Origin of the sequence: Vreelandella zhuhanensis (assembly GCF_009793355.1) — a bacterium.
GTDB classification, from domain to species: Bacteria; Pseudomonadota; Gammaproteobacteria; order Pseudomonadales; family Halomonadaceae; genus Vreelandella; species Vreelandella zhuhanensis.
In genome coordinates this window covers 1-57260 of sequence record NZ_WTKP01000001.1, presented here as the reverse complement: position 1 = coordinate 57260, position 57260 = coordinate 1, and the positions used below count along the sequence as shown (strand labels likewise).

Annotated in this window: 48 protein-coding genes (1 of these 48 running past the window's edge); 22 read left to right on the top strand and 26 right to left on the bottom strand. The window is 58.0% G+C overall.

Annotation, left to right across the window (positions count from 1 at the left end; genetic code table 11):
• Both GPM19_RS00240 and GPM19_RS00235 read left to right on the top strand, forming a co-directional pair.
• Positions 1-959, top strand: the 3' portion of a protein-coding gene (locus tag GPM19_RS00240; RefSeq protein WP_160416895.1) for a GAF domain-containing protein. Its footprint begins 496 nt before the window's first position; only the last 959 of its 1455 coding nucleotides appear in the window; its start codon lies off the left edge, out of view; the stop codon is at positions 957-959.
• On the top strand, positions 956-1567 hold the full coding sequence (locus GPM19_RS00235) for a biliverdin-producing heme oxygenase (RefSeq protein ID WP_160416894.1): 612 nt from the start codon (positions 956-958) through the stop codon (positions 1565-1567). The genes GPM19_RS00240 and GPM19_RS00235 overlap by 4 nt, the downstream gene beginning before the upstream one ends.
• 121 nt (positions 1568-1688) lie before the next feature.
• Here GPM19_RS00235 and GPM19_RS00230 read toward each other — a convergent pair whose 3' ends face one another.
• From GPM19_RS00230 to GPM19_RS00200, 7 genes are all read right to left on the bottom strand, one after another.
• Positions 1689-2366, bottom strand: coding sequence for a type 1 glutamine amidotransferase domain-containing protein (locus GPM19_RS00230; RefSeq protein ID WP_160416893.1), 678 nt, complete (start codon positions 2364-2366; stop codon positions 1689-1691).
• A gap of 228 nt (positions 2367-2594) precedes the next feature.
• Positions 2595-3974 carry an NCS2 family permease gene (locus GPM19_RS00225; RefSeq protein ID WP_160416892.1) on the bottom strand — a complete coding sequence of 460 codons (1380 nt, stop codon included), beginning with the start codon at positions 3972-3974 and terminating at the stop codon, positions 2595-2597.
• A gap of 228 nt (positions 3975-4202) precedes the next feature.
• Positions 4203-5519, bottom strand: a complete 1317-nt coding sequence (gene guaD, locus GPM19_RS00220; protein WP_160416891.1) for a guanine deaminase — start codon at positions 5517-5519, stop codon at positions 4203-4205.
• Between the two features lie 77 nt (positions 5520-5596).
• The gene (xdhC, locus tag GPM19_RS00215; RefSeq protein WP_160416890.1) at positions 5597-6448 is read right to left on the bottom strand and encodes a xanthine dehydrogenase accessory protein XdhC; all 852 of its coding nucleotides are present in this window, start codon (positions 6446-6448) and stop codon (positions 5597-5599) included.
• Positions 6448-8964, bottom strand: a complete 2517-nt coding sequence (gene xdhB / locus GPM19_RS00210) for a xanthine dehydrogenase molybdopterin binding subunit (protein ID WP_202114618.1) — start codon at positions 8962-8964, stop codon at positions 6448-6450. The genes xdhC and xdhB overlap by 1 nt, the downstream gene beginning before the upstream one ends.
• Positions 8948-10429 (bottom strand): xanthine dehydrogenase small subunit, encoded by a 1482-nt coding sequence (gene xdhA, locus GPM19_RS00205; RefSeq protein WP_160416889.1) that lies wholly within the window; start codon positions 10427-10429, stop codon positions 8948-8950. Before xdhA ends, xdhB begins: the two co-directional genes overlap by 17 nt.
• Before the next feature lie 250 nt (positions 10430-10679).
• Positions 10680-12413, bottom strand: a complete 1734-nt coding sequence (locus tag GPM19_RS00200; RefSeq protein ID WP_160416888.1) for an isocitrate/isopropylmalate family dehydrogenase — start codon at positions 12411-12413, stop codon at positions 10680-10682.
• A gap of 206 nt (positions 12414-12619) precedes the next feature.
• On the opposite strand from GPM19_RS00200, the gene GPM19_RS00195 reads away from it, so the two are divergent.
• Entirely contained in the window at positions 12620-13186 is a 567-nt protein-coding gene (locus GPM19_RS00195) for an NnrU family protein (protein WP_160416887.1), read from the top strand.
• 45 nt (positions 13187-13231) lie between these two features.
• Here the strand turns inward: GPM19_RS00195 and lhgD are convergent, their stop codons facing one another.
• Complete coding sequence (gene lhgD, locus GPM19_RS00190; protein ID WP_160416886.1) at positions 13232-14428, bottom strand: L-2-hydroxyglutarate dehydrogenase; 1197 nt, start codon at positions 14426-14428, stop codon at positions 13232-13234.
• A 235-nt stretch (positions 14429-14663) separates the two neighbouring features.
• On the opposite strand from lhgD, the gene purU reads away from it, so the two are divergent.
• On the top strand, positions 14664-15518 hold the full coding sequence (purU, locus tag GPM19_RS00185) for a formyltetrahydrofolate deformylase (protein WP_160416885.1): 855 nt from the start codon (positions 14664-14666) through the stop codon (positions 15516-15518).
• Between the two features lie 20 nt (positions 15519-15538).
• Positions 15539-16210 carry an energy-coupling factor ABC transporter permease gene (locus GPM19_RS00180; protein ID WP_160416884.1) on the top strand — a complete coding sequence of 224 codons (672 nt, stop codon included), beginning with the start codon at positions 15539-15541 and terminating at the stop codon, positions 16208-16210.
• Positions 16211-16234: 24 nt separating this feature from the next.
• Here the strand turns inward: GPM19_RS00180 and lexA are convergent, their stop codons facing one another.
• Positions 16235-16912, bottom strand: coding sequence for a transcriptional repressor LexA (gene lexA / locus GPM19_RS00175; RefSeq protein ID WP_160416883.1), 678 nt, complete (start codon positions 16910-16912; stop codon positions 16235-16237).
• Positions 16913-17107: 195 nt separating this feature from the next.
• Between lexA and GPM19_RS00170 the strand changes: the two genes are divergently transcribed.
• The 4 genes from GPM19_RS00170 (at position 17108) to GPM19_RS00155 (ending at position 20052) form a co-directional block, all read left to right on the top strand.
• A complete protein-coding gene (locus tag GPM19_RS00170) occupies positions 17108-17800 on the top strand; it encodes a TetR/AcrR family transcriptional regulator (RefSeq protein ID WP_160416882.1) in 693 nt (230 codons plus the stop codon).
• Positions 17778-18296 (top strand): L,D-transpeptidase, encoded by a 519-nt coding sequence (locus GPM19_RS00165; RefSeq protein ID WP_160416881.1) that lies wholly within the window; start codon positions 17778-17780, stop codon positions 18294-18296. Before GPM19_RS00170 ends, GPM19_RS00165 begins: the two co-directional genes overlap by 23 nt.
• A gap of 109 nt (positions 18297-18405) precedes the next feature.
• Positions 18406-19422: a beta-N-acetylhexosaminidase gene (nagZ, locus tag GPM19_RS00160; protein ID WP_160416880.1), complete on the top strand. Its 1017-nt coding sequence runs from the start codon at positions 18406-18408 to the stop codon at positions 19420-19422.
• Positions 19423-19473: 51 nt separating this feature from the next.
• Positions 19474-20052: a hypoxanthine-guanine phosphoribosyltransferase gene (locus GPM19_RS00155; protein ID WP_160416879.1), complete on the top strand. Its 579-nt coding sequence runs from the start codon at positions 19474-19476 to the stop codon at positions 20050-20052.
• A gap of 30 nt (positions 20053-20082) precedes the next feature.
• Here the strand turns inward: GPM19_RS00155 and ppsR are convergent, their stop codons facing one another.
• The gene (gene ppsR, locus GPM19_RS00150) at positions 20083-20916 is read right to left on the bottom strand and encodes a posphoenolpyruvate synthetase regulatory kinase/phosphorylase PpsR (protein WP_160416878.1); all 834 of its coding nucleotides are present in this window, start codon (positions 20914-20916) and stop codon (positions 20083-20085) included.
• A 233-nt stretch (positions 20917-21149) separates the two neighbouring features.
• On the opposite strand from ppsR, the gene ppsA reads away from it, so the two are divergent.
• The gene (gene ppsA / locus GPM19_RS00145) at positions 21150-23522 is read left to right on the top strand and encodes a phosphoenolpyruvate synthase (protein WP_160416877.1); all 2373 of its coding nucleotides are present in this window, start codon (positions 21150-21152) and stop codon (positions 23520-23522) included.
• 150 nt (positions 23523-23672) lie between these two features.
• Positions 23673-25463 carry a gamma-glutamyltransferase gene (gene ggt / locus GPM19_RS00140; protein ID WP_160416876.1) on the top strand — a complete coding sequence of 597 codons (1791 nt, stop codon included), beginning with the start codon at positions 23673-23675 and terminating at the stop codon, positions 25461-25463.
• 2 nt (positions 25464-25465) lie between these two features.
• Here ggt and GPM19_RS00135 read toward each other — a convergent pair whose 3' ends face one another.
• The 3 genes from GPM19_RS00135 to acnB all read right to left on the bottom strand — a co-directional run bounded on the left by GPM19_RS00135 (position 25466) and on the right by acnB (position 30668).
• Positions 25466-27394: a glycerophosphodiester phosphodiesterase family protein gene (locus tag GPM19_RS00135; protein ID WP_227842024.1), complete on the bottom strand. Its 1929-nt coding sequence runs from the start codon at positions 27392-27394 to the stop codon at positions 25466-25468.
• A gap of 67 nt (positions 27395-27461) precedes the next feature.
• A complete protein-coding gene (gene rraA / locus GPM19_RS00130; RefSeq protein WP_160416875.1) occupies positions 27462-27950 on the bottom strand; it encodes a ribonuclease E activity regulator RraA in 489 nt (162 codons plus the stop codon).
• A gap of 114 nt (positions 27951-28064) precedes the next feature.
• Positions 28065-30668, bottom strand: a complete 2604-nt coding sequence (gene acnB, locus GPM19_RS00125; RefSeq protein WP_160417236.1) for a bifunctional aconitate hydratase 2/2-methylisocitrate dehydratase — start codon at positions 30666-30668, stop codon at positions 28065-28067.
• Between the two features lie 342 nt (positions 30669-31010).
• On the opposite strand from acnB, the gene GPM19_RS00120 reads away from it, so the two are divergent.
• The 3 genes from GPM19_RS00120 (at position 31011) to GPM19_RS00110 (ending at position 36184) form a co-directional block, all read left to right on the top strand.
• Positions 31011-31445: a DUF1289 domain-containing protein gene (locus tag GPM19_RS00120; RefSeq protein ID WP_160416874.1), complete on the top strand. Its 435-nt coding sequence runs from the start codon at positions 31011-31013 to the stop codon at positions 31443-31445.
• Positions 31446-31532: 87 nt separating this feature from the next.
• The gene (locus tag GPM19_RS00115; RefSeq protein WP_160416873.1) at positions 31533-32252 is read left to right on the top strand and encodes a MiaE family protein; all 720 of its coding nucleotides are present in this window, start codon (positions 31533-31535) and stop codon (positions 32250-32252) included.
• Positions 32253-32284: 32 nt separating this feature from the next.
• A complete protein-coding gene (locus GPM19_RS00110; protein ID WP_160416872.1) occupies positions 32285-36184 on the top strand; it encodes an ATP-binding protein in 3900 nt (1299 codons plus the stop codon).
• 30 nt (positions 36185-36214) lie between these two features.
• Here GPM19_RS00110 and GPM19_RS00105 read toward each other — a convergent pair whose 3' ends face one another.
• Genes GPM19_RS00105 through queC form a run of 4 tightly spaced genes read right to left on the bottom strand, consistent with a single transcriptional unit; the run spans position 36215 to position 38683 of the window.
• Positions 36215-36499 (bottom strand): YkgJ family cysteine cluster protein, encoded by a 285-nt coding sequence (locus GPM19_RS00105; protein ID WP_160416871.1) that lies wholly within the window; start codon positions 36497-36499, stop codon positions 36215-36217.
• Positions 36496-37332, bottom strand: coding sequence for a 6-carboxytetrahydropterin synthase (locus tag GPM19_RS00100; protein ID WP_160416870.1), 837 nt, complete (start codon positions 37330-37332; stop codon positions 36496-36498). Before GPM19_RS00100 ends, GPM19_RS00105 begins: the two co-directional genes overlap by 4 nt.
• The gene (gene queE / locus GPM19_RS00095) at positions 37332-37976 is read right to left on the bottom strand and encodes a 7-carboxy-7-deazaguanine synthase (protein ID WP_160416869.1); all 645 of its coding nucleotides are present in this window, start codon (positions 37974-37976) and stop codon (positions 37332-37334) included. The genes GPM19_RS00100 and queE overlap by 1 nt, the downstream gene beginning before the upstream one ends.
• Entirely contained in the window at positions 37976-38683 is a 708-nt protein-coding gene (gene queC, locus GPM19_RS00090; protein ID WP_160416868.1) for a 7-cyano-7-deazaguanine synthase QueC, read from the bottom strand. Before queC ends, queE begins: the two co-directional genes overlap by 1 nt.
• A 206-nt stretch (positions 38684-38889) precedes the next feature.
• Here queC and trhP point away from each other — a divergent pair, with 206 nt between their 5' ends.
• Entirely contained in the window at positions 38890-40311 is a 1422-nt protein-coding gene (trhP, locus tag GPM19_RS00085; protein ID WP_160416867.1) for a prephenate-dependent tRNA uridine(34) hydroxylase TrhP, read from the top strand.
• A 137-nt stretch (positions 40312-40448) separates the two neighbouring features.
• Positions 40449-40868 (top strand): SRPBCC family protein, encoded by a 420-nt coding sequence (locus tag GPM19_RS00080; RefSeq protein ID WP_160416866.1) that lies wholly within the window; start codon positions 40449-40451, stop codon positions 40866-40868.
• Positions 40869-40970: 102 nt separating this feature from the next.
• On the opposite strand, the gene GPM19_RS00075 is transcribed toward GPM19_RS00080, so the two are convergent.
• From GPM19_RS00075 to GPM19_RS00040, 8 genes are all read right to left on the bottom strand, one after another.
• Positions 40971-41210 carry a DUF2789 domain-containing protein gene (locus GPM19_RS00075; protein ID WP_160416865.1) on the bottom strand — a complete coding sequence of 80 codons (240 nt, stop codon included), beginning with the start codon at positions 41208-41210 and terminating at the stop codon, positions 40971-40973.
• Between the two features lie 85 nt (positions 41211-41295).
• Positions 41296-42366, bottom strand: coding sequence for an asparaginase (locus GPM19_RS00070; protein WP_160416864.1), 1071 nt, complete (start codon positions 42364-42366; stop codon positions 41296-41298).
• Between the two features lie 45 nt (positions 42367-42411).
• Positions 42412-43614, bottom strand: a complete 1203-nt coding sequence (locus GPM19_RS00065) for an MFS transporter (RefSeq protein WP_160416863.1) — start codon at positions 43612-43614, stop codon at positions 42412-42414.
• Positions 43615-43628: 14 nt separating this feature from the next.
• Positions 43629-44132 carry a hypothetical protein gene (locus GPM19_RS00060; RefSeq protein ID WP_160416862.1) on the bottom strand — a complete coding sequence of 168 codons (504 nt, stop codon included), beginning with the start codon at positions 44130-44132 and terminating at the stop codon, positions 43629-43631.
• A 26-nt stretch (positions 44133-44158) separates the two neighbouring features.
• Complete coding sequence (locus tag GPM19_RS00055; protein ID WP_160416861.1) at positions 44159-45430, bottom strand: DEAD/DEAH box helicase; 1272 nt, start codon at positions 45428-45430, stop codon at positions 44159-44161.
• Between the two features lie 163 nt (positions 45431-45593).
• Entirely contained in the window at positions 45594-46184 is a 591-nt protein-coding gene (locus tag GPM19_RS00050) for a PqiC family protein (protein ID WP_160416860.1), read from the bottom strand.
• Between the two features lie 31 nt (positions 46185-46215).
• Entirely contained in the window at positions 46216-47889 is a 1674-nt protein-coding gene (pqiB, locus tag GPM19_RS00045; RefSeq protein ID WP_160416859.1) for an intermembrane transport protein PqiB, read from the bottom strand.
• On the bottom strand, positions 47882-49213 hold the full coding sequence (locus GPM19_RS00040) for a paraquat-inducible protein A (protein ID WP_160417235.1): 1332 nt from the start codon (positions 49211-49213) through the stop codon (positions 47882-47884). The genes pqiB and GPM19_RS00040 overlap by 8 nt, the downstream gene beginning before the upstream one ends.
• Before the next feature lie 228 nt (positions 49214-49441).
• Here GPM19_RS00040 and GPM19_RS00035 point away from each other — a divergent pair, with 228 nt between their 5' ends.
• The 4 genes from GPM19_RS00035 to GPM19_RS00020 all read left to right on the top strand — a co-directional run bounded on the left by GPM19_RS00035 (position 49442) and on the right by GPM19_RS00020 (position 54287).
• Positions 49442-50419, top strand: a complete 978-nt coding sequence (locus GPM19_RS00035) for a calcium/sodium antiporter (protein ID WP_160416858.1) — start codon at positions 49442-49444, stop codon at positions 50417-50419.
• 208 nt (positions 50420-50627) lie between these two features.
• The gene (locus tag GPM19_RS00030; RefSeq protein WP_160416857.1) at positions 50628-52040 is read left to right on the top strand and encodes a cytochrome ubiquinol oxidase subunit I; all 1413 of its coding nucleotides are present in this window, start codon (positions 50628-50630) and stop codon (positions 52038-52040) included.
• 3 nt (positions 52041-52043) lie between these two features.
• On the top strand, positions 52044-53054 hold the full coding sequence (gene cydB / locus GPM19_RS00025; RefSeq protein WP_160416856.1) for a cytochrome d ubiquinol oxidase subunit II: 1011 nt from the start codon (positions 52044-52046) through the stop codon (positions 53052-53054).
• A gap of 231 nt (positions 53055-53285) precedes the next feature.
• Complete coding sequence (locus GPM19_RS00020) at positions 53286-54287, top strand: adenosine deaminase (protein ID WP_160416855.1); 1002 nt, start codon at positions 53286-53288, stop codon at positions 54285-54287.
• 72 nt (positions 54288-54359) lie between these two features.
• Here GPM19_RS00020 and GPM19_RS00015 read toward each other — a convergent pair whose 3' ends face one another.
• Positions 54360-55298 carry a cytochrome-c peroxidase gene (locus tag GPM19_RS00015; RefSeq protein WP_202114634.1) on the bottom strand — a complete coding sequence of 313 codons (939 nt, stop codon included), beginning with the start codon at positions 55296-55298 and terminating at the stop codon, positions 54360-54362.
• Positions 55299-55501: 203 nt separating this feature from the next.
• Here GPM19_RS00015 and msrP point away from each other — a divergent pair, with 203 nt between their 5' ends.
• Positions 55502-56470 carry a protein-methionine-sulfoxide reductase catalytic subunit MsrP gene (gene msrP / locus GPM19_RS00010; protein WP_160416853.1) on the top strand — a complete coding sequence of 323 codons (969 nt, stop codon included), beginning with the start codon at positions 55502-55504 and terminating at the stop codon, positions 56468-56470.
• A 25-nt stretch (positions 56471-56495) separates the two neighbouring features.
• A complete protein-coding gene (msrQ, locus tag GPM19_RS00005) occupies positions 56496-57119 on the top strand; it encodes a protein-methionine-sulfoxide reductase heme-binding subunit MsrQ (RefSeq protein WP_160416852.1) in 624 nt (207 codons plus the stop codon).
• Positions 57120-57260 lie beyond the last annotated feature (141 nt).

Here is a 57260-nt window from a genome sequence, read left to right as displayed (position 1 = left end):
TGGCCGAGGCTCTGGGGGCCGGTGCTCAGGGGCGCTATCTGGGGCTGCGTTTCCCCGCCAGCGACATCCCCGGGATTGCACGAGCACTTTATGTGAAAAATCCCTGGCGCAGTATTCCTGACGCCGCGGCGGTGTCGGTGCCACTGCTGGGGCTGGACGATGCTCCGCCGCCGGATTTGACGCTGGCGGATCTACGCAGCCTGTCACCAATGCATCAACTCTACCTGCACAACATGGGCGTGGCGTCGGCGATCTCCTTCCCGTTGACCATAGGAGATGAGCTGACTGCGCTGATCTCCTGTCATGCTGTCCGGCCAAGACGTCTGCCGCTGTCACGGCTAAACCGTCTTTCCCAGGAAGTGGAAAGCTTCGCACTGGCCGAGAAGACATACCGCACGCGTACGCGCCAGAACATGCTCGACGGACTCGAGCGTCACTTCAATGGAGTGCGCCGCCAGGTGACACGACAGGGTGGCCTTCGCCAGGCATGGTCCTTGCTGAGTCCTTGGTTGATGACGGAATTCGATGCCGACGGGGCAATGCTGTGTGGTGAGGGCACAGTGCTACGTGAGGGGCTGAGTCTTGAGCCCGAGGCCTTAGACGCAGTGGAGCGCTGGTGCGAGGGGGAAGAGGTCGTTACGCGGATCAGCGATCACCTGCTGGCCGATTGCCCGGAAATGCCTCTCTCCGAGGTGGCTGGGCTGCTGGCCATTTCCTTGCTCACCCCGTCGGGCGAACGGCTGCGCTGCTATCTGTGCCGGGAAGAGGAGGCGCAGGAAGTGGCCTGGGGTGGCAATCCCGATAAGCCAGTGGAGTTCCAGTCGGGTCCGGTACCCATCGCACCGCGGCGCTCCTTCGAAACGTGGCTCGAGACTCGGCTTGGTTACAGCCGCCCCTGGCCTGAGCAGGCTCGGCTCAAGCTGCTCAAGCTTCGCCAACTGCTGCAGGAGGCGACATGACGACGAGCATCCTGGCTCGCCAGCTGCGCGACGGCACCCGGCAGGCTCATCAGGCACTGGATCACCATCCGCTGCTCCAGCGACTGGTAACATCGGGCCTGACCCCTGCTGCCTATGGGCGCTCGCTACTGGCGATCCATCGGCCCCACGTCCGGCTGGAGGCGTGCGTGGCGGCGGGTGCTTTGCAACTCGGCATGACGCTCAGTGACGATGCCCGGGTATCCTCGCGCACCCATCGCCTGGAGGCAGATCTGAAAGCGCTGGGTATCGTGCCTCCACGAGCCTCGGCATTGGCACTGCCGGTGGCAGCAACGCCTGCCATCCTGGCAGGTCAGTGCTATGTGCTGGAGGGCTCCCGCCTGGGTGGTCAGGTCATCGCCCGTCAGGTGCGCCGGACACTCGGCGCCACTGTACCGGTGTCATACTTCGACTCACCGCAACCGGAGGCGCGCTGGCAGCGATTCCTCACCTTTCTGGACAGGCACTGCCTGCCGGAGGAGTCACCGGTGGCAGTGGCAGCTGCGCAGCATGCCTTCGACGACTACCTGACGGCGCTGAATGAGGCAGACGAGACGCGATCTGCACGGCATTCGACCTCGGAGAGTTGACCCTGGCTGGGCACTCGGCGAGTGGCTTTATCGCGCCGTGGCGGCAGATGAAGCCAGTGTCTCGCCGGAAACCAAGGTAGTTGACCTACGACTCCTGTGTTTCGGTCGGGCAACGACGATTTCATGCCAGCAAGGCGAGCAATGCTTTTGCGGCATTTTCCGAGCTGGCAGGATTCTGGCCGGTGACCAGGAGACCGTCGGTCACTACATGTGGCTGCCAGTCTGCCCCTTTCTCATAATGGCCGCCCAGGCGCTTAAACTCATCCTCTATCAAGAATGGCACGACGTTGCTCAGTCCGACCGCCTCTTCTTCGCTATTGGTAAAACCGGTGACGCTACGCCCGGACACCAATGGCTGACCCTCGGCATCGCGAACCTTGACTAACGCCCCGGGGGCGTGGCACACGAAGCCCATAGCCTTGCCGGCCCGATCGAAGGCTTCTATCAGGTCAATGGACGTCTGATCGTTCGCCAAGTCCCACAACGGGCCATGGCCGCCCGGGTAGAAAACGGCATCGAATTCGGCAGGGTTGATGTCCTGCAATGGAATGGTTGAGGCGAGTTGAGCCTGTGCTGCTGGGTCCTGGCGAAAACGTTCGGTTGCCGGGGTCTGTGCTTCCGGTGCGTCGCTGGTGGGGTCGATCGGAGGCTGGCCGCCTGCCGGAGAGGCTAATGTAACCTGGGCCCCGGCATCCTTGAACACATAGTAGGGTGACGCGAATTCCTCCAGCCAGAAACCGGTTTTCTTGCCAGTGTCACCAAGTTGGTCGTGTGAGGTCAGTACTAGCAGAATCTTCATGGCAACTATCCTTCTTCAGCATTGGTTTCAAGTGAATTGACCAATTGCCGATGCAAGTCAGCAGTTGGTCTGTGGTTTTTAAGGCCTGACATAAAGGCTTGGCCGAAGGCCTCCGTCCAGAACGGTGCGCACCGCCACAGCAATAGCCGGGAGAGGAAGGCCCGGGGGGCGGTGAGCTGAGTTATCGAAAGTGTAGAAGCGCTTCATGAATCGTGCCCGAAGTTGCCCTTAGTGCGTGGTCACCAGCATGACTACGCTGAGAGCAGCCGAGACCCACATGGCTGGCTTGATCTCCTCGATGCGCCCGGTGAACAGCTTGATCAGCACGAAGCTGAGGAAGCCAAAGGCGATGCCTAGGGTGATCGAGTAGGTCAGCGGCATCAAGATGATGGCCAGGAAGGCCGGGAAGGCCTGGTCGAACTTTGTCCACTCGATCTTGCTGATCGGGGCCAGCATGAACAGCCCCACCAGCACCAGCGCCGGCGCGGTGGCGATACTCGGTACCAGCGAGAGCAGCGGTGACAGGAACAGGAAGGGCAGAAACAGCAGAGCGATGGTCACCGCCACCAGGCCGGTCCGGCCGCCCTGGGCGACGCCGGCGCCGGATTCGATGAAGGTCTGGGCCGCGCTGGTACCCAAGGGAGCAGCAATCATCGAGGCGAAGGCATCGACGGTCATGGAGCGCTTCAGGTTGCGCGGGTTGCCATCCTTGTCCTTGAGGTCGGCCGACTCGGAGAGGGCCATGAAGCACGACAAGGCATCGAAGAAGTTGGTGAACAGCATCACGAAGATGAACGGCAGATAGGCAACTTTCAGCGCTCCCCAGATATCCACCTGCATCACCGCGCTGAAGTCCGGCCAGGCCGCCAGGCCGCTCCATTCCACCACCACGTCACCGCCCCACAGTCGGCCCATGGGCGATGCCAGCAGGGTGGTCAGGGCGATACCCAGAATCAGCGCACCGTTGAAGCGCAGGATGACCAGGATCGCCGTCGCCATCATGCCGATGAAGAAGGTGACCATGCTGGCATCCATATTGCCCAGCGTCACCAGCGTAGCGTCGCTGCCGACGATGAAGCCCGCATTCTTGAAGCCGATAAAGGTGATGAACAGGCCAATGCCGCAGGTGATCGCATAGCGCAGTGAGGAGGGAATGGCCTCGATTATTGCCTTACGGACGTTGAACATGGCCAGGATGGCGAACAGCACCCCGGACCAAAATACGCAGCCCAGTGCCACTTCCCAGGAGAGCCCTGCGCCCTGTACCAGGGTATAGGTGAACAGGGCGTTCATGCCCATGCCCGGCGCGACCAGGATCGGGTTACGGGCATAGAGCCCCATGGCCAGGCTGCTCATGAAGCTGATCAGCACCGTGGCCGAGAGGGCGGCGGAGAAGGGGATGCCGGCATCGCTGAGAATCGCCGGGTTGACCACGATGATGTACATGGAGGCCAGGAAGGTGGCGATCCCGGCGAGAATTTCGGTGCGCAGCGACGAGCCGCGACGCGTCACGCCGAAATAGTGGTCCAGCCAGTTGGCAGGTCTGGCGACCTGCCCATCGGACCGTGCGGTGCCCTTGTCGGTAAGGGAGGAGGCGTTCGGTTCCATATCGGTGATCCCATTGTTGTTAGAAATTGTTGTTAGAAATTGTTGTTAGAAATTGTTGTTAGAAAGAGTTGGAAATCGGGTATCAATCCAGGGGGCGTTTTCTATGTTGATCGCCTGGCTGACCAAGTGGTCAATCAGGCGTGGAGACAGACTAAACAACATTTGACCACTTGGACAGGTGGCTGTGACCATTGTCGTAGACGACACCCCTGCACGCAGTGAAGGCAGTCAGTCTCTGGCGTGTTGACGCCTCCCGCCCGCCCAGGTTTCCAGTACGCTGCGGTCGTCGCCCAGCATCATCAGCGCGAACAGGCGCTCGCCAAGGGTGCGACAGCGGGCATGACGCCTTGACAGCAGCGGTGTGGCATCAGGGTCGAGCACCACGAAGTCGGCCTCCATTCCGGGTGCCAGGCGGCCGATCCCGCTATCCAGCGACAAGGCTCGCGCATTGCCCAGTGTCAGGCCGTACAGCCCTTGCCAGGCCGTCAAGGGCTGACCACGTAATTGCCCGACCTGGTAGGCGGCCTTGAGGGTCGCAAGCCCGGAAAGGTCGGTACCACCGCCGACGTCGCTGGCATAGGTCACGTTGAGCCCGACATGGCGTGCGGCGTGGCGGTCGAACAGGCCGCTGCCCAGGAACAGATTGGAGCTGGGGCAGAAGGCCAGGTTGGCGCCACGATCCGCCAGCCGCTGCCGCATCCCCTGGTCGAGATGAATGCCATGGGCGAAGGTGCTGCGTGGCCCCACCAGCCCGGACTGCTCGTAGACTTCGAGGTAGTCGCGGCTCTGCGGAAACAGCTCGGCAACCCAATCCAGCTCCCCGGTGTTTTCGGAAAGGTGGGTCTGCAGCCACAGGCTCGGGTCATTGCGCAACAGCCCACCCGTCGCGTCCAGCTGTTCCCGGGTCGAGGTGGGGGCGAAGCGTGGTGTGAGGCTGTAACCGAGACGTGCCGTGCCGTGCCAGTCGCTGATCAGCCGCTCGGCGTCGCGAATGCCGCCCTGGGTGTCGTCGCAGAGTGCTTCCGGGGCGTGGCGATTCATGTGTACCTTGCCGGCCAGCATGCGCAGGTTGCGCTTGCGGCTGGCAGTGAAGAAGGCATCCACGGAATTGGGATGGCTGGAGCAGAACACCTGGGCGGTGGTGGTGCCGACCCGCAGCATCTCATCGAGAAAAACATCAGAAAGTGTCAAGGCATGAGCGTACTGGGCGAAGCGACACTCTTCGGGAAAGGTATAGTCGTTGAGCCAGTCGAGCAGCTGGCGCCCGTAGGAGGCCATGATCTCGAGCTGAACGTAATGCACGTGGCTGTCGATGAAGCCGGGCATCAGCAGCTTGCCACGATGGTCGATCACCTCGATGCCCGGCGGCAGGTCCGGTTCGAGTCGCGCATAGTCATCGAGGGCGCGGATGCGGCCATCCTCGATCCACAGGGCAGCGTCCTCGATATGGCGAACGCTGCCCTCGGCGGGGGTGTCGCCCTCGCCGGGGTCGGCATCGAAGCTCAGCAGTTCGGCGCGTATCACGCGCGGGTCGTTTGTCGTCATTATAGGGGCTCGTTATCGGTAAAAACTTGGACTTATATGAGCTTGGCTCCCGGCGTAGCTCCCGTCGCAAGAAAGCACTAGTCGAATACCTGGCGCAGTTCCGCCGGGTCGAGGCCGCGCCGGTCGGCGTGTTCGGCGCTGCCCATCAGAGGCAGCAGCTCGGCCAGGGCGGCCAGGGCAATGGCATAGGGCGTCTTGTCGCCGCCTGTGCCACCACTGGCCATGCCGATGGGGCAGCGCACCCTGGCCAGTGTCGCTTCGTCATGGCCGGCATTGGTCAGCCGTGAGCGGAAGCTAGCCCATTTGCTGTGTGATCCGATCAGGCCGATCGAGGCCATGTCATCACGACGCAGCAGGGCATCCACGAGTTCGCGGTCTTCGGCGTGGTCATGGGTCAGCACCAGCGCGTGGCTGTTCGCAGGCAGGGCGGCCACAGCGTCCCGAAGGTCAGTCGCGTGGCGGCAGGTCAGACGCGGCTGCGCCTCGGCCCAGTCGGGGAAGACGCCGTCGCGGCTGTCGTGCCACAGCACCTGCCAGGGCAGTGGGGCGGCCAGGCGGACCAGCTCGGTACCCACGTGGCCGGCGCCGAAGATGGCCAGGGTTGCCGCACTGCCGGGGAAGATCTCCAGCAAGACGTTGACGAAGCCGCCGCAACATTGCCCGCTGCGCCCGCCCAGCGCGAAGGCCTCGAGGCTCATGCCGAGCGCTCCTGACGCCAGCCGTTCGCGGGCCGCGTCGATCACTTGGAATTCGAAGGTGCCGCCGCCCAGGGTGTCGTGGACGGCGTCAACGGTGATCACCATCCGGGCTCCGGGCTCCCGGGGCGTGGAGCCGGCGCTGGTCACCACGGTGGCCAGCGCATGGGGCAGGCCGTTCCGCTGCAAGCGGTGCAGGGCCTCATGCCAGCTTTCGGGGCGCTGGACGTTCATCAGTCTCCACCTTTTTCCAGCGGCCGTGTATCGTGCCGGGTACCGTATTTGGCGCGCAGGGTTTCGGCGGCCATCAGTACGCGTTCCGGGGTGGCCGGGGTGTCGAGTCGCGGTGCCTCGGCGTAGTCGGCAAGGCTCGCCAGGGCGTCACGCAAGGCCGACCACACCGCCATGCCGAGCATGAAGGGGGGCTCGCCCACGGCCTTGGAACGATAGATGCTGGCCATGGAGTTGGGATGCCCCTCCAGCAGCTTGACGTTGAACACCGGTGGCAGGTCGCCGTAGGTGGGGATCTTGTAGGTGGCCGGGCCGTCGGAGATCAGCCGTCCGGCCTCGTTCCACTTAAGCTCTTCGCTGGTCAGCCAGCCCATCCCCTGGATGAAGCCGCCCTCCACCTGGCCGATGTCGATGGCCGGATTGAGCGAGTCGCCCACGTCGTGAAGGATATCGACCCGGTCGACCTGGTATTCGCCGGTCAAGGTATCCACGCTGACTTCCGCCACGGCGGCGCCGAAGGCGTAGTAGTAGAAGGGCCGACCCTGGCCGATGTTGCGGTCGTAGTGGATCAGCGGCGTGGCGTAGAAACCCTTCTCCGAGAGTGAGATGCGATTCAGATAGGCGGACTGGACCAGCTCGCCCCAAGGAATGCGTTGCTCGCTCTCGCCGTGGCCGGCAATCAGGTGTCCGGCTTCCAGGCGCATGTCTTCGCGGTCGAGCCCCTGATCCGGATAGAGGTGCTCATGGGCGAAGTCGAACAGGCGCTGCTTGAGCTTCATGCAGGCATCGCGTGCCGCCTGGCCGTTGAGGTCGGTGCCACTGGAGGCGGCGGTGGGCGAGGTGTTGGGCACCTTGTCGGTGCGCGTGGCGGTGATGCGGACTTCCTCGGTATCGAGGCCCAGCTCACGGGCGGCCACCTGGCAGATCTTGGTATGCAGGCCCTGGCCCATCTCGGTGCCGCCGTGGTTGATCATCACGCTGCCGTCGGTATAGACGTGCAGCAGGGCGCCGGCCTGATTGAGATGCTTGGCGGTGAAGGAAATACCGAACTTCACCGGCGTCAGCGCCAGGCCGCGCTTGACGATGGGGCTCTCGGCGTTGAACTCGGTGATCGCGCGGCGGCGTTCCCAGTAGTCGCTACTGGTCTCGAGCTGGTCGACCAGCTCCTTGAGCAGGGCGATCTGGTCCACCTGCTGGCCGTAATGAGTCGTCTGGCGGTCGGGACGGTAGAAGTTGCGCTTGCGTACCGTCAGCGGGTCCTCGCCGATGCGCCGGGCGATGTCGTCCATCGCCGCCTCGATCACCATCATGCCCTGGGGGCCGCCGAAGCCGCGAAAGGCGGTATTGGAGGCGGTATGGGTGCGGGCACGGTGGCCGGTCACCCGGGCATCGCCCAGCGAATAGGCGTTGTCGCTGTGGAACATGGCGCGGTCGACGATGGCATCCGACAGGTCCGGCGAATAGCCGCAGTCGCCGATCAAGGTGATCTCGCCACCCAGGATCACGCCCTGGTAGTCGACGCCTAACCGGTAGCGGTTATGGAAGGGATGGCGCTTGCCCGTTGCGCGCATGTCCTCGGCGCGGGGCAGGCGTACCCGGGTGGTGCGGCCGGTGCGCCGGGCAATCAGCGCGGCGATGCAGGCCCAAGGCGAGGCCTGGGTCTCCTTGCCACCGAAGCCACCGCCCATGCGGCGCACCTCCACGGTCACGGCGTGAAACGGGATGCCCAGTACCTCGGCCACCAGTTTCTGGGTTTCGCTGGGGTGCTGGTTAGAGGTGAAGACCACCACGCCCTCGTCCTCGGTGGGCTGCACCAGGCAGGCCTGGCCTTCCAGGTAGAAATGCTCCTGGCCGCCGACGAACTGCTCGTCTTCCACGACCAGGGTGGCGTCCTTCAGCGCCTGCTCCCAATCACCGCTCTGCTGAACGTGGGTGGGGCGCACGAATTCTTCCCGCTCGGCGGCGGCGACCGGATCGAGGCAGGCCGGTTGCTCGTCGATCTCCACGACTGCCGCCTGGACGGCTTCCCGCGCGGCGCGATGGTTCTCGGCGGCTACGGCGAAGATGACCTGGCCGACGTAGCTGATCTCATCCTCGACGAAGATGGGGTCGCCGGGGAAAACCGGGCCGATATCGGTGTGGCCGGGTACATCACCCACAGCGATGACATCCACCACGCCGGGCATGGCGCGGACCTTGTCCAGGTCGAGGTGGGTCAGGCGACCGTGGGCAATCGGTGAGAGGCCCAAGGCCACCTGCAGGCAGTCGGCGGGGGCGCTCAAATCGTCGATGTAGGCCGCCCGCCCGGTGACATGCTTGACCGCGCTCTCATGGGCCTGGGAATGCGGATGAGTATTGGTATAAGGAAGCGTGTCGCGGGCCAGGGGACCGTCGCCCTTGATGCGTCCATCGAGCTCGTGACGGGCAGCCGCCGAGTCGGCGCCCACGTCGGCGGTGGCGTCTTTGTTGGATGCTGGCGCGGTTCCGGGCGCCGTAGAGAGCTTAGTGAGCGTACGCATGGAGCATTACCTCCCGAGGGCTGGCTGTGGCGTCCTGCGCCTGGTTTTCAATAATAAGCACCAGGCGCAGGCGTTCGAGCAGATTGGCGGCAGAAACCTGGCGATAGTGGGCGCTGCCGCGCACATCCGACATGGGCTGGAAATCCTGGGACAGCGCCAGCCGTGCTTGCTGGAAGGCAGCCGCTGAGGGCGCCTTGCCCTCGAGTGCCGCTTCGGCCCGGGCCGCACGCTTGGGAATGCCGGCCATGCCGCCAAAGGCCAGGCGTACGTCGCGCAGTACGCCATTGTCCAGGCGCCAGGCGAAGGCCCCGAGCACCGCGGAAATATCGTCCTCACGCCGTTTGGAAAGCTTCCACACCTTGAGCGTTTCTCCCTCGACGGGATAAGGAAGGAATAGGGCACGGATCGCTTCACCCTGCTGCAAGGCGGTACGCTTGTAGTCGAGGAAGAACTCCTCAAGCGGCAGCTCACGCTCACCCTCGGGACCTACCAACTTGAGGCGTGAACCCAGCGTCAGTAGTACCGGCGGAGCGTCGCCAATCGGCGAGGCGTTAGCCACGTTGCCGCCCAGGGTGCCGCGGTTGCGAATCTGGGAGGAGCCCAAGCGATGCAGCAGGTGGGCGAAGGCATCAAAATGTTCCTCGAGCAGCGGCTCGAGACGGGTATAGGTTACGGCAGCGCCGATCCACCAGCCACGACGGCCGTCTTCGAGGGTGGTCTCTTCGATCACGTTCAGCTCGGCAACGCGGGTGACATCAATCAGTCGCTCGAAGCGTACCAGGCGTTGGGTGCTTTCCAGCCACAGGTCGGTGGCCCCGGCAACCAGCCGTGCCTCGGGGTGGCGTTCCAAGCACTCGATCAACTCAGTGAGCGTGGTGGGCTGGGCAAAGGGACTTTCACTCATGGCCGGTCCGGCTTTCGGCTCAGGGGCGGCGGCATCCATCCACAGCGGGCGATGCTCGGGGTGCTCGTTCATGGTCAACGCGGCATCGCGGATCGGGCGGTAGCCGGTGCAGCGACATAGATTGCCCCCCAGGGCGGCCTCGAGGCGCTGCGGCGTCAGTGGTGCCAGGGCCTTGTCTTGCTCCCTACGCTGCTGCTCGTGAAGGGTGAACAGCGACATGACGATGCCCGGGGTGCAAAAGCCGCACTGGCTGCCGTGGCATTCGACCATGGCGGCCTGGGCGGGGTGCAGCTTGTCGCCGTCGGCGAGGCCATCCACGGTCACCAGGTGGCGTCCATGCAGCTGATGGGCAGGCGTGATGCAGGCATTGGCGCTGTGATAGCGCAGCTCGCCGTCGGCGCCGGTTTCGCCAATGGCGACGGTGCAGGCGCCGCAGTCGCCAGAGGCGCAACCCTCCTTGGTACCCATGGCACCGAGGGTTTCGCGCAGCAGTTCAAGCACGCTGATTTCGGGTGTTGCCTCGCAATGGCGTGGCTGCCCGTTGAGCAGGAAATCGATCATCGCCGTGTCTCTTGTTGACCTTGTTAAGGAAGCGTTTCTCGCAAGAGGTTGACCAAGTGGTCAGGATTTTTCCAGCATGTGCCAGGATGTCGCACTTTGCAAGCCCGAGATCGCCTCCGTCGAGCCGTGCCCACGTCGTTAGGACCGGTGTTCGCAACCCGAGGGTCCGTAACAGCGCGCCAGTGTGCCCCAACGCCGCGGGGCCTGCGCTAAGGCAGGCCCCGGTGCTGTCGGCGAAGCGAGCCGGTGATTACAGCCGGCTGGCCACGGCGTCGAGGAAGCCATTCATATCGACCAGGGTCTCGCCTTCCGGGTCGTTGGTCTTGCCCTTGAGGTCGCCGGTGATTATCCCGGCACCCACGGTATCGATCAGCGCTGCCTTGAGGCGGTGGGCGTAGTCGATCAGGGCGTCGTTTACCTGGCGCTCGCCCAGGGTCTCCAGGGCGTTGGCCACGGCGAACAACAGGGCCGAGGAGTTGAAGTGGGCCTGTTTGCCATCGGTCTCCAGGTAGGTGAGGTAGAGATCGTGAGCGGTGCCGTGAGGCGCCTCGAACAGCATGGTGCCGTCCTTGCTCTCTATGATCGAGCTGGCGGTGGCCAGGCTTCCGCCCAGGGCCGCGGAGATATCAGAGAAGATGTCGCCGTCCAGATTCTGTGCCGGATAAAGGGCGTTGCGGGGCGGGTCGGTGATCATCTTGGTGAGCTGGCTGGAGGGTCGCATAATCATGAACGATGGCGGCGGGGTGCCGGTCTCGGCAAGCTCACGGCGCACGTCGGTGATCGCCGTGCTGAACACCTCGTCGTACTCCATGTACTCGCGCTTGAGGCCGAAGTAGACTTCTTTCTCCTTGCGCGACGCATCCCGGAACACCTGAAACACCCAGTCCTTGATCGCCGCCTGGTCGTTGGACATCAGCAGGATGGGGTCGCCCTTCTTGACTCTTCGCGCGTGTTTTTCCTCGCCGTCGACAATCACCTTGAGGATGCCGTCTTCCTCGGCCGGGGCATTGAAGCTGCCGTACTGGTCACCACCGCCGGCGCTCATGCGCGAGATGGAGACCTGGGCCTTGCGGTCGGGAATGCCGTAGCGCTTGAGCTGCTCCACCAGCTTGTAGAGCTTGCGGCCGGTGGTGTTGTCCGGCACGCCCCATAGGGCGCGCTCCGGCGGGTTGGCGACCAGGCGTGCGGCCTGGGCGTCGATCAGCTCGTAGAAGTAGTTCAGCCCCAGCGCCTCCACCTGCTCGCGGTAGTCGCGATCAAAGATGTCCTCGATGGCAGCCCGCATCACGCCGTCGTAGCCGGCGATCACGGTGTCCTTGAGGCCTAGATAGATGTCGCGCTTCTCCTTGATGGCGCGCTGGAAGAAGCGATGGGCCCATGCCTTGACGTCTTCCACGTTGTTGGTGGCCAGCAGCCAGGGGTCGCCCTTGTTGACCTCGCGGCGATGCAGTTCCACGGGGTCGCCGCTTTCGCCCACGAACATCAGCTTGACCACACCAGTAGCGCGGGAGAGCTCGTTGAAGCTGTCCTTGATGCCGCCGGTGTCCATGGTGTCCACCTCGATATCGCGGCCGGTCCACGCCGGGCGTGAGACCTTGAGGTTGCGAAACTCGATGTCCTCGCGGGTGATGTTGCCGCCGATACCCTTGCGGATGGCGCCGTTGGGCGACTTGGTGGCCAGCGGGTGCAGGCGGGTGCCGTCGATTTTGGGGTGCTTGTCGAGCATCTCGCCGAGCTGAGTGCGGTTGACCGTCATGCCGGCATTCTTGATGCCGACACCGTGCTCCCTGAGCGCCTCGATGGCATCGATCACCACCTGACCGTTAGTGATCAGGCGGTTCTCGGCCGAGAGGTCGATCTCCACCAGCGGAATATCCAGCCGTGAAGTCACGAAGGTATCGAGGATCTTCTCGAAGGCCACCTGGGCCATCTCGTCGCCGTGGAGGATGACGAGAGGGGCGTCGACGCGGATCTTGTTGCTCATCAAGGTTCCCTGTTGTTAGTGATCGATCGGTGATGATCGTAACGATGTTGAGTAGGTATTAGGGTACGCCTGCCGCCGGCATGACGCTACGCGCAGAAAGCAGTAGGGCGCGGGCGGCGGAAAAAGTCGAAGGGTGGCGCGCGACGTGGTCATGCAGGTGCGGTAGGCTGGCGAATTGTCCGCTTTCTACTGATGGAGTCCCTGCCATGACCGTAATGATACTCGGCCTGTTGATCTTTCTGGGGGTGCACTCGGTGCGCATTGTCGCCGACGACTGGCGCAATGCCCAGATCAAGCGCTTTGGCAAGCTGCCTTGGAAGGCCGTCTACTCTTTGGTCTCGATCATCGGCCTGGCGCTGGCGATCTGGGGCTACGGCCAGATGCGCCTCGACCCCACCTGGGTGTGGTTCCCGCCGGTGGGGCTGTACCACGTCGTATCGCTGCTGATGATTCCTGCCTTCATCCTGCTGGTGGCGGCCTATGTGCCTGGCAACCATCTTAAGGCAAAGCTTGGGCATCCGATGATCATCGCCGTGAAGTTGTGGGCCTTCGCCCACCTGCTGGCCAACGGTCGGCTGGGCGATATCGTCTTCTTTGGCGCCTTCCTGCTGTGGGCGGTGTTTGACTTCCGCGCTGCGCGTCGTCGTCCGGCTCCTTCGACGCAGACCCCGAGCATGGCGCGCACTGCCATCACGGTGGTAGCTGGCCTGGTCGCCTACTATCTCTTCGCCTTTCACCTGCATGTCTGGGTCACCGGCGTTCCGGTGATGTGATTCCGACAGCGGCGTCGTGTCGTTAAACCCTGGTTTCCAGGCCTGTCAGCCTTCGACCTGGCTCTTTACCTTTTCCACGATATGCGCGCCGATCGGAATTGCCGAGGTGGCGGCAGGCGATGGCGCATTACCCACATTGACGGTACGAGGCGTATTGACGAACAGGAAGTCATCTACCAGCTTGCCATCACGAGACACGGCTTGGGCGCGAACCCCGGCAGGGTAGGGTTGCAGGTCATTCAAGGTCAGGCTCGGGCAGTACTTGCGTACCTGTTCGAGATAGCCCTTCTTGAACAGCGAGTTTTTCATCTCGGCAAGTCCCGGGCGCAAGTTCTTGCCCAGTACCTTGAGGATGCCGGGGTTGGTAAGCATCTGCGCCATGTCGATCAACGAGATATCCCGTTTACGATAGCCTTCGCGCTTCATTGCGAGTACCGCATTGGGGCCCACCGTCACGGTGCCGTCTATCATGCGGGTGAGGTGCACTCCGAGAAAGGGCATGGAGGGGTCTGGAATTGGATAGATCAGGTGATTGACGATTTGATTGTGCTGTTCAGACAACCGGTAGTACTCGCCCCGGAACGGACAGATGGTGAAGCCGGGGTCCTGGCCGAGCATTCGAATCACCCGGTCGGCCATCAGGCCAGAGCAGGAAACAAGGTAGCGGCAGGGGAAGGTGTCTTGGGAGGTGGTGACAATGACTTCCTGGCGGCGCTCTTCAAGAGCTGTCACGTCCTGTCCGTATCGAATCTCGCCGCCCATTCGCTTGAACTCGGCGGCCATGGCAAGCGTCACCTCGGCGTAATTGACGATGCCGCTGGAGGGTACGAAGATCCCGCCGATGCCGGTAATGTTGGGCTCGCGTTCACGCAGGGCATCGGCATCCAGCCATTCACGCTCCAGGCCGTTGGCCGCTGTGCGTTCCCACAATGCCTGCATGCGCTGCATTTCCACCTCATCGGTGGCCACCAGTAGTTTCCCGCAAATATCGTAGGCAATCCCATGGGTATCGCAAAACTGTCGGGTCGCCTGGTTACCGGCCAGGCAAAAGCGTGCCTTCAAGCTGCCCGGAGTGTAATAGACCCCTGCATGAATGACGCCACTGTTGTGGCCGGTCTGGTGCTGGGCGGGGCCTTGCTCCTTCTCCAGGACCAACATGCGCCTATCTGGATAAGCCTGTTTGAGCTGCATGGCGGTGGACATACCCAGAATGCCGCCACCCACAATAATAAAATCGTACATGCCGTTCCTTATGCCTTATCCGTGGGAGGAAACTATGCCATGCACAGACAGCAAGGCATATCCCGGCCATTGTTTAACCACTCGTTAGCCGAAAGGGCTGAGGCCGGTTCAAGGTTGAGCTCGCACAGCATGAGGGCATTTGGGTACACTAACGCCTGTTTGGGCCTGGTACCGGCGAGCGATTGGTTCGTCCGCCAGGCGCTTTTCTCGTCTCTATTAAGGGAATGATTGGTTGATGTCGCACTCTTATCGTCTGGTAGTGTCCTGCCCGGATCAGGTGGGTATCGTGGCGCGTGTTTCCGGCTTCATTGCCCAGCAGGGAGGGTCGATTACCGAAGCCAGTCAGCATTCGGATCTGGAAGCCGGGCGCTTTTTCATGCGTTACGAAATCCTGGCGGATTCGGTGGGGATGACCGCTGAAGCACTACGAACGGCATTCGAACCGGTTGCCCGTGAATTCGATATGCAGTGGGCCTTGACCGATACGGCCAGGCGCGCGCGGGTGGTGCTGATGGTGTCGCGGGAATCGCATTGTCTGGTGGACCTGCTTTACCGCTGGCAAGCGGAAGAGTTGCCTTGTGATATCGTTGCGGTGATTTCCAATCATGAAAATTTGCGTTCACTGACCGAGTGGCATGGTATTCCCTATTACCATGTGCCTGTAGATCCTGCTGATAAACAAGCAGCGTTCGCTACCGTGCAAGACACAATCGAAACACTGAATGCCGACTGTGTGGTACTGGCGCGCTATATGCAGATCCTGCCGCCCGCTCTTTGCGAGCGCTATGTGGGGAAAGTGATCAATATTCACCATAGTTTCCTGCCCTCGTTTGCCGGAGCCAAACCCTATCATCAGGCGTTTGAACGCGGAGTAAAACTGATCGGCGCCACTTGCCATTATGTTACCCAAGAACTGGATGCGGGCCCGATCATCGAGCAAGACATCCATCGGGTGAGTCACTGCCATACCCCGACCGACCTGGTGCGCTTTGGACGCGATGTGGAAAAAGCCGTGCTGGCTCGTGGGTTGCGTTGGCACTTGGAAGATCGTGTGCTGATTCACGGCAACAAGACAGTCGTGTTCAGCTGAACCTGACGGAAGTAATCACTATGTCGTTTTCCGAAGCCGTACTGGATTTTTGGGTAGTGCTGCTATGTGCCCTGGGCTCAGCAGTGACACTCGGGCTGGCACTATGGCAACGCCCTTGGCGAGCTCTACTGGCTGACACGGCATTGCAGCATCGCTGGCTTGCGGCAACGGTGGCGATTTTATTGATGTGGCAGCTGCGTGCCCAGGCGGTGGATTGGTTGGTACTGCATCTTACTTTCACCGCCCTGATGACCTTGGTATTCAAGGCCCCCTTGGCACTGCTGAGCAACACTTTGGTCAATGTTGCCATGGTAGTGGTAGGGCGCAATGAGTGGTCGCTGTTAGGAGTCAATATCCTGGTCACGGGTATCGTTCCAGCGCTGATGATCGTGCTGATATGGCGACTCGTGGACCGTCGTTTGCCTGATAATCTGATGGTGTTTCTTTTTATCTGCGGCTTTTTCGGCTCGGCATTGGCTACCTTGGCGGGGGGCTTTGCGGCGGTGGGGTTGGTCTTGCTGGGGGGTGTCGATCGAGAGGCCGTGTATCTGGCTCAGGAGTACGCTCGCTTCCTGCCGTTACTCATGCCGTCGGAAGCTTTCATTACCGGCATGCTGATGAGCATTCTGCTGGTCTATCATCCGGAGTGGGTGGCCACCTTGAATGGCCACCGCTATATAGATACTAAATAGATAGGCACGAATAATGCCGACTGGTTAACCCAGCGCTTGCCCGTTGCCGCCCCGAATGACGCCGACACCCACGCCCTCGATTTCGAGGGGTTGATGGCGCAAGTCGATATCGATAGGCAAAAAATCAGGGTTTTCAGCGGTTAATGTGACTTTATGGCCTTGTCGATGAAAGCGCTTTACCGTCACTTCCTCTTCCAGTCTTGCGACGACGATCTGGCCATTGCGCACACGTTCGGTGCGATGTACCGCCAGAAGGTCGCCTTCCAGAATGCCCGCATCCTTCATTGATAGCCCACGAACACGGAGCAGGTAGTCCGCCTTGGGTGTGAAGTATTCCGCCGGTAGGGGGCAGTAACGGTCGATGTGCTCGGTGGCCAGTATGGGGTTGCCAGCGGCGACTTCTCCGATTACCGGCAGCCCTTGGAAGGCAGCAGGTTCCGGGAAAGCCGGTTCGGAAGAAGGCGACTCGACATTTTCCATGGGTACCTGAGCGGGTAGGCGAATGCCACGCGAGGTATTACGGATGATGCGGATAGCTCCCTTGCGCTCAAGTGCGCGCAAGTGTTCTTCGGCAGCATTGGGCGAGCGAAAGCCAAGCGCTTTGGCGATTTCCGCCCGGGTCGGCGGATAACCCAGCTCATTCATGGTCTTTACGATGAAGTCGTAGACATGTTGTTGGCGAGCCGTTAAAGGGCGGGACATGGCAAGCTCCAGAAATCGTCAAAAGTCACGGCTGATAGTGGTGAATCATTAAGTGGTTAAGCATACAGCATGTTACTTCATCCAGTATATGGCGGCTCGCCTGGGCTGCCAACCAACATTCAGGCGTTGAGCCCCCACGGTCTATGACGTAATATTTGTTTTCGTTTTAAACACACGTTTTCCGGAGAGCGCCGTATGGCCCAGTCTGATACTGTCACGCGTATTCTGGATACAGCGGAAGTGTTATTTGCCGAGCGTGGCTTTGCTGAAACATCGCTGCGCACCATCACCAGCAAGGCGCGGGTCAACCTGGCGGCGGTCAACTATCACTTCGGCTCCAAGAAGGCTCTGATTCAGGCGGTTTTTGCGCGCTACCTGGATCCTTTTACGCAACGCTTTCATACAGCTCTGGACGAGCTTGAAGCGCATCATGCCGGCAAGGTCATTCCACTCGACGAACTTCTGGAAACCATGGCGACAACGGTGCTGGCGGTGCCTGCCGAACGCAACAGTCTCCAAGTATTCATGCGTTTGTTGGGGTTGGCCTATAGCCAGGCGCAAGGCCATTTACGACGCTATATACAGCGGGACTACGGCGACGTCTTTACCCGCTTCACCGAGCTTGTGCGCCAGGCGACGCCGGAATTGCCCGATGCCGAGCGTTTCTGGCGCTTGCACTTCATGCTGGGTACCGTGATTTTCACGCTGTCGGGACTTGAGGCGTTACGTGACATTGCCGAGCAGGATTATCATGAGCAGGTGAGCGTGAAGGATCTGGTGCGCCGCTTGCGGCCAGTCGTCGTGGCGGCGATGAACGCCCCTCTTCCCGATCAAATGCAAAACGAGGGTTTTCACAAGGATTTTCATGCGCACCCCGATCCTCAGTGAGCTGCCTCCCGTCGATGGCGCTTGGATAGAGATTGATGTGAGTCGCCAGTGCTTGTCGTTGTGGCAGGGAGAACAGCTGATTCATATCTGCGATATATCAACTGCCCAGGCAGGAACAGGGCAGCAAGAAGGCAGCGGTCGCACACCGCTGGGTTGGCATTACATTCGCGCCGCCATCGGCCGGGACGTTCCTCTTGACGGTGTGTTTCGTGGCAGGCGTTTCACCGGGGAAGTCTATAGTGACGCCTTGGCGAAAGCGCATCCGGCTCGTGACTGGATATTGACGCGCATTCTATGGTTATGCGGGTTGGAAACGGGTGTTAATCGCGGTGCGTGCGTGGATTCTCAGCGGCGCTATATTTATCTACATGGCACGCCCCCCGACCAATCCATGGGAGTGGCACGCTCACATGGCTGTATTCGCATGCGCAATGCCGATCTTGTGTTGATGGTCGAAAAAGCTCCGCCGGGAACCCCCGTCTGGCTGCATGAATAGCGCCGCTGTCTTTGAAAAAGCGGTGATGAGCTTGTCGAGGAAGGGTATGGGGTCGCGCCAACGGTTAATAGTGGTCTAGAATCAGCGCCCCTTGCGCAGGAGGTTTGCCATGACACAACTCCCCGGTCCGGTGATGCTGGATCTTGAAGGGCTTCATCTGACAGCTGACGAGCGTGATCTGTTGACACATGAGGCTGTCGGCGGCGTCATCCTGTTTGGGCGTAATACTGAAAGTGCACGTCAGGTACAGGCGTTGTGTGCGGAGATCCGACGGATACGCCCGGAGTTGCTGCTGGCCGTGGACCAAGAGGGTGGTCGTGTGCAACGCATCAAGGAAGGTGTGACGCGCTTGCCTGCCATGGGTATGTTGAGCCGGGAATATGGCCAGGCACCGGAGGCCACCTTCGCGCTGGTGAAAGATGCCGGTTGGTTGCTGGGCATGGAGATGGCGGCCTGTGGTCTGGATATCAGCTTCGCCCCGGTGCTGGACGTGGATATCGGTATTTCCAGCGTGATAGGTGATCGCAGTTTCGGGGCTGACCCGGAACAGGTCGCTGCACTGGGGTATGCCTTTGTTCACGGCTTGCATGAAGCCGGTATGGCGGCGGTGGGTAAGCATTTTCCCGGCCATGGGGGGGTCGCAGCGGATTCACACATTGCGCTGCCGGTGGATGAGCGTCCATTAGCGACGCTCAAGCAGCAGGATCTGATTCCCTTCACTCGCTTGGCGGGGGTGCTGAACGGTATCATGCCAGCCCATGTGATATACCCCTCTTTTGATCCACGCCCCGCCGGATTTTCTCCCAGTTGGTTAGGGATGTTGCGTGAATCGCTGGGCTTCAAGGGGTGCATCTTTTCCGATGATTTGAGCATGCAAGGCGCGCAGCAGGCCGGCTCTCCGGCTCAGCGCGCCCATGCCGCACTGGAGGCAGGTTGCGACATGCTGCTGGTATGCAACGACCGGCAGGCAGCCCTTGAGGTATTGCAAGCCTGCCAGGGGCGACGGGCCAAGCGTGCGGGCAAGTTGCTGTATGGCCGGGCACGCCCGGACCTCGACGCCCTGGAGGCATTGACCCGCTGGCGACGCACCCATGCACGCCTGGAAGCCATGGCTGCAAGCAAATAACACCCTTTAATGCAGATACAATGAATGCAATTACAACGTGGAGTGCGGTAAATGGTAAAGCTGGGTATGGAAGCGGGTGAGTCTCTGGCGACCATGCGTGAAATAATGAATAACGCGGATTGCCTGATTTCACAAGACGAGGTTGAACTCGCTCTGGATCGCATGGCGGAAGCTATTACGCGGGATCTGGGCGATAAGCTGCCGGTCTTTTATTGTGTGATGAATGGTGGCCTGATCACGACCGGACACTTGTTGACTCGCCTGGGCTTTCCGTTGGAAGTCGATTATCTGCATGCCACGCGTTATCGCAACGAGTTACGTGGCGGTGAGCTGTTCTGGCGGGTATCGCCGGAGATTCCCATGGCCGGGCGGCACGTCGTGATTGTCGACGACATTCTGGATGAAGGGGCCACCCTGGCGGCTATTCTGGCGTACTGCAAGGAAGCAAAAGCGGCCAGCATCACCACGGCGGTATTGGTCGACAAGCAGCACGACCGCAAGGCCGTGCCTGGGCTCAAGGCCAATTACTGCGGTCTTGAAGTGGTCGATCGTTACGTTTTTGGTTTTGGTATGGATTACAAGGGCTACTGGCGGAACGCTCCAGGTATCTTTGCTCCGGAAGGGCTATAAATAAAGTCCCCCTTGAATGAAAGGAAGCTGTCAGTGAGGTGAGAAACGCCGCTTCAATCCGGTTTCTGCGATCATGCGGGTAGAGATTTCCTCGACGGAAGAGCGGGTCGTATCAAGGTAGGGAATATGCATGCTGCGATACAGCGACTCCGCCTGCTCAACCTCTTGCAGGCATTGATCCATGGAACTGTAGCGACTATTGGGGCGGCGTTCATGGCGAATAGCGGCGAGTCGACGAGCATCGATGGTCAAGCCGAATAATTTACTCCGATACGGGGCCAAGGCTTTGGGCATCTTCAGGAAGCCGTCTTCGTCCTGATCATCCTCCGTCAAAGGATAATTGGCTGCTCGGATACCGAACTGCAGCGCCAGATAAAGCGACGTGGGCGTTTTGCCGCAACGTGATACCCCGACCAGAATGATATCCGCTTCGGCATATTGATGCGTGCGAGCGCCATCATCGTTGTCCAGAGCGAAGTGCACCGAATGAATCCGGTCCATATACACATCGTCGCTTCCGATGGAATGGGTGCGGCCTACGCTATACGAGGAGTGAGTGTCGAGTTCCTGCTCCAACGGTTTCAGAAACGTCGAGAAGATGTCCACTTTGAAACCGGACGCCTTTCGGATCACGTCGCGTATGCGCTGATCGACGATGGTGTCGATAATGATCGGACGCTCACCGTCACGAACCGCAGCAGCATCGATGATATCCACCAACGCCTGGGCCTTTTCCAGATCGTCGATATACGGCTTGGTCAGCATGCGAATCTCGACGTTTTCAAATTGCGCCAATAAGCTGCGCCCCAGGCTTTCCGCAGTAATCCCGGTGCCATCGGAAATAAAAAAAGCAGTACGTGTCATCTCGCCGACTCTTTGAAAAATGAAGGGTTATTGTCAGCCTGCTTGGCGGTCGACACAATCCTTCGTGCCGCTAACGACTACATAATCATTCACAAAACCCTGCTTGTTGTAAAAAACCTCCACCTACTTCGATGTTAGACCAATGGCGAATATCTGATTGCGGTGATAGGGTAGCAACCTCCATTTTTGGCGGCCCATCTGGGCTTACCGGTGTCGTTATGCAAGGGGGTTGCGTGGAAGAGTACATTCTGTGGTTCGATCAGCTAGGTATGACAGATGTCGAACGCGTGGGTGGCAAAAACGCCTCTCTCGGCGAAATGATCTCGAACCTGTCGGAAGTTGGTGTCACGGTACCCGGCGGCTTTGCCACCACTGCTCATGCTTATCGCGAGTTTCTCTCCCACGAAGGCCTGAATGAGCGCATCAACACTGCCTTGTCACGCCTGGATGTGGATGATGTCAAGGCGCTGGCGCAAGTAGGTGCCAAGATTCGTCAATGGGTAATCGACACGCCCCTGCCCCCGACATTCGAAGCCGCCTTGCGCGAGGCCTATGGGAAGCTTCAGACGCAGCATCCCAATCTGAAGGTTGCCGTGCGCAGTTCCGCCACGGCAGAAGATTTGCCGGATGCCTCCTTTGCCGGCCAGCAGGAAACCTTTCTCAACATCGAAGGCTTCGACAACATCAAGCGTGCCGTTCACGAAGTCTTTGCTTCCTTGTTCAATGACCGGGCGATTTCCTACCGGGTGCACCGTGGCTATGCCCATGAAAACGTGGCGTTGTCCGCCGGTGTACAAAAGATGGTGCGCTCGGAAACCGGTGCCAGTGGGGTGGTGTTCACGCTGGACACCGAATCCGGCTACCGTGATGCGGTATTCGTCACCGCCTCCTGGGGCTTGGGTGAAACCGTGGTTCAGGGTGCGGTGAATCCCGATGAATTCTATGTTCATAAACCCACGCTGGCTGCCGGTCGCCCTGCGGTATTGCGCCGTAACTTGGGTTCCAAGTTGATCAAGATGATCTACACCGACGATGCCAGTGCCGGCAAGTCGGTGGCCACGGTGGATGTGCCCTTGGCGGATCGTGGTCGCTTCTGCCTGAACGACGAGCAAATCATGTCGCTTTCGCGTCAGGCGGTGACCATCGAACAGCACTACCAACGCCCGATGGATATCGAATGGGCACTGGACGGCGACGATGGCGAACTTTACATCGTTCAGGCCCGCCCGGAGACCGTGGTATCGCAACAGGAAGGCGGCAAGCTGGAGCGCTTTCATCTGAAAGAGAAGGGCAGAACCCTGGTAACCGGACGTGCCATTGGCCAGCGTATAGGCAGTGGTGCGGTCAAGGTAGTGCTTTCCCCGGATGATATGGACAAGATTCTGCCGGGTGATGTACTGGTTACCGACATGACCGACCCTGACTGGGAGCCGATCATGAAGCGTGCCTCGGCGATTGTCACCAATCGGGGAGGGCGCACCTGCCATGCGGCGATTATCGCACGAGAACTGGGCATTCCCGCGGTGGTTGGCTGCGGCGATGCCACTGTACTGCTGAGCGATGGTCGGGATGTCACGGTATCCTGCGCCGAAGGTGACGCCGGCCATGTCTATGAAGGGCTGCTCGACTTCGATTGCAAGGTTTCCAGCGTCAATGCCATGCCGGAAATTCCCTTCAAGATCATGATGAACGTGGGTAACCCGGACCGTGCCTTTGGTTTTGCCGGTTTACCGAATGCCGGCGTCGGCCTGGCGCGGCTGGAATTCATCATCAACCGCATGATCGGCGTTCATCCCAAGGCGCTGCTCGAGTACGACACCTTGCCTGCCGATTTGCAGCAGATCATCGATATGCGTACCGCAGGTTACGCCGACCCGGTCAGTTTTTACGTGGATAAACTGGTCGAAGGCATTTCCACCCTGGCGGCGGCCTTCCATCCTCAGCGGGTGATCGTGCGCCTGTCCGACTTCAAGTCCAATGAGTACGAAAACCTGATCGGCGGCAAACTCTACGAGCCAGGCGAAGAAAACCCCATGCTGGGTTTCCGTGGTGCCTCGCGTTACATCTCCGATGCTTTCCGGCCGTGTTTTGAGCTGGAATGCCGAGCGCTCAAGCGTGTGCGTGAAGATATGGGCCTGGATAACATCGAGATCATGGTGCCCTTCGTACGCACCACCGATGAAGCCCGGGAAGTGGTGGAGCTGCTGTCAGCCAATGGCCTTACCCGTGGCGAGAACGGCCTCAAGGTCATCATGATGTGCGAACTGCCCGCCAATGCGTTGCTGGCGGATGAGTTCCTCGAATATTTCGACGGCTTCTCCATCGGCTCCAACGACCTGACCCAGCTCACCCTGGGGCTGGATCGAGATTCAGGCATCGTGGCGCATCTGTTCGACGAGCGTAATCCTGCCGTCAAGAAGCTGTTGGCGATGGCGATACAAGCGTGCAAGGCGCAGGGCAAGTACGTAGGTATCTGCGGTCAGGGGCCTTCGGATCATCCGGATCTGGCCAAATGGCTGATGGAGCAGGGCATCGATTCGGTTTCCCTGAATCCGGATGCAGTACTCGAAACCTGGTTCATGCTGGCGGGTGAAACCATCGATTGACGCTTCGCTTGAACCAGGACCGTTCCAGGTAAATGTGTTAAAGAAAATAAAAGCCCGACGTTTTCGTCGGGCTTTTCGTTGGAGGCTTCCGAGACACCCAGAAAATTGACTATGCTGCATTGAAGTCGTCATTCATCCAGGAGCCTGACCATGACACTGCGCCTATCCTCCGTGGCGGTTTCCTTGTCGCTGATTATTCCAGTGACCGCCTTGGGCTTCACGTATACCACGCCTTCGATTAGCCCGGAAGTCGATTCCGGGTATACGGAAAAACCCGGCTGGGAAATGCAGACATTTGCCGTGGCCGCGGCGAATCCCTTGGCTACCGATGCGGGCTATCAAGTGATAGAGGCGGGTGGAAGCGCAGTGGACGCCGCCATTGCCGTGAAAATGGTACTTATGCTGGTCGAGCCGCAATCCAGCGGTATCGGGGGCGGTGCTTTTCTGATGCACTACGATGGTGACGAGGTGAAGACTTACGATGGGCGTGAAACCGCTCCCGACGCCGTGGACGAAACGCTTTTTCTGGAAGATGGCGAACCCCTGGAATTCATGGAGGCAGTGGCCAGCGGCCTCTCGGTAGGCGTGCCGGGAACGCTCAAGATGTTGGAAATGGCCCATGCCGAACATGGCGCGCTAGCCTGGGAAGCGTTGTTCACACCGGCCATTACCCTGGCGAAGCAAGGCTTTGTGGTAAGCCAGCGATTACATGCCAGCCTGGCCAATGATAGGTACTTGCGCGAAGACCCCTTGGCGAGGCAGTTTTATTACACCGAGGAAGGCGAGGCACTGGAGGTAGGCGAAACGCTGCGCAATCCCGCCTTGGCGGAAATATTGGAGGCGATCGCCGAGAAAGGCAGCGATGCCCTGCACCAGGGGAGTATCGCCGAGGACCTGGTGGCACGCGTCCAGTCGCATCCAAGTCGCCCGGGTGCCATGACCCTGGCGGATCTCGAGGATTATGAGGCCAAGGTACGCGAACCGCTCTGCACCGCATGGCAGCAATGGGAGGTGTGCGGTTTTCCACCGCCTTCTTCCGGGCATCTGACCATCATGCAGATTCTCGGTATGCTGGATCATCTGCCGCTCGTCGAGGCTCCCCTGGAAGCGGGCGTTCCCAGCGCCGCCTGGTTGCATCAATTTCTGGAAGCCTCGCGCTTGGCATTTGCCGATCGGGGGCGTTATATCGCCGATCCAGACTATGTGAGTGCCCCTGGCGAAGATTGGGCGCTGATGCTGCACCCGGATTACCTGGCCTTGCGAGCGGAGCTAATCGAGAGCCAGACCATGGGCAGCGAGGCCGAACCGGGCAGACCCGGGGAAGTGATCATGACCTGGGCCTCCCAGCCGCAACAGCCGGAATACGGTACCAGCCATATCAGTATCATCGATGTCGAGGGGCGGGCCGTGGCCATGACCACGACGATCGAACAGGCCTTCGGCTCGCGGATACTTGCCGATGGCGGCACCGGCTTGCCGGGGGGCTATTTGCTCAATAACGAGCTGACGGATTTTTCGTTTACCCCGCAAGTGGATGGTCTGTTAGTGGCTAATCGTGTCGAGCCCGGGAAACGGCCACGCTCGAGCATGAGTCCGACGTTGGTATTCGAGCGCGATGGGGGTGATCTGGTAGCCAGCCTAGGCTCTCCCGGTGGCGCGGCGATTATTCATTATACTGCGCGCACCCTGATTGCCTTGCGCGATTGGGGCATGAATGCTCAGCAAGCGCTTGACCTACCGCATGCGATTACGCTGGGTGGCCCTGTTTATCTGGAGGAAGGCCGGTTCCCTGAAACTACCCGGATTTCGCTCAGCGAGCGCGGCCATGAGGTCAGCGAACGCGAATTGACCAGCGGCTTGCAAGTCATTGTGCGCCAGCCGGAAGGCGAGCTGTTCGGAGGTGCCGACCCGCGCCGCGAAGGCGTGGTGATGGGTGAATGAACTCAATGGCGCAGCCAGTTGCGCAGCTTTACCAGTAACAGCTCGCCATCGCTCAGCTCGCGGCGTTCGGCTATTAGATCAGCCAAGCGAGCCGGGTAATCGGTGATGATGGCATCTACGCCTAAATCAATCAGCTGTGACATGCGTGCGGGATCATTGACCGTCCAGGCGTGTATTTCATAACCGTACTGAGTGGCCAGCTTGATTTCGGTCTCAGTGATGCGGTTATGGCGCAGCCCCAAGGCGTCGAACTGGCGACGGTCCAGCGTGCCAAGCAAGATCAGCTGTGCCAGCAGCGTCACCCGTAGCTCGGGCTCGCGGCGCTTGATTTCCTCGACCACCCAGGGCGACATCACCGCAAGACGGCTTTCTTCGATGACGTCGGGGTTGCCGCAGCGTCTGCGCGTCATGGGTGGGGCTTGCGTATGGCAGGCCAGGCGAATGGCCGCCTCGTCGTGCAGTGCTTCAATCACAGCCTCCAACAAGGCTATTTCATTTCCCGGCTCGGGCTTCATGTCGATCATCAGAGCGCTTCTGCCGCGAACCGTGGCAAGTGCCTCGCTGAGGGTGGCAATCCGTTCACCGACAAAGGCATCCCCGAACCAGCTGCCCATATCGAAAATGCTCAGTTGTTCCAGGCTGAGATCACTCAGGTTGCGCGGGTCACCGACAAGGCGTTGCAGGCTGCGATCATGATGGAGCACCACTTCGTTGTCGGCGGTCAGGCGCACATCAATTTCCACATGGGTGGCATTATCCTTGATGGCCTGTTCCACAGCGGCAAGGGTGTTTTCCGGTGCGACCATCGAGCTGCCGCGGTGGGCGATATTGGCCACCTCATCGCGAATATCGAAACTATTGATGATCAGCCAGGCTTGGGATACGGCAAATAGCAGTACACCAAGCTCCACCATCCAGGCCAGGCGGCCGGGGTGTGCGTCGGCGGGTGGTGGTGTGGGGCGCGCTTTTTGGTGAGCCAGCTGCAAATAAAGACTGGCCGAGAGCAGGGCGTTGGCGGCAATGCCGACGAAGGTGATTGCCAGGGTGATAAGCAGATAGCCGGTCAGGTAAACCAGCATGGCGGGAATCAACACCGCGTTACGCTCGGGAAGCAGCCATAACAGAGGTGTGAAAAAGCGGTCGAACAGCAGCGTCGTCAGCAAGGGAAGAAGTATCACCAGGGCCAGGACGCCGAATACGGCCACGCCGATTGAGCGCTGCCAGCCTCGCGTCAACCACACACTTCGCTTGAGCGCGGCTTGTGGTGAGAGATTTTCCAGGGTGACCAGGGGCAAGGCCAGAATCCAGCGCAGGTACAGCCAGCACGTCAGCCACAGCCAGAGGCCGATTAGCGGTAGTGCCGTCGCCAGGAAATACCATAGCGCGGCCGGGCGAATGCGCTGAACGTAATAGGGCTCCAGGTCGCCGAGCCAAGCCCCGTAAAGCCAGGCAATACCCAGCATGAAGGGTACCGCCAGCAGAAGGTGTGAGCCGACCTGCATCACCACCAGTCCTGCCAGTGCCGGTAGCCGTCTTAAGCTCAGCCAGAGTGCCTCGAACGCCAGTCGAAAGTGATTGTCCCGGGGCCTTGCCGCGACCTGGATCATGCCTGCCTGTTGCAGGTAAAGCACCGTAAATGAAAGCCCCAGCGCCACCAACATGACTAGCACGCCCGCAGGGCTGAATAACAGCAATATCAGTTCATCAAGGGTGATCACGGTACGGTTGAACTGGGCCAGCACGAAGCGTACCGACCAGGCCACCGCCGGCAGCAGCAGGGCGGTTGAAAGCAGCGTGAAAAAAAGGTGATAGGCGATCAGCGGACGCAGGTGATCGCGAAAGGTACGCAAAAGGTCAAAACCGAGACGTGAAAGCGGCTGCATGAATGCTTGGAGACCATTTTGAAGAAAAATGATCTGCCAGGGTGGCATTGTCGGGCCTTCCCTGGCAAACCGTGCCTATTCGGGTGTGAACTGTGAGTCAGGTGTGAACTGTGAGTCAGGTAGGAAGGGTGAGCTCGTGCTGCGCCAGTACAATGCCGTTATTGTCGGCATATATCCATTGGCCCGGGGTAAGGGTGGCGCCGGCGAATGTCACGGGAATATCACGCTGACCTTCGTTGCGTTTTTCACTCTTGCGTGGATGATTGCCCAGCGCCTGAATGCCCAGCTCAAGTTCGGCGAGTATGTCCACATCTCTTACACAGCCGTACATGATCACACCCGCCCAGCCATTTTCCACTGCTTGCCTTGCCACCATATCACCGAGCATTGCGCAGCGATGCGAGCCACCGGCATCCACTACCAGCACGGCGCCTCCACCGGTTTCGGCAAGGGCCTGTTTGACCAGGGAGTTGTCTTCGAAGCATTTTATGGTGCGAATCGGGCCGGCAAAGGCATCTATTCCTCCGTAGTTGACGAAAACAGGATCGAGTACCACCACGTCCGGGTGGGCATCGCAAATGTCTGGGGTGACAATCTGGGCCATGGGGAAAATCTCCAGGAAAATAGTAACGCGTATTCAAACGCTAAAAAAAACGCCCCACCCTGTCAAATCGACGTGGGTGGGGCGCTCAGTCATCGACTCAGAAGAACGCTAGAATCAGGCTTCTTGAGCGACCGGAATCACGTTCGAGGCAATTTTCTGATATTCCTCGATTTCGTGGAAGTTCATGTAGCGATAGATTTCACCTGCCATGGCGTCGAATTCACTCATGTAGCGCTGATATTCTTCAACGCTGGGCAAGCGACCTTCCACGGCTGCGACAGCGGCAAGTTCGGCTGATGCCAGATAGACATTGGCGCCATCGCCCAGGCGGTTGGGGAAGTTACGTGTGGAAGTCGAAACCACCGTGGACTTCGCTGCAACCCGTGCCTGGTTACCCATGCACAGAGAGCAACCCGGCATTTCCATGCGCGCACCGGCACGGCCGTAGATGCCGTAGTAACCTTCTTCGGTCAGCTGATGCTGATCCATCTTGGTCGGCGGTGCAAGCCACAGACGAGTCTTCAGGCTGCCGGCGGGCTGCTTCTCGAGCAACTTGCCTGCGGCGCGGAAGTGGCCGATGTTGGTCATGCACGAGCCGATGAAGACTTCATCGATCTTCTCGCCGGCAACCTCGGACAGCAGACGGGCATCGTCCGGGTCGTTCGGCGCGCAGAGGATCGGTTCCTTGATTTCGCTCAGGTCGATTTCGATGACTTCGGCATAGTCGGCATCTTTATCTGCGCGCATCAGGCTCGGGTCGGCCAACCAGGCTTCCATGGCCTCGATACGACGGCTGATGGTACGCTCGTCGCCATAACCGTTTCCGATCATCCACTTGAGTAGCGTGATGTTGGAGTTCAGGTATTGCGCAACGCTTTCTTCGCTGAGGGTGATGGTGCAGCCCGCGGCGGAGCGCTCGGCGGAGGCATCGGAAAGCTCGAAAGCCTGTTCGACGGTGAGGTCGTCAAGCCCTTCAATTTCGAGGACGCGGCCGGAGAAAGCATTCTTCTTGCCGGATTTCGCGACGGTCAGCAGACCTGCCTTGATACCGTAAAGTGGAATGGCGTGAACCAGATCGCGCAGCGTGACGCCCGGCTGACGCTCGCCCTTGAAGCGCACCAGCACCGATTCCGGCATATCCAGCGGCATGACGCCGGTGGCGGCGGCGAAGGCGACGAGGCCCGAGCCCGCCGGGAAGGAGATGCCCATCGGGAAGCGCGTGTGCGAGTCGCCACCGGTACCGACGGTATCCGGCAACAGCATACGGTTGAGCCAGCTGTGAATGATGCCATCGCCCGGGCGCAGTGAGACACCGCCGCGGTTCATGATGAAATCAGGCAGGGTGTGGTGAGTGTCCACATCGATCGGTTTGGGGTAAGCCGCGGTGTGACAGAATGACTGCATCACCAGGTCGGCCTGGAAGCCCAGGCATGCCAGATCCTTGAGCTCATCGCGAGTCATCGGACCGGTGGTGTCCTGAGAACCTACGGTGGTCATCTTGGGTTCGCAGTACATGCCCGGGCGAACGCCTTCCATGCCGCAGGCCTTGCCGACCATCTTCTGGGCCAGGGTATAGCCCTTGCCGGTATCGTGAGGCTGCTCGGGCAGGCGGAAGACATCGGACGGCTCAAGGCCCAGTGACTCACGCGCCTTGCCGGTCAGGCCGCGACCGATGATTAGCGGGATGCGGCCGCCGGCGCGCACTTCATCAAGAATCAGCTGAGTCTTGAGTTCGAAGGTGGTGATGACCTCGTCGGTGCCGTGCTTGCACACCTTGCCTTCGTAGGGGTAGACGTCGATGACATCCCCCATTGCCATCTTCTCGACATCCATCTCGATGGGCAGAGCGCCGGAATCTTCCATGGTGTTGAAGAAGATCGGAGCGATCTTGCCGCCGAAGCAGAAGCCGCCGGCGCGCTTGTTGGGTACGTTCGGAATGTCATCACCGAAGAACCACAGCACGGAGTTGGTAGCGGACTTGCGCGAGGAGCCGGTGCCGACCACGTCGCCCACGTAGACGACCGGGAAACCCTTGGCTTTGACGTCGGCGATCTGCTTGAGCGGACCGGTGGTGCCGGGCACTTCCGGTTCGATTCCTTCACGCTCGTTCTTGAGCATGGCGTTGGCATGCAACGGCATGTCCGGGCGAGACCAGGCATCCGGCGCGGGCGAGAGGTCATCGGTATTGGTTTCGCCGGGCACCTTGAACACCGTCAGGGTGATCTTTTCGGCCAGGGCCGGCTTGGACAGGAACCATTCGGCCTCGGCCCAGGACTGAATGACGTCCTTGGCGACGGCATTGCCGTTCTTGGCACGCTCTTCCACATCGTGAAAGGCGTCGAACATCAATAGCGTGTGCTTGAGCTGCTCACCGACTTCCTTGGCGAGTTCTTCGTCGTCTAGAAGCTCGACTAGGGAGACAATGTTATAGCCGCCCTGCATGGTGCCTAGCAGCTTGACCGCATGAATCTTGTCGATCAGCGGAGAGCTGGCTTCGCCCTTGGCGATAGCGGTAAGAAAACCGGCCTTCACATAAGCAGCTTCATCGACACCCGGCGGTATGCGGTTGGTAAGAAGATCAAGAATGACCTCTTCTTCACCGGCCGGTGGTGCCTTGAGCAGTTCGATCAGTGCCGCAGCTTGGTCGGCGTTCAAAGGCTTGGGGGGAACACCCTCGGCGGCACGTTCTTCGACATGTTGACGGTAAGCTTCAAGCACGGTAGGAACCCTCTCATCTGTTATGCTGGCCAAGGCGCCACTCATTGAAAAATTCAATCAAATAAAGCGCCTGGCATGTGAAACGTTGTCGGTAACATCGCTGCTAACGAATTGTTGATAACAAAGTCTTGAAGAAACATTCTGCATCGGTATTGAGTGGCTCTTTTAAGCACAAACTTGATGTCAGCGGCTTGACAACAGCCTGTCTCTGGATGCCGCGATTCTACGGGAAACTGTCGACAATGTTAAGCTGATGCGCGGCTAACCCCCTTGTACTTTGGGTGGATGTGGGGAATTCTGGAACGGTCTAGGTGGCGGGAGAACGCTAACAAGGGGAGGTTTATGACGGGAATGGTGCGCTCGCCCTGTGTGGGGGTATGTTCCACGACGCTTGGCGATGAGTATTGCCGTGGTTGTCAGCGCAGCCATACGCAGATCACACGCTGGTCAGCAATGAACGATGCGCAACGCGACGCCTGTATGCAGGCAATCGATCAGTTACGCGAACAAGTGGCGCAGCGTTTCATGCATGTCTTCGACGCCGCACTTCTGGAACGGAAGCTTCTTCGCCATGGCATCCGCTACCGGCCGGAACAGCCGCCTTTGTCGCGTGTCATTGAACTGTTAAGGGTGGGCAGAGGACGTATCCAGCAACTCGACCGCTATGGTGTGGAGTGTCAGCCATCCACAGCTGACCTGGATATCAAGGCATTATATGCTGCACTCAATCAAGCCTTGCTCATGGCGGTAGAACAGAGCTTGGATAGTCCTTGCTGAACAAGGTATTGCTTAGTCCGACTTATTTACTAAGGATAGGTTGGGTTAAATATTGTATGATATTTTTGACCGCCTCGATGAGATTTCATGTCCTTACAAGACCCTTTCTTGAAAAGCGAAGTAGCCCCCTTGACACATGAAGCGAGCACTTTGAAACGCAAAGCATCCCTTTTGGTACCCGCTGAGCACCGCGTCAGTGCAAAGGAGCTGTTACCGGATAGCTTGCTGGATTTCCTGGCTTGCCCGACGCCGCCGGCGTGGCTTGAATGGGCCATGGAAAACCCGGATATCTTGCTGATCGATCATGCCCAATGTGAGAAAAAGGCCGCTTCAACGGCCATGAACCTTCTCTATCGCTACGTGGATCAGCCGCTCCTGTTGGGTAAAATGTCTCAGTTGGCCCGGGAAGAGTTGCTGCATTTCGAGCAAGTCGTGACGCTGATGCGTGCCAGAGGAATTGCTTATCGAAACTTGTCAGCCTCGCGTTATGCTGGGGAATTGCGCTCGCATGTGCGTACTCATGATCCTGAACGCTTGATCGATATTCTAATTATTGGCGCCTTGATCGAGGCGCGAAGTTGCGAGCGGTTTGCATGTTTGATTCCTTATCTTGACGTGGAGCTTGCCAAGTTCTATCGAACTCTGGTTAAGTCGGAAGGACGCCATTTTGAGGACTATCTAATGTTGGCGCGCGAACAGTCCCGGGAGCCGATCAACGAGCGCATCGCATTTCTGGTTAATTGTGAAGCTGAACTGATTACGACGCCGGACACGGCATTTCGTTTCCATAGCGGCGTGCCCGCCTGAGGCCACCGCTTACGTCAGGCAGGATATGTATCATGCGCGATGCTAGTGAGTCTGATCAGCTGATTCTCTTCGGCCATTTTTCGCTGACCCAAGGCGATGATGTGCTGACGCATTTCAGTTACGACAAAGTCAAGGCACTGCTGGTTTACCTGTTGCTGCATCGGCAACCGGTCAATCGTGCGGCCTTGGCAGAGCTTTTGTGGCCCGACCAAGGGCTTTCCTCAGGGCGTACCAATTTACGCCATGCGTTGCATTGCCTGCGGCAGTCGTTGGGAGAAAATGCTGAGCAAGTGCTGAGTGTTTCTCGTCAGACAATTGCTTTCCAGCTGCCCTCGGGGTGGCATGTCGACCTGCATCAGTTACAAACATTATTGGAAGGCCCGCGTGACATCGATACGTTGCATTCACTGCTGGGTTGTTACCAAGGCGATTTGATCGAAGAGCTGCAGTTGACCAATTGTGCTGAGTTTCAGCGCTGGTTGGTGCAGGGGCGCAATGAATGGCGCCAACGGGTTATTCGTTTCGCCGAGCAGGTGCTGGAAGCGCATGCTGACGTGCCTGGTGAGTTGCTGGAAAGCTTAGTCAGTCGCTTTTCAGGTTATGGCCCTTTTCATGAGCGTCTGGTGCGGCAACTGGCTGTCCAAGGTCAGATGGCGGCTGCTCATGAACAATACAACAGCTATCTGCAGTTATTGGCGCTTTCCGGCCAGCAGCCAGAGCCCAGTTTCCTACAGTTAGCCAACTATTGGTCTGATGGCCATCATGATCACCGCGCCATGAGCCCCCAGGGGGCCTTTTCCCGTGCCTTGGCCGCCGACAGCAAGCCTTTGCGCGAAGAGGAAATTGAGCTGCGCCAATTATCGGTGATGGCCATTCGTCTGCACTTGAAAGGCGAGTGGCAGGAGCGGGCGGCGACGCGTAGTTGTCTTGCTCTGCAACTGGAATTGCTGCGCTGGTTAGAGCAACAGTGTCATCACCTGGGCGGCTTCTGGCTGCCGGGCGCCACGGGCGGGTTGGGCCTGGCCTGTTTCGGAACGCACGGCCCCGCGCATCAACTGGCGGAGTTGGTGGCGCTTTACGAGCACTGTCGCCAGGCCCTTGATCAAGAATGTGAACGGCACTGGACGGGCAGTGGTGAACCGCCGCATTTCGAGCTGGCAGCAGGGCTTCATAGCGGCCGGGTAGTGTATCTGCCGGAGCGGCAGTTGGCCGATCCTTTAGGTCAGGTGACCCAGGTTACGTTGGAATTGATGAGTGCCGCTGAAGGCAGTGAGCTGGTCATTTCTCAAGAAGCTAGCCAACACATGCCCCCGGCTCTGGATCTACAGCCACGCCTGGTGTCGCGCCTGGTGGCAAGCGATGGCCGTATCCGTCTGAGAGCCTTGGTGCTGGGGCAGAATGAAGGCGGCCCTGATGCATTGCCGCCCAGTCTGGTGGGGCGTGAAACCGCGTTACGTACCTTGCGTGACGCCTTGGCTCGGGCCGGAATCGGTCTGCGCCAGAGTGTGCTGGTACGCGGTGCTTCGGGAATGGGGAAGTCAGCGCTGATGGTGGGGTTCCGACAGCTTGAAATAAGCCGTGAAGCAGCGATTTGCTGGCAGCCGACCACTCGCCTGTCTGTTCTCGAGCCTTATGGCGTGGCTCGCACCCTATTGCGCTGGCACCTGTCCGCCAAACCTGACATCGATGCAGTAAAGGCATTACAAGCGCAGCTTTCGATGCCGGAGCTGGACGAAGCTCGCCAGCAGTTGCTGGAAGAAGCCTTGGGGGTGCGTGAAGTCCAGGAAGTATCCCAGCTGGCCCAGAACGGCGAAGCCGTTGAATTGGTGGTCGCGTTATTGCATCGCCTGATAGAGCATCAAGCCGAGATGCATATCCTGGTATTGATGATCGATGATCTGCAGTGGTTGGATGAATCCTCGTTCAAGGTACTGGCAGGCCTTCAGGCACGCTTGCCGATCAACACCGCTTTCATGCTGGTGGCGAGCCATCACGGGCGTGAACCGCTGCCGGTCAAGCTGCACTGGGACCAGCAGGTCTGCTTGGGTAAATTGGATGCCCTGCAATCTTCGCGGTTGTTATCGCAGTTGGCGCGACGTTACAGCATTCATCTCAGCCCGCGTTTGCGCAACCAGATCATCGAGCGCTGCGATGGCGTACCGCTTTATATGCAGGAAATCTGTCGTCGTCTGGACATGGATCGCCGCGAAGGGCGTAGCGTTCATTTCGATGAACTACCCAAAGGTTTGCTCGGTCTTCTGGCGAGCCGTATCGACCAGCTAGATGGCGATCGAGAGGTGGCGCATATCGCGGCGGTACTGGGCAAGCGCTTTCGTCTCGATTTTCTGCAGGAGTGCAGCGGCTGGGAAATGCCACGCTTGAACCGGGCGCTGGAGCATATGCGGTCTCTGGAAATTATCGAGCCGGTCGAGAATGAAAGCGCGGAGAACGAATATCAATTCAGCCATCAGCTGCTTCAGGAAGCAGCCTACTTGTCCTGCCCCCGAGATGTGCGCGTCAAGTTTCATCAGCAAGTGGTGAGTCTCATCGAGGAGCGCTTCCCGATGTGGATCAGCCGACACCCGGGCGACTTCGCCACTCACCTGCGGCGCAGCGGACATTATGCCCGGGGTGCGCGATATTTCGAATTGGCGGCACGTGAAGCCCTCAAGGTCAGTGCCAATCGTACTGCATTGCGCATGGCCGACGCCGGCTTGGCCAGTCTGCGTCATGTAGAAGGTCAGGCCGAACGTCAGGTCAGCTTGCTGACCGTGCGTGGCCAAGCGGCATTTGCCTTGGAGGGCCATGGGTCACCTACCGCCCACGAAAGTTTCGTTTTGGCGCGTGATCTGCTGCATCAATCCAGAAATGAATCGCTGGAAGAGTCGGAAGACCTGGAGCAGACCTTCCTGGTCAAGTGGGGATTGTGGGTGGGGCGTAGCCAACGCTATGCCCATGCCGATGCGTTTTCCCTGGCGTCCACCCTGGCCGATATTGCCGCTCGCCTGGAAGACCCCCGCTACAAGCGCCTGGCGGATTACGCCAGGGCGCATTGCGAATATTGGGCGGGAAGTGTGCGCCAGGCCCATGATCACCTGGATGAGATCGACCCGCTTAACTCGCCGATGATGATCGAGTGGCTGCCGTTCTCCGATCATCCGCAAGTCACGGCGGCTTGCTTCCAGGGATGGGCACTTTGCTTGCGTGGCGACTACCAGCGCGCGGAACACCATGTCGCTTCAGCGCTGCGATTGGCGGAAAAGATTGGTCATCCGGGCACCTTGGCCATGGCGCTGATGTTTGCAGCCTCCCTGTACCGTCAGTTAGGTCATGTGCATTTGGCCACACGCCAAGCTGAACGTGCCGCTGCAATGACAGGTACGCCGGATTTACAGCTATGGCAGATTTCCGCGCAGAGCGTGCTTGGCTGGCAGCGCGCCTTGTCGGGTGATGCCAAAGGGCTTGCGCATGTGTCGCAGAGTCTGGATCAGATGGCTGAGCTCAATGGCCGGGATCGTTACCAGCGACCGGTATGGTGGTATGCCGATGCCTGTATTGCATTGGGAGAGTTGACCACCGCCGAAGACTATCTGGATCAATGTCTGGTCATCGCCCAGGAGCGAACTACCTTGTTCCTGCCGGAGCTGGCCATTCAGCTAGCACGCGTTAGACACTTGCTGGGACACCCGGCTCACGAAGTGCGGGCATTGGTGGAAATGGCCTTGAACCAGGCTCGAGAGCATGGCAATCATCACCAAGAGCTGGCCGCACTCGAGCTATGGTTGACTCACGTCGATCCGGAAGACGCCCAGGCGAGAGAAACGTTCCGTCACATGCTGAGTAAGGTCAATCATAGTGATGCCCCGGTGCTGGTGCGCTGGGTCAGTTTGCTGGATAGGCGCTTGTCGCATAAAGAGAGCCTGGAAACCTAATCAAGTCGGCCGGCATCGAGCCGGCCCCGGTCAGGTGAGTTGCTCGAGTTGGATGATGGCGCTGAGCGCCTCATCGCGATGGTTGCCGCACAACGCAGGGTCGTAGCTGAACTTCTCGCAGACGGCCGGGCGACGTGAATCGCCGAATAGCCGGCAAAGATTGTGTTCATCGAGTTGTACGCAGCGCATACCCGCAGGTTTACCTTCCGGCATGCCGGGAATCGGTGATGAAATGGAAGGCGCGATGCAGCAGGCGCCGCATCCTGGGCGGCATCCTGCCGAGGCTTGCTGGGTTGCGGCGTCAGCTTGGCTCATGGCTTTGCCTCGGCAATGGCCCCCTTGTCGATTCCTTCGAAGGCCTGTACCCGCGTTAATTGGCCGGTTTGCCCGGCAATAAGACGCGCCAGCCAAGCCGCGATATTCTCTACAGTGGTGGGGGCCGCAAGCACTGCACAGCGGTCATGGGGAAGACGAATGAAAAATTCTCCCTGTTGCGCATGGTAGCGGCTAGCTAACTGGTCGGGATTTTCTTCATCGATAATATCGGCGCTATCCACTAGATAACGATCTGCCAGCCAGGCTGCCCACTCGCTTTCAAGCCTTGGAGCACGCACGCCGTTCTGCCAGATATGCAGGCGCGAACGGTGCCCATGCGCAATGCGTTGACAGTTACCGACATGGCGCTTGAGTCCATGGCTGTAGCTATAGGCCGGCCCCTCTATAACCTCTTCGTGCAAGGCCAGACGAATAGCCTTGACGCGGGCCGGGGGGGAGCGCATCAGCTCTACTGAAAGGTGCTCGGCAAGGCGTTGGGGAGTGATTGACGGCCAGGGAAGAGCAGTTATTGCTTCAGGCGGCGCACGCATTTCGAAATCGTAGGGCGCGGTAGCGCGCAAATAGACTTCTTGCTCAGAGGAGGCAAGCGTTACACCGGAGGCTTGGGTGGGTACCAGTAGCGTGTGGTCGACGCCGGCATCGAGATAACGCTTGAGCCAAGGCTTCACCTCGCCAAAATCAAACAGCATGCCATCCTCGCCCAGGTCGCCATCCAGTTCGACATCCACTTGCCAGCTGACGCCGATCAAACCGCGCTGCGGACACCATAGGGAAGCATCGATGTGGGTCAGGCGGTTAACGAATAATGTCATCAGTCAATTCCCGCAATCTTGTGGGTCTGCAGCGAGAGCCGCCACTGAGGGTGTGCCAAACAATAAGCCACGGTGTCGGCCATGCGATTGCCCGGCTCGCCCAAAGGGCCGGTATCCATCGGCTGAAGAAAGAAATGCCTGAAATTGAAAGCGGCAAAACGCTCGGGTGGGGCGTCGGGCTGCGGGTAAACAAGCTTGAGCTCATCGCCAGAGGTCACCGCCAAGGCATTGCTGCCCTTGGGACTGACACACAGCCAGTCGATACCCGTTGGAACCGGCAGGGTGCCGTTGGTTTCCACCGCCACTTCGAACCCTTGCGCCTGCATGGCGTCTATCAAGGCAGAGTCAAGCTGCAGCAGCGGTTCACCACCAGTGAAGACCACATAAGGGGTAGCGTGGCCATCCTGTTTCGGCCACAAGTCATGCAGATGTTCCGCCAGTGTTGCTGCCTGGGTAAAGCGTCCGCCATTCTGACCATCGGTGCCGACAAAGTCGGTGTCACAAAAGCGGCAGGCCGCCGTGGCGCGATCCTGTTCGCGTCCCGACCAGAGGTTGCAACCGCTAAAGCGACAGAACACGCTGGCGCGCCCGGCTTGGCCGCCTTCGCCCTGTAAGGTGTAGAAGGCTTCCTTGACGTGATACATCAGGCACCTCCTGGGGCGGGGTTCGATTGGCGTAAGCCAGCATATGCCAAGGGGTCGGTTACGCCGTTGGCGGCAAAGGCTGCAAGCCGTTCCCTGCAGCTACCGCACTGGCCACAGGCAAGTCGCTCGCCCAGATAGCACGTCCAGGTGTCGCTATAATCAAGTCCCATTCGCAGGCCGTCAGCCAGAATATCGGCTTTGCTCGCATGCAGATAAGGCGCATGTATTTCCACTGCCTGGAAATTGGCGACTGCCGCTACGGTATTCATTTTTTCCACGAAGTCTGGGCGACAATCTGGATAGAGCACATGGTCGCCGCCATGGGCGCCGTAGTCGACACGGTCGGCGCCGATATTCACTGCCTTGGCAATCGCCAGCGATAGCAAGATCATGTTGCGGTTGGGCACCACCGTCGCACTGAGGTTTTCCTCTTGGTAGTCGCCGGTGGGCAGCTTGCGGTCTGAATCGGTCAAGGCGGAATTGTCGATCAAGCCATGTATCGCACGGATATCTACCACTTGGTGAGGCACCTTGAGCTTGTGGCAAACTCTGGCGGCGACTTCAAGTTCACAGGCGTGGCGCTGGCCGTAATCAAAGGAAAGGGCATGCACTTGGCGACTCTCATGAAGAGCACGGTGCAAGACGGTAAAAGAGTCCATACCGCCGGAATAAATCACGACGCTGGAAGGGGTATGAGATTGGGTCATGTCAGGGCTCTGTGTCGGAGAATTTTTCGTACCGCCTGAGCGGCTATCCGGGGTCCGGTCCGGAACGGCGGCTAGTGTACGCAATGAGCGGATATCTGGCCAGAATCAGTGGCAGTTGGTAGAATTCCCTTCCTCTGATATTTCCTACCGCGTGGCTCGGGTATTATTGTGCCGAGCGCGCCGCTTCCCTTTAGTGGTGAACCTTGATGAATGCGCCTGAATTGCTGTCACCCGCCGGCACTTTCAAGAACATGCGCTACGCTTTTGCTTATGGCGCCGACGCGGTCTATGCCGGTCAGCCACGCTATTCGCTACGTGTACGCAACAATGATTTCAAGATCGGCAACCTGCACAAGGGCATTGCCTATGCCCATGAGCGGGGCAAGAAGTTTTATGTGGCATCCAACATCGCCCCGCACAATAGCAAGTTGAAGACCTACCTGCGCGACATGGAAGCGGTGATCGAAGCCGGCCCCGATGCACTGATCATGTCAGACCCCGGTTTGATCATGATGGTTCGCGAGCGTTGGCCCGACCAGGAGATTCACCTTTCGGTGCAATCCAATGTGGTCAACTACGCGGCGGCCAAGTTTTGGCAGAAGCAGGGCATCAGCCGAATCATCCTTTCCAGGGAGCTCTCGCTTGAAGAGATTGGCGAGATTCGTGCCGAATGTCCCGATCTCGAGATTGAAACCTTCGTCCACGGTGCGCTCTGCATCGCTTATTCGGGTCGTTGCCTGCTCTCCGGTTACTTCAATCATCGCGATCCCAATCAGGGCACCTGTACCAATGCGTGTCGCTGGAAATACAACACCGTCGCCGCATCCACCGATGAAACCGGTGATCTGGTGCCGGCAAACTCTGCTCGGGCGCATGCTGCAAGTGGCATCTGGACGCCGGAACAAGGCGGCCTGATTGCCTCGGGCGGCGGCAGTGCAGAAATGCCGGCGTCGGAAAGCACCGCCACTGCCGGCGGCGTGGAAGGGCAGGACGAGCTTTCGGCACTTATCGAAGATCGCACCCGCCCTGGTGAATTGATGCCGGTGCATGAGGATGAACACGGCACCTACATCATGAATTCCAAGGATTTGCGTGCCGTACAGCATGTGCCGCGACTGACTGAAATGGGTGTAACCTCACTCAAGATCGAAGGGCGCACCAAGTCCGCCTATTATGTGGCGCGTACCGCTCAGGTTTATCGCCGCGCTATCGATGATGCTGTGGCCGGCCGGCCGTTTGACATGCGCCTGATGGACGAGCTGGATAACTTGGCCAACCGAGGTTATACGGAAGGCTTCTACCGGCGCCACGTTCATGACCAATATCAGAACTACGAGCAAGGCAATTCGGTGGGCGTTCACCAGCAGTTCGTGGGTGAAGTGTTGAGCTATGACCCTGACCGGGGGATGCTGGAAATCAATGTCAAGAATCGCTTTGAAGTGGGCGACGGCATGGAGCTGATGTTACCCGGCGGCAACCGCCGCTTTACTCTCGAGCATATCGAGAACAAGCGCGGTGAATCGGTAAGCGCGGCACCCGGTTCCGGCCATGTGGTAGGCATTCCCGTACCGGGCGAGCCGATTGCCGCTGAACGTATTGAATTTGCGCTGTTGATGCGAGACCTGTAATTTTCGTAGCTAATGTCATGCTGTACTCATGATACGCCGTTCTGATGTCATGCAGTGCCATGCCTGGGTATGGACATGAACGTCATTAGCCGAGAGGCTGGGTGATGCATATCAATGGAACCAGATAGGCGATCCGAATGGCTACGATTGAACATAGCGAAATTATCAAGGCGTCTCCCGAGCGAGTGTTTTCCCTGTTGCGCCGGGTCGAGGACTTCGCGGAGTACTCGGACTGGGTCGAGGCGATCGAACCCTTGGGAGAAGAACGCTATCGCTGGCATGTACGGGCAGTGGGCATGGACTGGACATTCGACGTGGAGGTCACCGAAACGCGACCGCCGGAAGTGTTGGCGTGGAAATCACTCGATGGGGTGAAAAACCATGGGCGTTATCATTTGCGTCCGGTTGCCGAAGGTACCGAGGTCTCCCTGACCCTGACCTACGAAATCCGCAATCGCCTGATGGAAAAGGCAGTCAACAAGGCCGCCAAGCCGTTGGTGGGCAAGATCAGCCGGCAGATTCTCGAACGCGTCGAGGCTCGATTGAATACGGGCTGACTGCTTGCAAAAAGATCCGCGATGCTCCCACCATCAAGAGGAGCATCGGCTCCCTTTTGTCTCATCTGAAAAATCCGTAAGTGCGAGCAGTTTCAGAAGAGCCTAGCTTTTCTTGCGCATGGAGGCATCAAGGTGGTCTACCGTTTCCGCCCAGTCGGCATCTTCTTCAATGGCTTCACGCAGGAATTCAGCCTGGCCTTCGTTCCAGCAGGGTGCCTCGGCAAGGGGCATATTGGCTGGCAGAGGGGAGTTTCGTTCAATGAAACGCTCGATGGCGGCACTGTCTGAGGCAAGGCCCAGTTGCTCGAAAAGCTCACTGAAATGATGAACGGGTTTTTCCATGAATGACGTTCCTTCAGATTATTGCAAAAGTTGATCGATACCTTTTAAACATAGACGCATTTAGCATGCAATACGAAGTGAAAAACTAACGTTCTCCTACCAGGGGTGTTAGAAACCTGCGACGTTGATCAACGGTGGTAAGCGGTTGGGCAAGGAGGTGAACCAGCTTGGTGTAGGCGGCTTCGGGGGTCATGCCGTCGCCGGATAGAACGCCGGCCTCGACCAGCCCGTGCCCGGCAGCGTAGTTCCCCAAATGTACACTGCCCTGAGGGCATTGACTGATCGCCGCCACCAGTTTGCCTTCGCCACTGGCTGAGGCCAGGACATTCAGCAGTTCAGGCTCCGGCGGCAAGTTGCCGGCTCCCCAGAGTTGCAGTAACGCTCCCTTTACGCGGCTATCATCGAGCCAGGCGGAAAGCTGCCAGGCGGTAATGCCCGGCCACAGTGCCACCCGTACCACGGCGCCTTGCGTCAGCGGAGAGTAGTCAGGCAGCTCGAAGCGTGGGGCACCGCGCTGGAGAACTGCGAGGCCGCGTCCCGGGTAATAGATGAAATCATCTCCGATACGCTCACCCAGCAGCGGGTAATTGGGGCTGGCAAAAGCATTAGCCGATTCACTGTGCTGCTTGCAGGCTCGTACCCCACGCAACAGTTGGCCAGCGAAATAAATAGCTACTTCCTGAAGGGCTGGGTTGGCGGCGAAATGCAGAGCACCCTGGATATTCTCCAATGCATCGCCATTGGCCACTTCGAGCGGTTCCATGGCGCCGGTCAGGATCACGGGACGATCCAGCCCCTGAAGCTGATAGGCTAGACTGGCTGCGCTCCAGCTAAGCGTGTCGGTGCCATGCAAGATGACAAAACCGCTATAGGCTTGATGTTGTGCCACAATATCACTAGCCAACTGTTGCCAAGTGGTGGCGTTGGCCGCACTGGAGTCGATTAACGGTAAGTCACTCAAGATGTCAAACGATGGGAGTTGTTGACGTTGACGAGGTGAAAGCTGCGTCAAGGCATGGTCCAAGCGCTGAGCAAAATTTCCGCTGGGTGCCAGTCCATGTTCTGACATCTGCATGCCTATGGTGCCACCGGTGTAGATAACCAGGACACGAGCATCTCGAGGGGCGTTAGAGGCAACGCTTGAGGTATGGCTCATGATGTTTTGGGTCCTCCTCGACAAAAGATGGCATCAGCAGGGAGGTTAATGCTTGCGCGTGACAAGCTTCCCATCTTCGTTATCCAGCTGACGATTACGTCCGGCAAACATGGCTAAACCGCAACATACCCCAATCAAGCCGATCAGTAACCAGGCGATGTGAGTAATGTCGGCGCCCGCTTGCAAGAGTAAACCTACACTTAACGGACCCAGCGAGGCTAGTGTATAACCGCCGCCTTGCACCAGGCCGGAAAGCTGACCGGAAAGCCGTGAATTGGCCGTGCGTAATACCAGCAGCGTCAAGGCAAGGCTGAAACTGCCGCCCTGGCCCAATCCTAACAATACCGCTCCCGGCCAGCGCCAAGCCAAGGGTGCGATGAGCAATAACCATAATCCTGCAGCGGTGCATAATAACATCAGTAGCAGGGCAGGGCGCTGGTCACGCCCTAGACGGGCCAGCCAGGGAGCGCCCAAGGCAGAGAAGATCTGGCACATGATCGAAACAGACATGAGCCAGCCGGCATTTGCTTCGGCGTACCCTCGATAGATCAAAAGCGTAGGCAACCAGCCGAAGACGATGTAAGCCATCGAGGACTGCATTCCCATGTACAGCATGATCTGCCAGGTTAGCGCCTTTTTCAGCAGCTGGAGTAGGCTCTGTTGCTGTATGGATGCCAAGGGGGTAGCGGCTGGGGCAGGCATGTAACCCAGCCATAGGATCAGCGCAAAAATGGCGAGCAGTGACCAACTCATCAACCCCAGTCGCCAGCTACCCCATAGTTCCGCCAAGGGAATGCTTAACCCAGCCCCCAGAGCGCCGCCCAGACACAGTGCCATCGTGTATATGCCGGTCACCAGGTCAGCATTGCCGGGAAGCTCGCGTTTGACCAGCGCCGGCAACAATGTGCCGCCAACGCCGATGGCGGCCCCGGCCATGGCGGTACCTAGGAAAAGTACCCCTGGTAAAGGCAGGCCACGTAGAATCAGACCGGTTGCCAGAGCGGCAAGCGAGAGACCCAAGGCCCGCTCGCTACCCAGGCGATGGGCGAGCAAGGGCGCCAAAGGAGCCGCGAGCCCCAGGCACAAGACGGGTAAGGTGGTCAGGACACCGGCAGCAAAAGCTGACAAGCCTGCAGTTTCCTGCAGACGTGCCAAAAGAGGAGCTATCGAGGAAAGTGCCGGGCGTAGATTAAGGCCCACCACCACCATCAACAGAACAAAGACGAACGAACGACGAGAAAACGCCATTGACTAGGCGATCACTAGTTGAGATGGCGGCGCAAGTCACCACGTACCGCATCAAGTAACGTAATGAAGTGGTAATTGCCGGCACTACCCACCTCATCTACCCGTACTGTCGTGGCCATGCCTTTGTCGATTTGTATCTGATCGAAAATTTCCAGCGTTACTTTACGTGCCGGCTGTGTTCCTACTTCAATGTGGCCTTGCTCCAATGTAAAGGTGTCCAGCAGGGTGGCGCGAACCCGGGTGGTATTGCCCTCGCTGAGTACTCGTCTGATAAACAACCAGCCTTCACAGGGCAGTGCCTTGCCGGTTTCGCCTTGGCGTAGAAACAGGGTGCGGTAGCACGCGCCTTCCGTAGCCGCCTTTTCCGCCATGCTGCGATACGCTTGTACCACTTGGTTGGCCGTGGCACGGGCATCGGTCAGGCGTTGAGCAATGCCTTGGTGTTCGCGGCTTAGTTGCTCTTGATGCTGAAACGTCAACCACTGCTGATATTCAGCCATCAATCGAGATGATGCCATAAACCCTCCAGTGCTGGGTGTGTCGCCTAGCTGCGGGCGCTTCTGCTGCGTGAGCGCGGAGCCGGTTTGGTGCTACGTTCGGTACGTTTACTGTCAGTGCCACGTCTCGCGGGCTTTTGGCCGCGATTCTGACGCCCATTTTCGATCGGCTCGGCCTTGATGCTGGGGTCAGGAGCAAAACCTGCTTCCTCGCGTTTTACCAGGTCGCGCTTGATCAAACGCTCAATGCCTTTCAAGAGATCCTTTTCATCGATACACACCAATGAAACGGCTTCGCCTTCACTGCCGGCACGACCAGTACGTCCGATACGATGCACATAATCTTCGGGCACATTGGGCAGGTCGAAGTTGACCACATGGGGAAGTTCGCTGATATCCAGGCCCCGTGCAGCTATATCCGTCGCCACCAATACCTGAAGCTCACCACCTTTGAAAGCGGTAAGGGCACGGGTTCGGGCGCTTTGGCTCTTGTTGCCATGAATAGCCATCGCGGGAATCGATTCCTTTGAAAGCTGTTCGGCCAAGCGATTGGCACCATGCTTGGTGCGGGTGAATACCAGCACTTGATGCCAGCCATATTGCTGAATCAAATGGGCCAGGAGTTCACGCTTGCGGACACGGTCCACGTGATAAACCGCTTGTTCCACTGTTTCAGCGGTAGTATTGCGCCGCGCAACCTCAATGATTGCCGGGTTATCCATCAACTGGGTGGCCAGTCCTTGGATCTCGGTAGAAAACGTAGCGGAAAAAAGCAGGTTCTGGCGCTGCTTGGGCATTACGCGAAGAAGTCGCTTGATGTCATGGATGAAGCCCATGTCGAGCATGCGGTCGGCTTCGTCGAGTACCAGAATTTCAACGGCGGAAAGATCGACATGGCGTTGCTGGAGAAGGTCCAGCAGGCGACCGGGCGTGGCGATCAAGACGTCGAGCCCAGGCTTCAGGGCATCCACTTGAGGCTGTTGGCCCACGCCGCCAAAAATGACGTGAGAGCGCATCGAAAAATGCTGGCCATAAGTGGCCACGCTTTGGCCTACCTGAGCGGCAAGCTCGCGGGTAGGCGTCAAGACCAGTGCTCTTACTTGCCGCTTCCCTGGCCGCTTGCCTTCGCTCAGGCGTTGCAGCATGGGCAAGGTGAAACCTGCCGTTTTACCGGTGCCGGTCTGGGCCGTGGCCAGGAGGTCACGACCTGAAAGCACGGCCGGAATGGCTTGCTGCTGGATCGGGGTCGGGGTGGTATAGCCTTGTGCCGTTACGGCACGCAGCAAATCGGCATGGAGGCCGAGTTCAGAAAAGCTCATGCGTTCTCCGCAATCACCTGCCGGCAGCGGATAGCGCACCGGTCAGAGGTGTTCAGTTCAAAGAGCGATAGTAAGATGAATCCACATCGCGGTGGGGGATAATGCCAGATAACCGGGCACGCCGCGAGGGTAAACACATTCTCGACACTGCTTGGGCGATGGCTTACGACTTGGTTTGTACCTGGCGGATGGCCTGGGCAATCTGCTCGGCGGCCTTGTCCCAGCTTACCGCCAAGGCGCGTACCAAGGCGGGGTATCCATCGCTTTGCAACTCGGTTCGGGTATCGAAACTGTCCAGGCGAAGCAGCTGGCCTTGGGGGTCACGCAGTTGCCATTGGCCGCTGACCACGGCATAGCCATCTTGGCGGCCTTGAAAACTGTCGACTTCCAAGCGCAGTGTCAATGCTTGTGAATGGGAAGCTTCTTCCCTGAGTACCTGGGTGGAAGGCAGCTGTTGGGTCAGGCGCGCCCGCATGCCGCGTTCGAGTTGTCGACCCAGGCTTTCCGCCCATTGATGTTCTCGGGCTTCATGCAGCGTGATGTCGTCAAGCTGCATGACGATACCCTCGACATCCAGATAGTGAGCCAGACGCGGGGTACGAAGCAACAACGTATATTCCGGTGTTTGGCTGGGTTGGGCAACATCGTCTCCCGGCAACATATAGCGTGAAGGCGGGGTGATGCTGGAAGCGCATGCCGCCAATCCAAGCATCGAGACAAGCAAGGCACTCAGGTAAATCAATCGATAAAACATGAATTGGCTCCGGGTAACTGGGTATCTCGATTCAAGGGCGCGGTGCTCGCGGCACGGGGTCCTGGGTGTCCAGGTTATCGAACAGCAGGGCGCGCGGGTTCTCGTTCAGCGTTCGAGTCAAGGGTTGAAGGTCGCGCATCAGCCGGTCAAGTCGTCCAATGGCGTTAGTAAGTTCCTGATAGGCTGGCGAAGTCGGTGAGAGGCCCTGCATCGTGCTGCGCAATTCCTCCAGGGTGGCATTGAGATTGCCGCCGACCGCTCGGGTTTCCGGGTTGTCGAGCAGGCTGTTCAGCGAGCCGGCAACGTTTTGCATTTCTTCGAGCATGGTTTCGGAAGCTTGAAGGTTACGGTCCAGCCCAGCCAATAAGGGTTCGACTTCAAGGTCGTTGAGCTTTTCCAGCAAGGTGGTGATCTGCGATTGTATTTGTGCAAAGCCACCCGCCTCGGTGGGGAATACGGAGCGGTCGGCAAATTCCTCTTCGACGTATTCGTCGGCCAGCTCACGCTGGAAATTCAGGTCGACGAACAGCGCACCTGTCAGTAAGTTGCCGCTTTTCAGTGACGCCCGCAAGCCCAGATTGAACAGACGCTTGAAGCGTGCATCCCATTCGTCGAGATCGATGGCGGCATTTTCAATTCCGAGACGCTGTGGCTCTATGCGGATAAGCACGGGAATCGCGAAACGTGCCCGAGAGTCCGGCTGGGGCGCGGTAAATTTCCAGGGCACCGCCGCCACGGTACCTACCCTGACACCTCGGAATTCCACCGGCGCCCCACGAGATAGTCCGCGTACGGTCTCGTCGACCAGCAGAACGTATTCCAGATAGCGGTTAAAGGTCCCTTGGCGGGCACTGTCTTCGTCGGCATAAAGGCTGAAGGTGGTATCGGGCTCGACCATTTCGCCCATGGGCAAGTCTTCCGGAACACCAAAGGTGACGCCTCCGCCCAATAACGCTTCGAGGGATTCTACACTGACCCTGAACCCATCGGCATCCAGACGTATATCCACGCCGCTTGCCGACCAGAAACGGGTGCTTTCGGTGACCAGAGTGGTATAGGGTTCTTCAATGAAAATCTGATGATTCATCATCCGGCTTCCGGCGTTGAAGTTGACTTCTTCTACCCGCCCCACCGTAAAGCCCTGATAGGAAACCGGGTCGCCTACGCGTAAGGAGTTCCCGACTTGGCTGATGAGGTTGAAACGCATCCCACTGGCGCCAGCCGGTGCCACAGGCGCCGACTCGCTGACTTCAAACTCGCGTTGAGGCTCATCCGAGGTGCCAGGCTCCAGTTGGATATAGGCACCCGAGAGCACCGTGCCCAACCCACTGATTCCTTCCCTGCCGATGCGTGGCTTGACGACCCAGAAACGGCTATCCTCACGCAGCATGGCTTCCGCTGAGGGGCTGATACGGGCGGTAATCACGGCATGCGAAAGATCGTCGGATAACCTGACTTCCTGGACACGTCCTACCTCCACGTTGCGGCTGCGTATCAAGGTGCTGCCGGCTTCGATGCCTTCGGCACTGTCCATGGTCAAGGTGATCAGCGTGCCCCGGCTGGTGTAATTATCATAAACCAGCCACAGGCCGATGATCAGGGCCACCAAAGGTACAATCCAGATCGGTGAAAGCCGCGTTTGAGGCGACAGCTTGGCACGATGCAAGCTGCTTTCATCGGTAGCGGAGGAGGAGGCTTCAGCCATCAATGTTTTCCTTGGGGCCTGAAAAAAGACGCTCTTGGCGCGGTAAAGGAGAATCCCAGATCAAGCGCGGGTCGAAGGACATGGCGGCGAGCATGGTAAGGGCCACCACAGCACCGAATGCCAGCGCAGCCGGCCCCGGCGTGATCGACATCAATGAGCCGGCACGAATCAATGCCACTAATATTGCCACGACGAACACATCCACCATGGACCAGCGGCCGATAAATTCGGTAACACGATAAAGTCGCGTGCGCGCAGCTGCATTGAGCTCATTACTGCGCTTTACCACCAGGCACAACCAGACCAGGGCCACGAGTTTGCTTACAGGAACAATAACACTGGCGATGAAGATGACCGCCGCCACCGGCCAGGAACCCATCTGCAATAATTCGACCACGCCGCCGATAATGGTGGAAGGGGTTGAATCCCCCAGGCTGGTGGTGGTCATGATGGGGTAAAGGTTCGCTGGGATGTACATCACCGCAGCAGCACCGAGCAGCGCCCAAGTGCGTTGCAAGCTGTGAGGGACGCGAGCATGCAAGTGTTCATGGCAGCGAGCGCAATAGTTCTTGCCATGCGAAGAAAGTCGATTGATCAAGCCGCAGGTTGTGCAACCGGTCAGGCCTTGGACAAAAGCGGTTTCACCGGTAATGGTGCCTTCAGGCGCCAAGGGCTCACCTTCCAGAGAAAACCACATCCAGTCTGCATCCAGCGACTGAGTGGTCAACAACAGCAAAATGGCGAAGGCACAAAACGCCCAGAACGACACGCCCAATTCGATTTGGGCTATTCCGGCTACCTTGATCAAGCTCACCAAGGCACCAATGATAAATACATCCGCCATCATCCAGGGCGTCAAATGGGAAAGGGAGCGGGCAATGTCCCTGCTGGCGGGCAGTGCTTTTTCTCGTAACAGGCCATACTGAAGCCAGACCACCCCGACTAGATAAAGCGCTGGCAGCACGACAATCGTGAGGATGACGGCAATGGCGACGATGGGCTGGTGAAAGCCGATCAAGGCAGTGGCGGTTTGCGATAGCTCAATCTGGTTGCCGATGCCTCCGACACTAAAGCTGACGAATGGAAACGCTACGGACAGGATCAGGGCAGTCAAGGCGGCAATTGATAATGCCATGCTACGTTGAGCAGGAAAATGATGGCGACGAACCAGGGTATGGTCGCAGCGTGGACATTCCGCCTTTTCCCCTCCCTTGAGCGCGGGTAACGCTACCACCCAGTCACATTCGTGACAGGCACGTAACCGGCGACGGCGGGTGCGTGCTTCTGGAGGAGAGCGATCCACAAAGGGTGTTGCGCCCGGCATGGCAGGCAAGGATCTAAGCTTTCCAGGGTGACGTATTAACAAATCGTGAGTCTTTCCACTACGGGAGCCTTCCTGCGAAATATAGGTGCGCCTCTATACGGTGGGTGACGATAAACGATCTATCAGCAATTTAATAGTTAGCCGAGTCATCGCTTGACCTGATCGCGTTCATGGACAACGATGCTCGCGCAATAGTGCCCTGAATGAATACATTATTAAGGAAAAACGATGCTGCTCCCTTCGCTGTCGGTGATTGTTGGTCTGGTGCTGCTGATCTGGAGTGCAGAACGCTTCATTGATGGTGCTGCCTCGACGTCGCGGTGGCTGGGATTATCTCCCCTGCTGATCGGCATGCTAGTGATCGGTTTCGGGACCTCCGCACCGGAAATGACGGTCTCGGTCTTGGCTGCCGCTCAAGGTAATCCCGGCTTGGCGTTAGGCAATGCCTATGGTTCGAATATCGCTAATATCGGTTTAGTATTGGGAACTGTGGCATTGATCACGCCATTGGCGGTGCATTCAAGCGTTATCCGTAAGGAAATGCCGCTGTTGTTAGTGGTGACCCTGCTTTCTGCGTTAACTCTGCTCGATGGTGTAATTGCACGCTGGGAAGCGCTGACGCTGATAGTGATACTGGTTGCTTTCATTACCTTCAGTATCGTGCGTTCCAAATATCAGCAGGAGGAGGATCCCCTCGTTCAGGAGGTGGCGGAAAGCCTGGATAGCAAGCCGATGTCACTCAAGGTTTCCTTGCTCTGGACGCTGGTCGGGTTGGTGCTCTTGATTGCCAGTTCGCGCCTTTTGGTATGGGGGGCGGTGGAAATTGCCTTGAGTTTCGGGGTAAGCGATCTGATTATTGGCTTGACCGTCGTTGCGGTGGGTACCTCATTGCCCGAGTTGGCGTCTTCGATTAGTGCGTTGCGTCGCCGTGAACATGACTTGGTGTTGGGCAATGTGGTGGGATCGAACCTTTTCAATACTTTGGGAGTGGTGGGTCTTGCCGGACTGATAATGCCGATTGAGACCGGTCGAGAAGTGTTGATGCGCGACTGGAGCGTAATGACCGGAATGACGGTATTGATGATTCTGTTTGCCTTTGCTTGGCGTGGCCGTAAGCGTCGCATCAATCGGGTGGAAGGTGGGATGCTGCTGGCCATGTTTATCGCTTACACGGCATACATGATTAGCTTGGTGGTATTGGCCTGAGATTTGGCTAAAAGCCGCAATGCAACGATCCGCCACCGATCAGCAGTGCAATAACGCTTACAGACGAAGTGCGTTCTCTTTACAATCCAAGCTCAGTTAACAAGCTTGGATTGTAATCCTATATTCAAGAACAATAAAATTGCCACATGGATTAGCTCATCTAAGCTTGTGTTGTCGTAGCTGCCTCCACAGGACTTAGGAGAACGTCATGGAGCTCGATCCGCTGTTGTTATCGCGAATACAATTCGCCTTTGTTGTGTCCTTTCACGCTATTTTCCCTGTGTTCACCATTGGGCTTGCCTCCTACCTCGCTTTGCTTCATGCCCTTTTCTACAAGACGCAGAACCCCGCTTGGGAGCGTCTGGCGATCCTTTGGACCAAGGTTTTCGCGGTTGTCTTCGGCATGGGCGTGGTGTCCGGCATCGTCATGTCCTTTCAGTTCGGTACCAACTGGAGCAATTTTTCCCAGTCCAGCGCCAATTTCATTGGGCCGTTGCTGAGCTACGAGGTGATAACGGCCTTCTTCCTTGAGGCGGCTTTTTTAGGGGTTTTATTGTTCGGCCGCGGCAAGGTGTCCCAGGGTGTTCATCTGTTCGCCGCCATCATGGTGGCGCTGGGCACCTTCATCTCGACGTTCTGGATACTCGCGGCCAATAGCTGGATGCACACACCGTCTGGTTTCGAGATGATCGATGGCGTCGTACATGTCACCTCCTGGATGGAGGCGATTTTCAATCCCTCTTTTCCTTTTCGCCTCACACATATGGTAATGGCGTCATTCCTCACCGGTGGCTTCGTGGTGGCGGGTGTCAGCGCCTGGTATCTCTTGATCGAGCGTGATGTGCAAGCCAATCGCAAGGCATTATCCATGTGTCTGTGGCTCCTTCTGGTATTGGCGCCGGCTCAGGCGGTGATTGGTGACTTTCACGGTATCAACACGCTCGAGCATCAACCCACCAAGCTGGCGGCCATGGAGGGCAACTGGGAGACGATGCAAGGCGCGCCCTTGCTATTGTTTGCCTTGCCGGATCGTGACCTTCAGGAGAACCGTTTTGAAGTCGGTATTCCCTACGGGGCAAGCCTGATTCTTACGCATGAGCTGGATGGCGTGGTGCCGGGGATCAGTGAATCGCCCCCCGAAGAGCAGCCGCCGGTGTGGATTACATTCTGGGCATTTCGAATCATGGTCGCCATCGGCTTCGCGATGATTGGGGTCGCCTTGGCAGGGCTGTATCTACGCCGTGGAGGAAAAGTATATCGTTCACGGCGCTTCTTGCAGACTCTCAGAGTCATGTCGATCACACCCTTCATCGCTGTGCTGGCAGGGTGGGTCGTGACCGAGACGGGGCGCGCACCCTGGTTGATCTACGAAACGATGACCCATGCCGAAGGGGTGACGCCTTCGCTGACCGGTGGAATGGCGCTGTTTACCCTGGTGGGTTATATGGCAGTTTATGGCGTTATTTTTTATGCCGGTACGTATTATCTCACTCGGGTGATCCGGTACGGCATGCAAGCGAAGGAGGAAGAAAAGCTGGTCGACGATTTTGAAACGCCCAAGCGGCCTTTTTCGGCAACCAGTACACCCTTCGATGACAATCCTGCCAAAGGAGAGGGTTAAGCCATGGAAATGTTCGATCTATCAGTGATATGGGCACTTATCATCGGTTTCGGCATCCTAATGTATGTCCTCATGGACGGTTTTGATCTGGGCTTGGGAATCCTTTTCCCTTTTGCACCGGATGAAGATACCCGGGACGTGATGATGAATTCTGTCGCACCCATCTGGGATGGTAACGAGACCTGGCTGGTGTTGGGAGGAGCAGGGTTGTTGGGAGCCTTTCCTCTGGTTTATTCGGTTTTCCTGCCGGCGCTCTACATCGGTGTATTCCTGATGCTGGCGGGGCTGGTTTTTCGCGGTGTGGCCTTTGAGCTGCGCTTCAAGTCTCGTCGTAACCGCCGTAATCGTCGCCTGTGGAACAGGGCGTTCAGCTGGGGGTCGGCAATTGCGGCCTTTGCTCAGGGAGCGGTGGTAGGCACTTATATACAGGGCTTCGAGACGCAAGAGGGTGTCTTTGTCGGGGGCGCTTTCGATTGGCTGACTCCGTTTACGGTATTGACGGGTATCGGCATCATGATTGGCTATGCATTGCTGGGAAGTACCTGGCTGATTCTGAAATCCGAAGGCTACATTCAGCAGTGGGCTTACAAATTGACCTTGCCGCTACTGCTGGCGGTATCGGCAATTTTCATGATCATCAGTATCTGGACGCCTATGGTGAACCCCGGCGTCTGGGAACGCTGGTTCGGCAATATCCGCTTGATCTGGATATTGCCGGCATTGACGTTAGTGTGCATGTTTGCCCTGTACTGGTCGGTTCGGCGTCGCCGTGAGTTGATGCCTTTCATGGCGACCCTGGGGATATTCCTGTTCACTTATCTGGGACTGGTGGTAAGTAAGTGGCCGATGATCGTGCCACCGAATTACACCCTATGGGATGCTGCCTCGGCACCGGAGTCTCAACTTTTCCTGTTGGTCGGCGTACTGTTCGTTCTTCCGTTCGTGCTTGGTTATACCTTCTGGTCGTATTGGGTATTTCGCGGCAAGGTGAAAGTGGGTGAGGGATATCATTAATCTCACCTCAGTCGCTGGGTGTGGTGATAGCGCCTGTATCTTTTCAGTAACGGCGGTATACCGACTGGGGAAGAGAGTTCGGAAACTTTCCGCTGGCCCAAGCCAAGAGGAGGTGTCGACTCACCGTGCCTGAGCGAAGTACTTGAGTTCGGGGTTAAAAGTGGGGCGCCTGACTATGCAAGCGGTCTCGAATATCCCAGAATTAAACAAGAAAAATAAGGAGCCTATTTCATGCATGAATTCCTCAAGCGTTTGCCCAAGGTAGAGCTACATTTACATATTGAAGGAACGTTAGAACCCGAGTTGTTATTTACCCTGGCCGAACGCAATGGCGTTATGCTTTCTTATGCATCGATAGAAGACGTATACGCCGCTTATGATTTTTCTGACCTGCAGTCATTTCTGGATATTTATTATCAGGGAATGAGTGTGTTGCAGAAGCCTGAAGACTTCTATGCTCTGGCTATGGATTATTTTCGCCGGGCCAGTGATGAAGGCGTGGTTCATGTCGAGATGCACTTTGACCCCCAGGCACATATTTCCCGAGGCGTTGGATTATCCACTATCCTGGAAGGATTGAACCTGGCTCGGCAAGAAGCGGAGAGTGAGCTTGGGCTTTCCAGTGCATTGATCATGGCCTTTTTGCGTGACCGTCCCGCGGCAGAGGCAATGCAGGTGCTGGAAAGTGCTAAGCCCTATTGGGATATATTAGATGCCGTCGGGCTGGATAGTGCTGAAAAAGGCAACCCTCCAGAAAAATTTAGTGAAGTATTCGGTCGAGCCAAGCAAATTGGTATTCCACGGGTAGCCCATGCAGGAGAGGAGGGGCCGGTTGACTATATCTATCAAGCTCTGGATTTGCTCGACGTGTGCCGCATTGATCATGGCGTGCAGTGCTTGCAAGACCCTGCGTTAGTGGAGCGATTGCGTAACCAGGGCACAGTGCTGACCGTATGCCCACTTTCCAATGTGCGGTTGAAAGTGGTTGAAAGTATGCAGGCGCACCCACTGCCTCAGTTGTTAGACGCTGGGCTTGTAGTGACAATCAACTCCGATGACCCAGCGTATTTCGGCGGAGGTATGTTGGCAAACTTTATGGCCTGTCATCAGGCGTTCGGATGGCAGGAAGCGGTGTTTTGCAAGCTGGCAGCCAATGCTATTGATAACGCCTTCATGGGCGAGGTGCGCAAAGCGCAGCTATACAAGCAGTTGAAGAAAGTTGCTGGGTACTAAAGCAATTACCCCCGGATTTTTCCGGGGGTAAAACACTTGATCATATGGCGGGCAAGATGCTCTTACGTATGTTTACGGCAAGGCAGGAACTTCAAAGTGCGGCATTTCACCGGTGAGGGTATGCAGGAAGGCAGTGATATCAGCAATGCTCTGTTCTTCAAAATCACGGCCCAACATTTCTTGCCCCATGATAGCGACGGCTTCTTCCAGTGTTTCTGTTGCACCGTTATTCATGTAGGGGTAAGTAACCGCCACATTGCGTAGCGTCGGAGTGCGGAAGCGGTATTTATCGCTTTCTTCATCTGTGACTAGATAGCGGCCAAGATCAGTGGAGCCGGGTACTTGAATGGCATGAAACTGACTGTCGGTAAGGGCGGGACCACGATGGCAGGCAATGCAGCCATTGTCCACAAAAGCGACCATGCCGTCTTTTTCCTGCTGGGTAAGGGCGTTCATGTCGCCACGTAGATAACGGTCAAAAGGTGAATTCGGCGTATTTAGCGTGCGCTGAAAGGAGGCTAGGGAGTACGCCAGATTATCAGCATTCAAAGGTTCTTCATCTTCGGGGAAGGCCTCGGCAAACTTACGCTGGTAATGGTCGAAGCTAGTCAAACGCTCAAGAGCCATGTCCAGATCCATGGCCATTTCAACACTGGCTTCAATCGGGCCTAGCGCCTGGCCTTCAAGGTCAGGTTCGCGGCCATCCCAGAACTGAGCGTCAAGGAAGCCCGAATTGAGTACGGTGGGGGTATTGCGCTCACCTACCTGGCCGTCATGGCCGGTGGCGCGGGGAATGCGATCCGACCAACCCAGCGCTGGGTTGTGGCAAGTGGCGCAACTGATGACACCGCTTGAAGATATTCGCGGCTCGAAGAACATCATCTTGCCGAGCTCGACTTTTTCCTCTGTCAGGGAGTTATCTGCCGGGATGGGTGGCAGATAAGGCAATGCCTCGAAACGGTCTCGATAATTTTCCAGGCCATCGTCAGCGAGAGCAGCACCGCTAGCCATCAGAGCCGACACTGCAAGTGTTGACAGTAGTCGCGCGTTGAGAAGGCGGGGTTGTGATTTCATGGTGATTCTCCCTTGTATGGATCCCGTTGGTCGGATCCTGTTTTTCTAATCTGGCCTGAAGTAAGCTTAGTGGTATCTCACAGTTATGTTCAACCCAGTAAAATACTCAGGTTAAGGGTGTTGTCATTTTTGGGGGTTCCATGATGCGTTACCGCTATCCAGTTGTTTCTGAATCTGAAGTCACACCGAAAGCCCTCTTCGAACAGCGTCGAAAATTCCTACGCCAAGGTATTGGCCTCGGGACAGCTGCGGCTTTTGCTCCAGGCATGCTGTTTTCGCCAACTTCACATGCTTGGTCAGCGGTTTTGTCGCGCCGCCTTGAAAGTGACTTGCCTCGCGAGGAAATGGCGGGAGGGGAGTCGCTTACTCCTTTTGAAGATATTACTACTTACAATAATTTTTACGAATTCGGCACGGGTAAACGTGATCCGGAAATTTACGCTCATAAGCTTGTTACTGAACCTTGGTCGCTTAGCATCGAGGGGGAAGTGGAGAAGGAAGGGACGGTGGCGTTGGAAGACGTTATCAAACGTTACCCCCTTGAAGAGCGTATCTATCGTTTGCGTTGTGTCGAAGCATGGTCGATGGTCATTCCCTGGATCGGGTTTCCGCTGGCGGAACTATTGAAATATCATGGGCTCACGTCACGCTCCAAGTATGTGGTATTCGAAGCCATCTACGATCCTGATAATCTACGTGGGCAACGACGCTCTATTCTCGACTGGCCTTATCAAGAGGCGCTGCGTATCGATGAAGCGATGCATCCGCTGACCATGCTGGCAGTGGGCCTGTACGGTGAAGCAATGCCGAATCAAAATGGTGCTCCCATTCGTCTGGTAGTGCCATGGAAATATGGCTTCAAGAGCATCAAGTCAGTCGTGAAAATAAAAGTTGTCGAAGAAAAGCCCACTACTTCCTGGCATGAGAGAAATCCCGAGGAGTACGGTTTTTATGCCAATGTGAACCCGGAGGTGGATCATCCGCGCTGGTCGCAAGCGCGTGAGCGACGCATTGGTGAGCCAGGGCGGCGAAAAACCCTGATGTTTAATGGATACGCTGCAGAAGTGGCTCATCTTTATGCAGACATGGATCTACAGCGTGACTACTGAGGTGATTATAAGTCGAGGAGGCTGAATGGCTTCAAGGAGAGCGTGGCCAGTCACTACATTTCGTCTTGTTGTATTGGGTGCAGGTATAGCACCGGCGATATGGCTTCTTTGGCAGTGGCTTAGTGGCAGCTTAGGCGCCAATCCGCCAGAAGCCGTGGTTCACTTTACCGGTTTGACAGGTCTCACTTTGCTGATGGTAACAATCGGTTTCAGCCCCGCATTTCGGCTAATCAAATGGCCGGGCATAATGATAGCGCGCCGGCAGATGGGCCTTTGGGCCTTTTTCTGGTTGCTTGCGCATATGGTCGCGTGGATGGGGCTGGATCAGTATTGGGATTGGCCTTGGATAATGCGCGACATGATGAATTTAGCTTATGTCCGCTATGGGCTAGCGGCGTTGATCTTGTTGTTGCCGCTAGCTCTGACGTCTTTCAAACGGGTACAGCAGCGAATGGGGCCGGGGGCCTGGCATTGGTTGCACCGGCTTATCTATGTTGCGGCGGCCTTGGGCGTTACGCATTTCTGGATACTGACACGGGCTGATTACTTGCTGCCTACCTTATATGCCTCGGCGCTTTGTGGATTGGTCTTGTTCCGTCTCATCGATGCCTTCATGCATCGACAAGAGAAAATCTCGCGTAATGGTTGACCTCGGCTTTATATCGAGTATTATACGCACACCTCGAAGCAGCTGCAGCGCAGCAGCACGAGACGCTCTTTAACAATTGATCAGGTAATTCATGTGGGCGCTTGCCGATGAGGGTGACAATGTCACCGAAAATCAAGGCAA

What these genes read in the sequence shown, in the direction of transcription:
- rraA (WP_160416875.1), bottom strand. Translation starts at nt 27,950, where the DNA reads ATGGCCCAGATTGTCACCCCAGACATTTGCGATGCCCACCCGGACGTG.
- GPM19_RS00080 (WP_160416866.1), top strand. Translation starts at nt 40,449, where the DNA reads ATGGCTACGATTGAACATAGCGAAATTATCAAGGCGTCTCCCGAGCGA.
- cydB (WP_160416856.1), top strand. Translation starts at nt 52,044, where the DNA reads ATGGAAATGTTCGATCTATCAGTGATATGGGCACTTATCATCGGTTTC.
- msrQ (WP_160416852.1), top strand. Translation starts at nt 56,496, where the DNA reads ATGGCTTCAAGGAGAGCGTGGCCAGTCACTACATTTCGTCTTGTTGTA.
- GPM19_RS00200 (WP_160416888.1), bottom strand. Translation starts at nt 12,413, where the DNA reads ATGAGCAACAAGATCCGCGTCGACGCCCCTCTCGTCATCCTCCACGGC.
- GPM19_RS00195 (WP_160416887.1), top strand. Translation starts at nt 12,620, where the DNA reads ATGACCGTAATGATACTCGGCCTGTTGATCTTTCTGGGGGTGCACTCG.
- queC (WP_160416868.1), bottom strand. Translation starts at nt 38,683, where the DNA reads ATGACCCAATCTCATACCCCTTCCAGCGTCGTGATTTATTCCGGCGGT.
- queE (WP_160416869.1), bottom strand. Translation starts at nt 37,976, where the DNA reads ATGTATCACGTCAAGGAAGCCTTCTACACCTTACAGGGCGAAGGCGGC.
- GPM19_RS00035 (WP_160416858.1), top strand. Translation starts at nt 49,442, where the DNA reads ATGCTGCTCCCTTCGCTGTCGGTGATTGTTGGTCTGGTGCTGCTGATC.
- GPM19_RS00180 (WP_160416884.1), top strand. Translation starts at nt 15,539, where the DNA reads ATGTCGTTTTCCGAAGCCGTACTGGATTTTTGGGTAGTGCTGCTATGT.
- GPM19_RS00055 (WP_160416861.1), bottom strand. Translation starts at nt 45,430, where the DNA reads ATGAGCTTTTCTGAACTCGGCCTCCATGCCGATTTGCTGCGTGCCGTA.
- GPM19_RS00110 (WP_160416872.1), top strand. Translation starts at nt 32,285, where the DNA reads ATGCGCGATGCTAGTGAGTCTGATCAGCTGATTCTCTTCGGCCATTTT.
- GPM19_RS00120 (WP_160416874.1), top strand. Translation starts at nt 31,011, where the DNA reads ATGACGGGAATGGTGCGCTCGCCCTGTGTGGGGGTATGTTCCACGACG.
- trhP (WP_160416867.1), top strand. Translation starts at nt 38,890, where the DNA reads ATGAATGCGCCTGAATTGCTGTCACCCGCCGGCACTTTCAAGAACATG.
- GPM19_RS00065 (WP_160416863.1), bottom strand. Translation starts at nt 43,614, where the DNA reads ATGGCGTTTTCTCGTCGTTCGTTCGTCTTTGTTCTGTTGATGGTGGTG.
- GPM19_RS00070 (WP_160416864.1), bottom strand. Translation starts at nt 42,366, where the DNA reads ATGAGCCATACCTCAAGCGTTGCCTCTAACGCCCCTCGAGATGCTCGT.
- ppsR (WP_160416878.1), bottom strand. Translation starts at nt 20,916, where the DNA reads ATGACACGTACTGCTTTTTTTATTTCCGATGGCACCGGGATTACTGCG.
- GPM19_RS00235 (WP_160416894.1), top strand. Translation starts at nt 956, where the DNA reads ATGACGACGAGCATCCTGGCTCGCCAGCTGCGCGACGGCACCCGGCAG.
- GPM19_RS00020 (WP_160416855.1), top strand. Translation starts at nt 53,286, where the DNA reads ATGCATGAATTCCTCAAGCGTTTGCCCAAGGTAGAGCTACATTTACAT.
- GPM19_RS00105 (WP_160416871.1), bottom strand. Translation starts at nt 36,499, where the DNA reads ATGAGCCAAGCTGACGCCGCAACCCAGCAAGCCTCGGCAGGATGCCGC.
- GPM19_RS00135 (WP_227842024.1), bottom strand. Translation starts at nt 27,394, where the DNA reads ATGCCACCCTGGCAGATCATTTTTCTTCAAAATGGTCTCCAAGCATTC.
- GPM19_RS00015 (WP_202114634.1), bottom strand. Translation starts at nt 55,298, where the DNA reads ATGGCTAGCGGTGCTGCTCTCGCTGACGATGGCCTGGAAAATTATCGA.
- nagZ (WP_160416880.1), top strand. Translation starts at nt 18,406, where the DNA reads ATGACACAACTCCCCGGTCCGGTGATGCTGGATCTTGAAGGGCTTCAT.
- xdhB (WP_202114618.1), bottom strand. Translation starts at nt 8,964, where the DNA reads ATGCGTACGCTCACTAAGCTCTCTACGGCGCCCGGAACCGCGCCAGCA.
- msrP (WP_160416853.1), top strand. Translation starts at nt 55,502, where the DNA reads ATGATGCGTTACCGCTATCCAGTTGTTTCTGAATCTGAAGTCACACCG.
- pqiB (WP_160416859.1), bottom strand. Translation starts at nt 47,889, where the DNA reads ATGGCTGAAGCCTCCTCCTCCGCTACCGATGAAAGCAGCTTGCATCGT.
- GPM19_RS00225 (WP_160416892.1), bottom strand. Translation starts at nt 3,974, where the DNA reads ATGGAACCGAACGCCTCCTCCCTTACCGACAAGGGCACCGCACGGTCC.
- GPM19_RS00030 (WP_160416857.1), top strand. Translation starts at nt 50,628, where the DNA reads ATGGAGCTCGATCCGCTGTTGTTATCGCGAATACAATTCGCCTTTGTT.
- GPM19_RS00170 (WP_160416882.1), top strand. Translation starts at nt 17,108, where the DNA reads ATGGCCCAGTCTGATACTGTCACGCGTATTCTGGATACAGCGGAAGTG.
- guaD (WP_160416891.1), bottom strand. Translation starts at nt 5,519, where the DNA reads ATGACGACAAACGACCCGCGCGTGATACGCGCCGAACTGCTGAGCTTC.
- GPM19_RS00230 (WP_160416893.1), bottom strand. Translation starts at nt 2,366, where the DNA reads ATGAAGATTCTGCTAGTACTGACCTCACACGACCAACTTGGTGACACT.
- GPM19_RS00155 (WP_160416879.1), top strand. Translation starts at nt 19,474, where the DNA reads ATGGTAAAGCTGGGTATGGAAGCGGGTGAGTCTCTGGCGACCATGCGT.
- GPM19_RS00100 (WP_160416870.1), bottom strand. Translation starts at nt 37,332, where the DNA reads ATGACATTATTCGTTAACCGCCTGACCCACATCGATGCTTCCCTATGG.
- GPM19_RS00075 (WP_160416865.1), bottom strand. Translation starts at nt 41,210, where the DNA reads ATGGAAAAACCCGTTCATCATTTCAGTGAGCTTTTCGAGCAACTGGGC.
- GPM19_RS00165 (WP_160416881.1), top strand. Translation starts at nt 17,778, where the DNA reads ATGCGCACCCCGATCCTCAGTGAGCTGCCTCCCGTCGATGGCGCTTGG.
- lhgD (WP_160416886.1), bottom strand. Translation starts at nt 14,428, where the DNA reads ATGTACGATTTTATTATTGTGGGTGGCGGCATTCTGGGTATGTCCACC.
- purU (WP_160416885.1), top strand. Translation starts at nt 14,664, where the DNA reads ATGTCGCACTCTTATCGTCTGGTAGTGTCCTGCCCGGATCAGGTGGGT.
- lexA (WP_160416883.1), bottom strand. Translation starts at nt 16,912, where the DNA reads ATGTCCCGCCCTTTAACGGCTCGCCAACAACATGTCTACGACTTCATC.
- GPM19_RS00115 (WP_160416873.1), top strand. Translation starts at nt 31,533, where the DNA reads ATGTCCTTACAAGACCCTTTCTTGAAAAGCGAAGTAGCCCCCTTGACA.
- GPM19_RS00040 (WP_160417235.1), bottom strand. Translation starts at nt 49,213, where the DNA reads ATGCCGGGCGCAACACCCTTTGTGGATCGCTCTCCTCCAGAAGCACGC.
- xdhA (WP_160416889.1), bottom strand. Translation starts at nt 10,429, where the DNA reads ATGATCGATTTCCTGCTCAACGGGCAGCCACGCCATTGCGAGGCAACA.
- GPM19_RS00050 (WP_160416860.1), bottom strand. Translation starts at nt 46,184, where the DNA reads ATGTTTTATCGATTGATTTACCTGAGTGCCTTGCTTGTCTCGATGCTT.
- ggt (WP_160416876.1), top strand. Translation starts at nt 23,673, where the DNA reads ATGACACTGCGCCTATCCTCCGTGGCGGTTTCCTTGTCGCTGATTATT.
- GPM19_RS00060 (WP_160416862.1), bottom strand. Translation starts at nt 44,132, where the DNA reads ATGGCATCATCTCGATTGATGGCTGAATATCAGCAGTGGTTGACGTTT.
- xdhC (WP_160416890.1), bottom strand. Translation starts at nt 6,448, where the DNA reads ATGAACGTCCAGCGCCCCGAAAGCTGGCATGAGGCCCTGCACCGCTTG.